Here is a 57,671-nt window from a genome sequence, read left to right as displayed (position 1 = left end):
AGCGTCTTGTTCGTGGTCAAGCCATTGAGTTTTGGTTAGCGGCACCCGCAGAGTTAGGGCGCTATATTGCCCATAAAGGTTCTATCACCATTGATGGCGTAAGCCTAACGGTGAATGAAGTCGACGGCAGTCGTTTTCGCTTAACCATAGTGCCGCATACCGCAGGAGAAACCACCTTAATTAACCTGCAAGCGGGCGATAAGGTGAATATCGAAGTAGATTTAATTGCCCGTTATCTTGAGCGCTTGATGAATTACGATGGTAAAGACAATAAGAGCGGTGGCGTAACTATGGACATGTTAGCCCGTGCCGGCTTTGTGCGTTAGTGCACTGGCAATCGCACTGCTAAGGTGTAAAATTTCATAACAACAGCAAAATCATAAGGTCCTACAATGGCGCTGCACAGTATAGAAGAGATCATCGAAGATATTCGTCAAGGTAAAATGGTTATTTTGATGGATGACGAAGACAGAGAAAACGAAGGTGATTTAATCATGGCGGCCGAATTGGTAACGCCAGAAGCGATTAATTTCATGGCGAAATATGGCCGTGGATTGATTTGCCAGACAATGACCAAAGCACGTTGTCAGCAATTGAATCTGCCTTTAATGGTAACAAATAATAACGCCCAGTTCTCGACTAACTTTACAGTGTCTATTGAAGCAGCGACAGGCGTCACTACTGGTATCTCGGCTCACGATCGTGCCGTTACGGTAAAGGCGGCAGTGGCTAAAGATGCCAAAGCGTCTGATTTAGTGCAACCTGGGCATATCTTCCCGTTAATGGCACAGGATGGCGGCGTGTTAATTCGTGCTGGCCACACAGAAGCGGGTTGTGATTTAGCGCGTTTAGCCGGGCTTGAGCCTTCTGGTGTGATTGTTGAAATTCTAAATGAAGATGGCACCATGGCACGCCGCCCTGATTTAGAGGTTTTCTCAGAATTACATGGTATTAAAATTGGCACTATCGCGGCATTAATTGAATATCGCAATACCCAAGAAACCACGGTTGTGCGTGAGGCTAAGTGTAAGTTACCTACTCGTTTCGGCGAGTTCGATATGGTGACCTTTAGAGACACTATCGACAACCAACTGCATTTCGCTTTAATTAAAGGCGAAGTGAAGAGCGATTGCTTAGTGCGAGTGCATTTACAAAATACCTTCAATGACTTACTGCATTCTGAGCGCGATCAGCAACGTAGCTGGCCACTTGAGAAAGCAATGCAGCGTATTGCAACCGAAGGTGGAGTCCTCGTTTTATTGGGTAGCCAAGAACCCGCCAGCGAAATACTTGCTAGGGTAAAAGCTTTTGAAGCTGAAGATCAAGGTCAAGCGCCTGCTTCTGCCAAATGGCAGGGTACTTCGCGCCGCGTTGGCGTGGGCTCACAAATCTTAGCCAGCCTCGGCGTGACTAAAATGCGCTTACTTAGCTCGCCTAAACGTTACCATTCGCTTTCTGGCTTTGGCCTTGAAGTGACCGAGTATGTCGCTGACTAAAACTCAAAGTTACACTGAAGTAAAATTAACAATTTCTGATAATTTGCATAGGGCTCTGGGCAATGGGCTGTGATATCATGTCGCCACTTTTCGCCCCGAGCTGGGTGCTTTAGCTAAATTAGGTAAGATAATGAACGTAGTTCAAGGTAATATCGAAGCGAAAAATGCCAAAGTTGCGATTGTAATTTCGCGTTTCAACAGCTTTTTAGTTGAGAGCTTGCTTGAAGGTGCACTTGACACGCTGAAGCGTTTTGGCCAAGTCAGCGACGACAATATCACTGTTGTCCGTGTACCAGGTGCTGTTGAGTTGCCGCTAGCTGCGCGTCGCGTAGCTGCCAGTGGTAAATTCGACGGTATTATCGCATTAGGTGCGGTGATCCGTGGTGGTACTCCTCATTTTGATTTTGTTGCAGGCGAATGTAATAAAGGACTAGCTCAAATTGCTTTAGAATTTGATCTACCTGTTGCTTTCGGCGTGTTGACCACAGATACCATAGAACAAGCTATTGAACGTTCAGGTACCAAAGCGGGTAACAAAGGCGGCGAAGCTGCTTTAAGCCTGTTAGAAATGGTCAATGTTCTGCAAGAACTTGAACAACAGTTGTTATAGTAGGAAAAATAATGAAGCCTTCTGAGCGCCGCAAGGCCCGCCGTTTAGCCGTTCAAGCCATCTATTCATGGCAACTAAGCGGGAATAATATTGCCGATGTCGAGCATGAGTTTTTAACTGAACAAAGTCTCGATGGTGTTGATGTAGCTTATTTTCGTGAGCTATTTTCAGGCGTTGCAACGAAGAAAACCCAATTGGATGATTTAATCATCCCGCATCTGGAGCGCCCGATTGATGAAGTGTCTCCAGTTGAGAAAGCCATTGTTCGTTTAGCGACCTATGAGCTGACTTTCCGCAAAGATGTGCCGTATAAGGTCGCGATTAATGAAGCGATCGAATTGGCGAAATCTTTCGGTGCGGACGAGAGTCATAAGTTTGTAAACGGACTGCTCGACAAACTGGTTGCACGTAAGTAACAAAGACAAACGGTATCTTAGGATACCGTTTTTCATTGCTAACAAAGGTGGCCGATGTGAGTCGTGCCAAACTGTACAGTGAAAGAATTCCAATTAATTGAATGTTATTTTAGCAATCGCGGCCCCACTCGCCGTGATGTCAAGCTAGGCATCGGCGACGATTGCGCTTTAGTGCAACCGGCAGAAAATAAGTCGATTGCTATCTCCTGTGACACCTTAGTCGAAAATGTTCACTTCTTCCCCGATATGCCTCCAGCTGCTTTAGGCTACAAAGCCTTAGCGGTAAATTTATCTGATTTGGCTGCCATGGGCGCAGAACCTGCGTGGATGACGCTTGCTTTAACCCTGCCTGACGTCGATGAAACTTGGCTCAGTGGTTTTAGCGAGGGGTTGTTTGAAGCCGCCAATTACTATGGTATAGCTTTAATTGGTGGTGATACCACTCGCGGTCCGCGGGCGATTAATATTACCGTGCATGGCCAAGTTCCACAGGGTAAAGCCCTCACGCGACACGGTGCTAAAGCGGGTGACTGGATTTATGTTACCGGCACGCTTGGCGATTCCGCCTTAGGTCTGGATATTATCCGCGGTGCTCAGCAAGCCAAAGCCGAAAACAAAGAATTCCTTATCAATCGTCATTATCGTCCAACGCCAAGAGTGTTAGCAGGCCAAGCGCTACGATCATTAGCCTCTAGTGCGATTGATCTTTCTGACGGTTTTATTTCAGATATTAGCCATATTCTTAAAGCTGCAGAGGTGGGGGCAATTGTTGATGTTAATTGCATTCCGTTATCATTGGCGATGAAAGATACTGTGAGTGAGGAGCATGCATTAGGTTATGCACTTACGGGTGGCGAAGATTATGAACTGTTGTTCACGGTTCCAGAGTCCCAAAAAGGTGCCCTTGAAACAACATTGAACCATACGGGGACTAAATTTGTCCGTGTTGGGCAAATTTGTGCTGGCAGCAAACTAAAATTACAACTCAATGGTGAGCCTTTTATTCCACCGTATTACGGTTTTGAGCACTTTTAAGCGAAGAGCGTGTTAATGAAATGGTTGTCAAAGGATAAGGCGTTAACTCGCCTATCATTAAAGAACCCTGTGCATTTTTTAGCACTCGGTTTTGGTAGTGGACTTGCCGCTAAAGCGCCCGGTACTTTCGGTACTTTTGCAGCTATTCCCTTGTATTTGCTTATGGCGCCATTACCGCTGGCTTGGTATCTCGGTTTAACCTTAATCAGTGTTTTGGCGGGTTTTTATATTTGTGGTAAAGCTGCTAATGATATGGGCGTACACGATCACGGCGCTATTGTGTGGGATGAAGTGGCTGGGCTACTAATCACTATGATAGCAGCGCCAGCAGGCTGGGTTTGGCTATTAGTCGGATTTGGTCTATTTCGCTTTTTCGATATCATTAAGCCTTGGCCGATTCGTTGGCTTGACGCCAAAGTTGAAGGCGGTTTTGGCATAATGATCGATGATGTTTTAGCTGGCGTGTTCGCCTTTATTTGTTTACAAGGGCTAGTGTGGTGTTTTAGCTAACAGCTAGCCCTTTGTTTTAACTATGGTTATATATCAATTTGGTTCTCTCATCGTGTTGTCCTTGACTCTCTTTGTTCCTACTATTGCAGCAGTTCTCTAGCGTTTGCTAGCGTATTGCTGGTGATAGTGTCGCCGCCTAATAGTCTGGCGAGTTCTTGTATACGTTGCTCACGATCGAGTGATTTCATAGTTGTTTCAGTGCTGCCCGCTTTATTAAACTTATCGACAAACATATGTTGGTGCCCATTGCCCGCAACTTGGGGTAAGTGAGTTACGCACAATACTTGAGTCGACTCGCCTAAGCTGCGTAACATACGGCCAACCACTGCGGCGGTTGGGCCAGAGATACCCACATCTACCTCATCAAAAATCAACGTTGGTGTGGCGACTTTTTTCGCCGTAATGACTTGAATACCTAAGCCTATTCGTGAAAGTTCACCGCCTGAAGCCACTTTAGAAATGGGTTGTAAAGGCTGGCCTGGGTTAGTGGTCACCATAAATTCAATATTGTCACTGCCATTGATGGACATCTGCTCTGGGTGGAAATTGACTTCGATAGTAAATTTCCCCTTGGGCATATTCAGTTCGTGGATTGACTGAGTAACGAGTTTATCAAGCTCTTTAGCATATCTTGCGCGGCTTTGACTGAGCTTTTGTGCATTGCTAAGATAAGCGCTTCTGCTGGCATCAACTTGTAACTGAATTTCTTCGAGTTTGTTTTCATCGCTGTCTAAGGTGCTCAGTTCAGTCTTTAAGGCTAAGTGATGGTCGGCTAATTTATTCGGGCTAACATGGTGCTTACGCGCCAGTTGCATGGCTTTTGATAGCCGTTCTTCTAAATAGGCAAAATGGGTTGGATCGAGTTCAAGTTTACTTAAATAATGCTGTAATTCACCGGCACTTTCTTGTACTTGGATTAGTGCATCATTCAGCATAGTGCTGATATTACTTAATGCGGGATCGTAGCTTTGCAGATCTTCTGCCAGAGAAACAACTCGATTGAGTAGTGATTCTATATTACTTTCTTCGCCTTCAGTGAGTATGTCTAAGCTTGCCTGACAGGTATCAATGAGCTCAGTGCCGTTAGCCAGTCGTTTGTGCTCTTGTTCAATTTCATCAAATTCATCGACTTTAAGATCAAACTCATCAAGTTCTTCTACTTGATATTGCACTAGTTGTTTACGAGCAATCCGTTCATGCTGAGAGGCTTCTAGCTGTTTTAGATCGGCTTCAATTTGCTTACAACGCTGAAAACTCGCACTTACAGTATCAATCAGTAATCTATGGTTTGCATAGCTGTCGAGCAGGGTGAGTTGATGCTCACTTTTTAACATTGCATGGTGTGCATGTTGGCCGTGAATACCAATGAGTAACTGACCTAGTAATTTGAGTTGTGTCAGTGGTACTGGATTACCGTTGATATAGGCCCGTGAGCGGCCATCACTGCCAATGGTCCGGCGTAGGATACACTCATTGTCGAGCTCAAGATCGTTATCCTCTAACCAACGTTTGGCCAGTGGAATATCATCCAAAGAAAAGCGCGCACTAACCTCTGTTTTACTGGCTCCAGGGCGAATGCTGCTGGCATCGGCTCTATTACCTAGACATAGGCCTAAAGCGTCGATAGCGATCGATTTACCAGCTCCCGTCTCACCTGTAATGCTGGTCATACCGGGACGAAAATCTAATTCTAAAAATCGGACGATAGCAAAGTTATTAATGCTGAGTTGGCAAAGCATAGCGAATCCCTGTCGAAAACACACCAAACCACTGTATTGATAAACAGTATATACTGATTTTATATACAGTAAAGCGGCTTGAGTAAATAATCAACAAAATTGCTAGTTAATATTTTTAATCTATTGATTATGAGTGAGTTCTTACTAGAGATTCTAATATGGGTAAACTGAAAAAAGTCACTATTGTACCGAATAAAATACCCTGAGCACTGCTTGATGCCTGAGTATTGTAGCGCTGAGCGAGTAAGTAGGCGCTAGCCGCAGTAGGCAATGCACTTAAGATCACGCCCATAATTAAATAGTCCCCAGTTACAGCAAAACTTTTAAGCATAAAATAAATAAGCAAAGGTTGAATCACCAGTTTGAACAGGTTGATAAGGCTAAGTTCTATGACGCTTTTAAGGCTAAATACCTTGCTATCTTTTTGATAGCGCATCGCTTTGGCTAGCACCATGCCGATTGCAAATAGTGCGCAAGGGCTTGAGGTATTGCCTATCTGCTGGATCATCAGTGCGAGCCCAGGAGGTAATTTTATCTCCAGTGCCGAAATACCCACACCAATTAAGCTGCCAATAACAATAGGATTTTTGCCTATTGCCATTGTTATTATAACGAAGGCGTGATGTTGTCTTTGTGTATTTATCGCTAGTTCCATTGATACTAAAGCTACAGCAAACATCAGCACTGATAATAAGCTGGCAATCGCTGCTGCAATTAAAGCGCTTTGTTGTTGCGGGAACAGGATGATAAGTAACGGGATACCAATAAAAGCTGTATTGCCGAAGGTGGCATTGAGTGCTCGAATGGCGGCAATGGCATGTTGCTGAGGATCCACCAGCAGTGAAAGCCCAAGACAAATAAGATAAGTGGTGATCATAGCCGTGCTGTAGCCGGCAATAAAACCCCATTGCAAAATCTCATCAATTGGTTGCTGTGCAAGGGCAATAAGCATGATTGCTGGGAAGGCAATATAATAGACATACTGGTTAAGTACTTGATCCGTATCAACGGGTAAGATTTTTAGTTTTTGTACTAGCGTGCCGAGCAACATAATCCCGAATACGGCAAACAGAGGGGTTAAAATAGTCATTCCCTCACTCATCCTTACAATTAAATGGTTATAAACTCACTGCGGTTATTTTTCACTGGCGCATTAACTCTTAATGACCGCGTTGCAGTATTTATTGAGTTTATGTAGTTAAAGGCATCAGAGCTATTTTATATACTTTAAGGGCTGAAGATAGAAAACATTATCAGCGTTTTTTGGCTATAACGGTATTTTTAGGCATCATATTTTGTACTTGTTTCACATCTTGAAGGCTTACACGTGTCTCAGGTAATACGCCTAATTCTAAATAATATGCGACTAAACGGCGTAACTCAAACAATGAACCAATACGATGTTGATCTTTAATTGTGAGTTTCCAACTATCGGTATGGCCTTCGCTATTAGTTAAGATAAATCCTTGATAAATAAGTTTTCTCATAGGGATAACTCCAAATTAACAAAGGATCATAGTTAACGATAGCACTTATTTATTATGGAATTTACCTCACCACAAGATATTTTAGTGAAGAGCATTGGCGATTATTTTTCTTAATGAGTGCTTGAGTTGCCCCAAGCACTTGGCCAATTAAGCTATGCTAATACCGATATTTGATACGCCAGCTTCAATAATATCTTTGCGTAAACCCTTTACCAGTTCTGCAGTAATTTTTGGGTTTTCTTCGATAATTTCGAGTAGCGAATTTTGTAGCTCTTTTTCTTCTTCCATGACTTCATGGGCGAAAACAAAATCATCTAATGCTTCGTCGACTAAATCGACATCGCTGATAGCTTCAATATAGTGAGCAACAGTGCTTGAAGAAAGTTTACTGATATTGATGATATCTTCTTCTATTTTATCTTGGATAGCACTCAATAATGTCGAAATGGCAACTACGGTATCCATAGCAGGATGAGCACCATAGGCTTCAAAATTAGCAGGATCTGGGGTGTTATCCTCTAGGCGTTGCAAATGCACATCAATATTGAATTTAAGCTTAGAGTCGTACTGGGACTGCCACAGTAACTCTAATGCCGTACTTAATACGCTAGGATCACCAAACTCACACACCTCAGAAAATAGCTGATAGTTCGGCAGCATACGTTGGCAAAGTGCAGTAGCAAAGAGTTGTTTTTGTGGCAGTGTTAACGCCTTTAGACGTTTAAAAAAGCCCGTTTTTTTGGTCATCTGTTATTTCCGCTGATAGCTGTGATATCACTTGATTTGCTGCCGATTCTACCTTAGTTAACTCATCAAGTAACTCTAGTATTTCTGGGTCAAGATCTTCAACAGCACTTCCTCGCTTTAGTGCTGATTCAATTTCTTGGCATAATCTTTGTGTGGTAGGCACACCACAGTAGCAGCTCGCACCATGCAACTTATGGATCGTGCTGAGCATAACGGCATGATCGTTTTGATTTAACGCTGTTTGGATTGTCTCCACCGTTTCGGGTAGGGAGTCGAGTAACATTCTTAGCATGTCTAAGGCGAGGCTAGCCTTATGATTAGCTTGGGTTAAGCATAAATCCCAATTCAAAGTATGCAGATCAAAATGGGTAAACTTAGGCCTTGTGATCCAGCGATGAATTACATCTTTAAGCGCCGCTTCATCAATCGGTTTGGGTAAGTATCCATCCATACCACTGCCTAAAATCAACTCGCGTTCTTCAGCTATTGCATGGGCCGTTACCGCAATAATCGGTGTGTTGCGGTTCATTGAGCCTTGGCGAATGAGTTTTGTCGCACTGATACCATCGGTACCCGGCATCTGAATATCCATAAAAATCAGATCGAAAGTACGAGTTTTGGCTTGCTTAACCGCCTCATTACCATTGTTAACGGCAACGACGGTCGTCACCAGTTCGCTCAATAAGGTATCAATCAGTTTTAAATTGGCAAAGTTATCATCCACCGCTAATACGCTTAAGGATTGGCGAGCTGCCAGCGTCGTTATCGTAACGGGAGCGATAATATTGTATTCCATTGGTGGGTAAATTAAGTTGTGGGCGAGTTGGTGTTCACTGATTGGCAGTGATAACACGACATCGGCATTAGGGCGAATAAACTGGGTTAAAATATCTTGTTCTTGGCAATCGAATAACACCACAAGGCAATCTGTTTTGGTTTTTGCAAATATTAATGTGTCCACTAATTGCGCTGAGTTATTAAATCCGTGGCAACTTAGCAGCACATAATCATATTTGCCTTCAACAGTGTTGAGTGTGGCCAGTAGGTTTGGAATATGTTGTTGATGGGTGACACTGGTTCCCCACTGATGGAGTTGGCGACTTAATACCGTATGAGTCAGAACACGGGGTTCGTAAAATAATACCGTTTTATTTTTGAGTTTTTCAAGCGGCAGAGAATCACTCATTTGGAACTGGCCTAAGCCGAGTGGCAAACTAAACCAGAAGTTAGAACCTTTCTCTGGCGATGATGTAAAGCCAATATGGCCACCCATTTGATTAACTAGGCGTTTAGTGATGATAAGGCCAAGCCCTGTACCGCCAAAGCGGCGTGAAATGGAGGAGTCAGCTTGACCAAAGGCTTGAAATAAAAAGTCTTGCTGGCTCTCATCGATACCGATACCCGTGTCTACTACATCACAGCGCAATATCACTTGTTCATCTGACTGGCTTTGCAGCTCAATTTTGACCATTACACTGCCAGAGTCAGTAAATTTAATGGCGTTACCGACTAAGTTATTAATAATTTGGCACACCCGCATGGCGTCGCCATGGACACTATCGGGAACATCGGCTGCAATATCAACGACCAGTTCTAGACCTTTAGCTTGGGCGCTTGTTGAGATCAAGGTTATGGCATCAGCGATGGTTTCTCTAAGGCCGAATGGCATGTTTTCTAACACCATTTTACCGGCTTCTAACTTAGAAAAATCGAGGATATCATTAATGATACCTAAAAGATTAGTGGCGCTGCGTTCAATAGTTTTGATGTAATCGACTTGGCTTGAATGCAGAGGTGTTTTAACTAATTGCCTTGCAAAACCAATAACGCCATTAAGCGGAGTACGTAATTCGTGTGACATATTAGCTAAAAACTCAGATTTAATCCGGCTGCCTTCTAAGGCACGTTTTTTGGCTAAATCCAACTCGACGTTTTGGATTTCAATCTGCTCTAGGGTTTCGCGTAAATCTGAGGTGGCTTGGTCGATGTTTTGCTGCATTTCATCATGGTATTCCGAGAGCGAACCCGCCATGGCATTGATACCACGTTTGAGCAAATCGAGTTCACCAATCAAATTACCGTTTAAGCGCGCATCCAATTTACCCTCACGGATTTTAGCGACAACGCGCACCATTTCAGTTATAGGCCGAGTCACGTTTTTTACGAGACGGAAAGTAAATAACAGGTTTAATTGCACGCCAATTAACACAATAATAAAGGCGGCAACCGCGGCTCTGTGCTGTTCGAGTAAGGCACGTTCTTTATTGATAATAATAGAAATGTAGCCCAATAATGGTCCATTATTGGTCACAACATCAAAACTGGCTGGAGCGATTGTTGACGGCGTAATCGCAAAAATTGGCGTCCGTAAAATAAGGCTGTCGCCTACATGTTCAACCTCAGTTTTACGTAGGGTATTAAGAGCTTCTTTGTAGCGCATGGTTTCAAAATCTTTGTGGTAGTGTGAGGTCACAAAGAGTTGGTTATTGATATCAAAAATGGCGATAGATTTTACTAACGTTGACTTATTGAGTTGCGCCGCAGCGAGTAAGCGCTTGGTTGCTTCGCGATCCTTTGCCGCTAACCCCATTTCACTGACAATTGACAGTGGTTCAATAATATTGCTGCCTTGTTCGACGAGCGTATCTTCGAGCTCATAAAATCGGTTTATGGTAAAGTAGCTTCCTAGAAGGATACCGACCAAGATTGTTGGCGCCAACGCCAGCATAAGAACCCAAGAACGTAGGCTGTATTTGGTCATGTTATTGACAGGCTTCATAGCAGCGGCGGTTTTTCCCGTGACATAGACGAAGATAATTTTATAAGACTGCCAGAAACAGGGCGGTCTTTGCCAGTATTTTATTGATTCAGAGGCCTAAATGGCACAATTTTTTAAAGCAAAACCCAATAGTTCCAAACAGTTGTCAGCCAAGTTGTCGCTGAGCGTGAATCAACTTGAACACCTAGGCGCAGGTATAGCACAACATCAGGGCAAAGTCGTGTTTATCCCCGGCGCGTTGCCTAATGAAGTGGTGACTGTGCAGCTGACGGAGCAAAAGAAAAATTATGCTCGCGCTAAGCTTATCAACATAGATACAGCCAGCGCTGAGCGAGTAACGCCCGAGTGCCCACACTATCACACCTGTGGTGGTTGTGACTTGCAACATATGTCATTAGCGGGTCAGCGTGAGCATAAAGAAGCTGCGCTGCTAGATATTATGGCAAAGTTTGCTGGCGCTGAAGATGGCGCTTTATCGCCGGCATTAACGGGTGAAGGTTGGCATTATCGCCGCCGCGCCCGTCTTGCGACATTATTTGATAAAAATACCAAGCATTTAAGTTTAGGTTTTCGTGCCGCTAGCAGTAGCAATGTAGTGCCTATTAGCCAGTGTCAGGTATTAGCTAAGCCATTATCCGATTTAATAGTGCCGTTTGCTAAGCTGCTGAATCAATTATCAGCTAAAGCGAGTTTAGGCCATCTTGAGCTGATTGCCGCCGATAATGGTCATTTTGCCGTGCTGCGCGTGACTAAGGCTTTAAACGATAAAGATATCGCTAAGTTGTCGGCTTTTGCTGAGTTACATCAAATTTATATTTGTCTGCAGGACAATGAAGGCCAGTTCCAAGCTATTGGCGCTGAGTTAGTGTTACCGGTTTATCAATTGTTAGATGAAAATGCACCGTCCAATGCGGTGAGTTTAAGTTTTACACCCGGTAACTTCGTGCAAGTGAACGGACAAATAAATAAGGCTATGGTCGCTCAGGCGATGGATTGGTTAGCCCCTGCAGCGGATGAGCGCATTCTAGATTTATTTTGCGGTATGGGAAATTTCAGTTTGCCCTTAGCAAAAATGGGCAGCGATGTGATTGGCGTTGAAGGGGTTGCTGAAATGGTAACCCAAGCTCGCGTCAACGCTAAAGCCAATAATTTAGATAACTTAACCTTTTATCATGGTGATTTAAGTGCGGATTTATCCCTTGAACCTTGGATGGGTAAAATCGATAAATTACTGCTCGACCCCGCCCGTGCTGGCGCTTTTGAAAGCTTGCAATGGCTGAAAAAAATGAAGCCGCGCAAAGTGGTATATGTGTCTTGCAATCCAGCCAGTTTGGCCCGCGACAGTGCCGTGTTGTTAGAGCGTGGCTATAAACTACAACAGTTGGGACTTATTGATATGTTCCCACAGACGCATCATATTGAAGCGATGGCATTGTTTGAATTAACCAAGTAAATTGCAGCGTTTGGGTAAATAGAACGTTGAAAAAAATATAAAATGAAGTATTTATCCCCGTTAGGTTTGACAAGTTCACGCTAATGCTGAAGATAGAAGAGCTGAAGTGGTGCCCACTTTCTCTGAGCACAGATAAGGAAATAAAGTAGATGGTCTCTGTTCGCGAAGCGCATTTTAATGATCCTGACTTTCAATTAGAAGATTGGGTGGCTCGCTATGTTGGTCATGCCGATGAAGCACAGATGCTGCTCTCCTTAATTGGACAGATTGATGCCTTGCCCGCTCAAAGCCCTGCTGCGAAGAGAGAACTACTCGAACGTGCCCGCGAGATGGTCGAAATCCTTGCGCCAATGAATATGGATATCGAAACCTTACAGGCAGCGATTCTATTTTTAGTGTTAGATGCAGGCTTATTGACCGAAGAAGCGATTCAAGAGAAATTTGGTGAGCCTCTGGCCCGTCTGGTCGCAAGTGTCGTGACCATGAATGCCATTGGCGCGCTGAAAATTAATCCAAATAGTCGCTCAACCGAACCGCAAATCGACAATATCCGCCGCATGTTACTGGCTATGGTCGAAGATGTGCGCGCTGTGGTGATTAAACTGGCTGAGCGTGTGTGTTTGCTACGCGCAGTAAAAAATGCCGACGAAGAAACAAGGGTGTTACTGGCCCGCGAAATTGCCGATATTTATGCGCCACTGGCCAATCGTTTAGGTATTGGTCAATTAAAGTGGGAGCTAGAAGATATTTCGTTTCGCTATCTGCACCCAGATATTTATAAAGATATTGCCAAGCAGTTAGATGGCAAACGGCTCGATCGCGAAGTCTTTATCGACAAGTTTGTTAGTCAGCTACAACAACGCCTCGATGAAGATCAAATTCGCGCTAAGGTCTATGGTCGGCCAAAACATATCTACAGTATCTGGCGAAAAATGAAGGGCAAGCACCTTAAATTTGACGAGCTGTTTGACGTGCGCGCGGTGCGTATTGTGACTGAACGCCTACAGGATTGTTATGGCGCATTAGGTGTTGTACATACCCTTTGGCATCATATTCCGCGCGAATTTGATGACTATGTGGCTAACCCTAAGCCTAACGGTTACCAATCAATTCACACCGTAGTGGTGGGGCCTGAGGGTAAAACCGTTGAGATTCAAATCCGTACCCAAGACATGCATGAAGATGCAGAGCTCGGCGTTGCGGCGCATTGGAAATATAAAGAAGGCCATCATTCTGGTAAGCAAAGTGGCTATGAAGAGAAAATTAATTGGCTGCGTAAAATTTTGCAATGGCAAGAGGACGTAGTCGAAAGTGGCAACTTGGTTGAAGAGATTCGCAGCCAAGTGTTTGAAGACCGAGTTTATGTGTTCACCCCAAGCGGTGAGGTAGTTGACTTGCCTCTAGGCTCAACCGTACTCGACTTTGCCTATTACATTCACTCCCAAGTAGGGCATAAGTGTATTGGCGCTAAGGTCGATGGCCGTATTGTGCCGTTCACCTATCAGGTTGAAACGGGCGAGCGTATCGAGATCATTACCTCGAAACAGCCTAACCCTAAGCGCGACTGGCTCAACCCCAATTTAGGTTATATCCGTACTTCGCGAGCGCGCTCGAAAATTCAGCATTGGTTTAAGCAGCAAGACAGAGATAAAAATATTATCGCTGGTAAAGAAATGCTGGAAACTGAGTTAGCTCGGGTTTGCCTTAAAATTAAAGACGCCGCCATTGCAGTTGAGCGCTTTAATATGGCGAGTATGGAAGACTTACTGGCGGCCATTGGCGGCGGTGATGTGCGTCTGCATCAAGTGGTTAACCATATTCAAAGCCGATTGCGACTCGATGAAGTATCGGAAGAAGATGCCGTCGAAGAGCTCGTTAAGAAAAGTCAAAATAAACCTATTTCAAACAGCCGCGGTCAAGGCCAAGTTGAGGTCAACGGTGTGGGTAATTTACTTAACCATATCGCCCGTTGTTGTCAGCCCGTTCCCGGTGATGAAATTTTTGGCTTTATCACCAAGGGGCGTGGTATTTCAGTGCATCGTGCTGATTGTGAACAAGTTAAAGAGTTAATGCGAGTTCACCCTGAGCGCGGTGTTGAAGTGGTTTGGGGCGAAAATTACTCTGGTGGCTACCGCATGCGTCTGCGGGTACTCGCCCACGATCGCAGCGGATTATTGCGCGACTTAACCTCAGTGCTAGCTGCTGAGAAATCCAATGTATTGGCTATGAGCTCGTCATCGGACACTAAAAACCAGACAGCAGCGATTGAGTTGGAGCTTGAGCTTTATAATCTGGACGGTTTATCGCGGGTGCTATCGAAACTGACACAAGTCGATAGTGTGATAGAGGCAAGACGGCTTTAAGTATCATTCACTACAGTAAAAAAAGCGGCAGGGCGAATTTCATCTGCCGCTTTTTTATTTTATGGGGAATTGTGCGGCATGGCCGTACGCCATTTCAGCTATTGAGAGCTTAGCTTGTTCTTATACCATGGATACAGGGGCGCCATGGCATCCACTCACCGACACGGTGAATAGAAACCTAGGGTTTCAGAACTTATGAACGAGAGCCATGGATGGCGAACTGGCAGTTAAACATGGATGTTGTTCAAGTCAGTCCGTGGTGCTCGACCGCCCCGTCCGTGGTGCAGACGGTCGTCTCGCAAATCACCATGGCTCACCTTTCACGTATCAGCGTAGCCAGTAGGTTCAAAAATTAAGTCATGAGTATTTTGCTAAATTGTTCAACCTGATTAGGTTTGAGCAAAGTCATTCGATTAAACATAAAAAACTTTTGGACAAAATCGAGCTGAGTTTTTTCGTGATTATTTTCATTTTTGATAAGTAAAAATAATACCTAAAGTTGCATAGTGAGCAGTTATGAGCTTATTAATTTAAGGGTGTAACGCTTGGCTTGACACTTTACCTTTACACCATTTCCCACTGTTGTGCTGCTTTTTAAACTCGCACATGCTATCCCATCGACCACTTATGCCACTGTATTGACGACGAAACTCTTTGGCTGAAGTGAGCCATGCATCGGGCGAAATTCCTAATTCATTGAGCAGTTTTGGCCGTTGATTATCGATATAGCCTTTTTTATCATGACGAATCGCCCGGCTTGTCCAGTCGATGAGTTCCAGATAATCGGCAAAGTGAAACGGGATGCCTTTTTGTTGGCTAATGTGGGTAGCACCTTCGAATTTTACGAGGGCTTTATGTAGAATTGGCTGTAGGTTATCTGCGGTAGTTTTGGCCAGTTGGGGCGCGTTGATATGAGGATTAAGCGCATTCACGCGCTCCTGAATCGATGTAAAATCAGAGGATTGCACAGAGTCGGCAATCCCTGCTCGAATAGGATTTAAATCGACATACATCATGCACGCCAGCAGTGCTCGCTCATCTAACAAGGCTTGTGACTTAAAACGGCCTTCCCAAAAAGCGCCTTTACACTCATCTTCACGATTGGCCTTACGGGCAATTTCTTCATTTAAACAGCGCATAAACCAAGAGATACTGCTCAGTCGCTCATGCCACTCGGCGAGTAATGCATCAAGTAACATCACTTCACCGTCGATTAAAGCATCACCATTCATATACTTAGTGGCGACGGCATGGCCTTTAGTGATTTGACACCAGCGACGAATAATATCTTTTTGCGTTAGCGATTTCGCCTTGTCGACATCAATTTTAAGAACTAAATGATAGTGATTACTCATCACCGCATAGGCGCAAATATCAATGCAGAAAATCGCAGATAATACCTTGATTCTATCAACAATCCAGCCGCGTCTATGCTCGAAACTGCGGCCCGTGAGTTTATCCTCACCACACAAAAAAGCCCTGCGAACACAGCGATTAATCACATGATAGTAGGGCGTCGCATTAGCATCAATTAACTGTCTTCTGGCCGAGGTCATCACAGGCTCCATACAGAGAAAATCAAGGTAATGTAAAGCCTAGTAGAGGAGTGCGCAGAACACAAAATATGTGGCTGTCCTTACTTTTCCAGCAACCGAAGTTAGAAGCATAATTGCGCAATGGATAAGTGCTGCAATCGATCTCTCGATTTTCACTATCCCCATTTTGTAACATTGCGAAACTGATATATTTAGACATTGCCTGTGCAGTAATTGCAGGAGATATGCCAGCATTAAGTAATTTTTTGTGTAGTTTTGCTGAATCATTCAATTTCATAATTGAATGATTCAGCGGATATGACTTTATCGAAGGACATGATTTCATTCTCGGCAACTGAATTAGCCGACGAATTAAAAGTTACCATAGCAAAAGCCATTGCAGTTATTAATTTAGTTTTGTGTAAGTGCATCTTTCATATCCTTAGCGTTGTAATTTTTATTCTAGGTTGATTGCATGGGCTTAAAGCCCATCGGTCGAGTTATTTATACGCTACTTAATAAGTTATCTATTCTACCGCCCCTAAAACTCTTGCTGCATTATACATGGTAGTCATGACATTAATACTCTTTGTAACTCAATGGTTTGATTGAAGTGGTATAGTGAGTTTGGCTACCTAGAAAGAAATATTATGATCTCATTCATAGCGAATTTAGGTGACACAATGAATAAAAGTAAACGTGCACGATATAGCGCAGCGATTAAGCTCGAAACTACTCGATTAGTCATTGGCCAGCGCATCCCGAACTGGCCGAGGTTTACCCCAATCGGTTTGTGTTGCCATCGCCGGCGTCAGTCAAATGTCATATGACGATGCCACTCTTATCTGAGCAACCTGTCAGCCTGACACTGACGCCAGACCGCACCTCTGAGCGCACGTATCTGCCTAAAGCTGAAACGCTGATGGATACCCTATTGCTGGCCGATGCTGGCTATATGGATCTGGATTATCTGGCAAACTTAACCCGTCACGGCGGCTATTTTCTGATGCGTGCAGGTAAACACCTCAACCCGAACGTAATGCAAGCCACAGATGCGAAAGGAAAAATACTCGACAAACTGGCCAATAAACCGCTGAAGGAAGTACTGAGGAGCAAGGGCCGCAAGCGTGCTGTACTTGACTTGGATGTGGCTTGGAAGCACTACTCATGTCGCATGGTCGCTATTTGGCATCAGCAAGATAATCGTTACCTGTGCTGGTTAACCAACCTGCCGCGCCCCCGTTTTAGTACCGAAGATATTAGCAAGCTGTATCGACTGCGTTGGCAGGTGGAGCTGTTATTTAAGGAATGGAAAAGTCATAACAATCTCAAACGATTTAGCACTGTTCAGCCTCACCTCGTGGAAGGATTGATCTGGTCTAGCCTGCTCAGCTTATTGCTGAAGCGTTATCTATGCCGTGCCGCCGCGCAAAAAGTGGCCCTGAGATTGCCGATGTTCAAAATGGCGAAAACACCGATAGGCTGGTTTGAACCGATAATGAAATCCTTAGCGTTACAGGCCAAAAGTCAACTTGAGGCTGACGTAGCGTGGGCGATAGAATTTATAGGCAAAACGTGCAAACGCAGTCAACAGGCAAAATCAAGGAAAGACAATAGCTTGGATGACATTTGGCGACACTTAAATGCTTAAGGTCCAGTGTATGTGGCTGTCCTTATTTTTTTTAACGAAAAACTCTGGCATGGAAGGTTATACCTTTGAAAATAATGATTCACTCTGGGCTAGGGGATTAAACCAAATATCTAAAAGCCATGACTTTTGGAACTCAGATATATCAAAGTTGGTTGGTTTTCACGGGTATGATACTGCAACGGGAATGGTACTTTCAGGAGCTGAAGCCTACAACACGGCCTTTCAAACGTGGAGTTTGCTTGGCATGGTACCCATTGCTGCATTCACTGGTATATCAATGAGTGCCAGCACTCCTTATATCTATCACTTTTCGAAAAGGAATTATTATGAATAGGATCTGGGGATGGGGATTAACTCTAATGTTATTCAGTTGTACGAGTATTGAAAATGGTTTTTCTGAATTAAACAGTAGCCACCCGTTCAAAAAATGGTTGATTACATTGAATAGTGACTATGGTGAAGGGCGGTATTATATGTTTTCCGCTGTCGATTTTACTGAAACGGGTATTAGGCACCCAAGTTTAGAACGGCTAAAAAAACTGATTAGCCTACATGCGAATATCCCTGAAGATTGTAAAAAATATATGAAAATCATTGATAGTACTAGGCATTTGTATGAGGGTGGTGGGGAAAGTATTATCGTCAAGTGCAGTGAATGATAGGATAAAATCACAGTTACATGAGCAGGCCTATATTGAAACTAGTTATCCGTTATGTGATGTTTGCATGTTTACTCAGTGCCTGTGCTTCAGAGCCGCATTTTCGGGCTTTGGAAGACGCCGAAAAAGCACATAATAAGAAACAGCGAGAAACTTCTTTAGTGTTAATGGATTTGGATGAGATATTCCCTGATCCTCAAGTCAGAGCATTGGCGAAGGCGGCAGGAAAAGGCGATGTCAAAAAAATCCGTGAGTTAGTGGCAAATGGGGTCGATGTCAACGCTCAGGGCAGGTCGACAGGCACACCCCTGTTTTGGGCAATTTATAAGGGTAACCTTGAGGGCTTTGAAGAATTACTAAAACAAGGTGCCACACCCAATGTCAAACTTGAGGGCTCTAGTACTGTAATGCATTGGGCGACTAGAAATAAAGATAGTCGCTTTTTACAGTTGGCATTAGCCTATGGTGGCGATCCCAATCTTAAAGGGGGAATGTTTGATGCCCCACCTATTGAGGAAACAGTAGAATTAGGCGGAAAAACGATACCCAGAAATTATTATCTGCTCATTGAAGCTGGCACAGATCTTAATATAAAAACAAACACAGATGCTACCTTGTTAACTCAAGCGGCCGGTAGACGTCGATACGATGTTGTTTTAGATCTATTAAATCGTGGTGCAGAATTTCAAATGGTTAACGGAATAGGACGCGTTGGTCTGTATTATTGGTTAGCTGAGCATGAGCGGGTAATGGATAAAAATGAAGACGCCTATAAACAGAAGAAAAAAGTTGAACAGTGGTTACAAGACAGAAATATTGACTTCAGCATAATCACTCCTGGATCAAAGGGGAATTCTGGTTAATAGTGTCCGAGGATTTTTTTGAGAGGGTGTAACATATTACTGCTCCTGCTTTCCCTATCCCAAGTTCTGGTTAATCAATAACGCCATGCTAATTGATCATGAATATGGCTCATGTTCTAGGTGAAATAAAACCGTTTTTGTTCATGTGCCGAACCACGTATAAATGACTCCAAGCTAAACATTAGAAAAGCTTGAAGTTGCGCCCTAGCTAAGCAATTAGGACTTAAGTCATCGGTACTTAAGTTAAAAGCAAATAGCCCCAAAAGACTGTGAGACAACTGAGTGAGAATCTCAGGACAGAACATGAATAATGTCTATCAGAGTCAGGTCTAGAAGCTAAAAGAGCAGGGTATAAACTCAGGTTTGAAATCAGACAATTGGATACTGGATCACTATGAATAACCATTTTACATTTACGATTAACAGCATTTGTCTTGATGAAAATTATCATCCGTCAGATAAGACGCGTATCACCACCAATTTTGCTAATTTGGCCAGAGGTAGTCATCGCCAAGCGAATTTACGCAATGCGTTAAAGATGATTGATAACAGTTTTAATGCCTTAGCGCATTGGGATAACCCTAAGGCTGATCGTTATACTGTCGAACTCGAAATCATCTCCGTTCATATGGATGTTGATGGTAGTGGCCAAACTTTCCCATCGATTGAAATTTTAAAAACTAATATTGTTGATAGTAAAACCAATAAGCGCATTGAAGGCATTGTCGGAAATAACTTTTCTTCTTATGTCCGTGATTATGACTTTAGTGTCTTGCTGGCAGAGCATAATAAGGGCCAAGCCAAATTTAGTATTCCAGATAATTTTGGTGAACTGCACGGCAAGCTTTTTCAGTATTTTGTTAATTCAGATGCTTATAAACAGAGCTTTAATAAGCCTCCGGTTATCTGTCTCAGTGTGTCAGACAACAAAACCTACCATAGAACTGAAAATCAGCATCCCGTATTAGGGGTTGAATACCAACCAAATGAGTCGTCTCTAACTGAGCAATATTTCCAAAAAATGGGCTTGCAGGTACGCTATTTTATGCCACCAAATAGCGTGGCGCCATTAGCCTTCTATTTTTTTGGTGATTTACTCAATGATTACACTCACCTTGAGTTGATAAGCACCATCAGCACTATGGGCACCTTTCAAAAAATCTATCGTCCTGAGATTTATAATGCCAATGCTGTTGCCGGAAAATGCTACCAACCTAATTTGAAAAACCTGGATCATTCGCTCACTCAAATTGTTTATGACCGAGCAGAACGTAGCCAGTTAGCGAATGAGCAAGGTAAATTTGCTGCGGAGCATTTTATCAAGCCATACCAAACGGTGCTTGAGCAATGGTCAGCTAATCATTTGTAATCGCTCAGCTTAATCGCATCGTTTAACTGCTCTGTTTACGGTGCCATTTAATCGCTTGATTAGATTGTTATATTCAATCATTACGTTAAAAGCTAATCCCAATTTACGGTATCAATATTATGACTAAATCAGTTAACAAAACACTTAGCAAAACACTGTTACCGACTTCAACTGCTGGCAGTTTGCCTAAACCTTTATGGCTTGCAGAGCCTCAAACACTCTGGTCGCCTTGGAAATTACAAGGCGAAGAGTTAGTTGCCGGTAAACACGATGCACTGCGTTTGTCATTACAAGATCAACAGCAAGCAGGCATTGATATTGTTAGTGATGGCGAGCAAACGCGGCAACATTTTGTCACTACCTTTATTGAGCATCTCAATGGCGTTGATTTTTCCAAACGTAAAACCGTAAAAATTCGTGACCGCTATGATGCGAGCGTACCCACGGTTGTTGGCCCAGTGAGTCGCCAAAAGTCTGTTTTTGTTGAAGATGCCAAATTTTTACGTCAGCAAACCACGCAACCAATTAAATGGGCGCTACCTGGTCCTATGACCATGATAGATACGCTTTATGATGACCATTATAAAAGTCGCGAAAGGCTCGCGTGGGAATTTGCCAAAATTCTGAATGAGGAAGCTAAAGAATTAGAAGCGGCGGGTGTTGATATTATTCAATTTGATGAACCTGCTTTTAATGTGTTTTTTGATGAGGTCAATGATTGGGGCATAGCGTGTTTAGAGAGAGCGATTGAAGGGCTTAAATGCGAAACTGCGGTACACATTTGTTATGGTTATGGCATTAAAGCCAATACCGATTGGAAAAAAACCTTAGGCTCAGAATGGCGCCAATATGAAGAGGCTTTTCCTAAACTGCAAAAATCGAATATTGATATTATCTCGCTAGAATGTCATAACTCCCATGTGCCAATGGAGCTACTTGAGCTCATTCGCGGTAAAAAAGTCATGGTCGGCGCGATTGATGTTGCCACAGACACGATTGAAACCGCAGAGGAAGTTGCTGACACGCTTCGAAAAGCCCTTAAATTTGTTGATGCCGACAAACTCTATCCTTGCACTAACTGCGGCATGACGCCTTTATCCCATCACGTAGCAAGAGGTAAACTCAATGCCTTAAGTGCAGGCGCTGAGATAGTCAGAAAAGAACTCTTGGCACTAAAATAAGACGCGTTAAGTGCTGCTGTATGTTTTACCGCAGCATGTTTTATAGCAGCATGAGTCCAGCTTTGTTGAAGGGATATCGACGTTGGTGTTAAAAAAACGGGATTGGCATTTTGATACCAATCCCGTTGTTCATTTCTAAACTCTTACATTTAGTGCTTACATTTACATAGGCTTATGCATTGTCTTAGCACTTATTCACCAAGCTTTGGCGTGCGCGCTGGGATCATGCGTTTACTACCAGTTGCCTCAAATGCGGCTGCAAACTTAAGCAGGTTATTGTCATCATAAGCACGGCCTGCGAAAGTTAAACCGACTGGCATGCCAATATCAGCCATCACGCCCATAGGCACTGTCACCGTTGGTACACCTAAGTGACGAATCGCTAGGTTGCCATTAGCGACCCAAATACCGTTGCTCCACGCAATATCAGCAGAAGCAGGATTAATGTGTGCATCTGCAGGGCCAACATCTGCCATAGTTGGAAACAGCACGGCATCGAGTTTGAGTGCATCCATCCAGTCTTCGAGATCTAGCTTGCGGGTTTTCTCTAAGCCACGCAGACCATCGGGTATGCTGTCAATCTGGTCATAGGATTTAAGACCGCGTTTGGCCATGTTGACGTACTCATCCATACCAGCGGCAAGGTCGCCCTCACGGTTTGGCAAGGTGCCTAAGTCATGCGGGAAAATCAAATGTCCCACCACATCTTCAAGCTTGTTGAGTTTAGGGTCATTATTGGCACGCAAGAATTCATCGAACGCCCAGCCCGAGAGTTCCCACAGTTCATCGTTGAGGAACTCAGGCGTGACTATGCCCCGATTAAACACGGTTGGCGTACCTGGTCGGTCACCTTCGCAATTTGATACCAGCGGAAAATCAACTTCAATGACGTCAGCTCCCGCAGCTTTTAGCGCTTGGCGCGCCGCTTCCCAGAGGTCGATTACTGATGAGCGAGTATTGATGCGCTGACCAGTCGGGCCGCCGATACCAGGGTTTTCGCTGGTGCCCGCCAATTCATCCTTATTGATGTACATGCGCGGCACACCAAAACGCTTACCTTTAAGCGTGTCGGTTTGAGCGGCAAGGGAGAGATAAGATGCTGGACGAACAGCTGATGCTTTGGGGATCTCAACCCAAGGTTGCAGACGCCATAGGTCGCCACGGGTGATAGGGTCATCGGCCACAATTACATCCAACACTTCAAGCATATCTGCCATAGTACGAGTGTAAGGCACCACCACATCCATGGTCGGTGTTAACGGCCAGTTGCCACGTACCGAAATCACGCCGCGTGACGGGGTATAGGCGCACAGCCCATTGTTTGATGCCGGCCCACGCCCGCTCGACCATGTTTCTTCGGCAAGGCCGAATGCAGAATAACTGGCAGCGGTACCTGTTCCTGCGCCGTTAGAAGATCCCGAGGCGAACGGTGCAGTAAGATACTCAGCATTGTATGGACTTTCGGCGCGGCCGTAATGACCGCGCTGCATGCCGCCATTGGCCATTGGTGGCATGTTGGTTTTACCTAAACAGATAGCGCCCGCAGCGCGTAGGCGCTCGACGGCAAAGGCATCGTATTGGGCAACTAAATTCTTAAACGCAGGGCTACCAGAGGCCGCAGTCAGCCCCTTAACCAGATAGCTATCCTTGGCGGTGTAAGGAATGCCATCAAGTGGGCTAAGTGGTTCACCACGCGCTCGGCGTGCATCGGAAGCTTCTGCTTCTTTTAACGCATCGGGATTGCGCACTACCAGCGCATTGAGTTTAGTCTTTGTCGCAGGGCCATCATAAGCCTCAACCCGCGCAAGATACGATTGCACCAATTCAACCGCTGTGGTGCGGCCCGATTCAAGTGCCGCCCGCAGCTCGGCAATAGAAACTTCTGTTACTTCAAACATTTTACTGCCTCCCGCTGAAAACCAATGGTGTTGCAACAACAGTGACATCAATCGTCATTCTGTGCTCCTTGAGATTACTTTCCAGAGGGGATCTGCTGGGTAATACAATGGATATTGCCGCCTCCTAATAAAATCTCGCGGGCAGGCACACCGACAATCTCATATTCAGGAAAAATTTCTTGCAGTTTTTGGGCGGCGATATCGTCGGTTGCAGGATCCAGTAGCGGGAAAACAATACGATTATTGGTGATTAAAAAGTTCACATAAGAACCCGCTAAACGTTCACCCGCTGTGCGTGGTACGCCAGTGCCTTCTACTACGCCTTGTGATTCTTCTTCGGTACAATACAGAGGACCCGGTTGTGGCAATAGATGGATTTTTAACTTACGACCCTGTGCATCCACGGTATTTTGCAGCACATCGAGTGCAGCTTTTGAGCGAGGATACTGGGGATCGGTTTCATCATCTGTCCAGTGTAAAACCACTTCGCCTGGGCGAGCAAAACAGCACATATTGTCAATATGCCCGTCGGTTTCATCCATGTAGACGCCTTCTTCCAACCAGATAAACTGCTTAACATTTAAATAATCACGCAGTAATGCTTCAATCTGTTCTTTGGTTAGATCTGGGTTTCGGTTGGCGTTGAGTAAGCACTCGGCACTTGTCATACAGGTGCCTTCACCATCGACATGAATGGATCCCCCTTCAAGGATCAACGGCGCGTTGTAACGGGCAAAACTATGCTGCTTAAGCATCTGCTCTGCGACTTGCTCATCCTTGTCCCATGGCGAGTACAAACCACCGTTATCACCACCCCAAGCATTAAAGCCCCAGTCAACACCACGGCATTCGCCTGTGGCATTCACCACTATGGTCGGTCCGGTATCGCGAGCCCAGCAATCGTTGCTATTCATTTCGACTAAAGTGACGTGGGCAGGCATAACCGTTTTTGCCTCTGCCAAAAACGCCTTGGGTACGCCCATATAAACAGGGGTCGCCGCACCTATGGCATCGGCCACCTTAGCAAAGGTTGCCTGAGCATAAGCCCCTGCTGCGCGCCAGTTATCGGGGCGATATGGCCAAATCATCCACACCGCTTGCTGCGCTGCCCATTCTGCGGGCATGTGGAAACCATCTTGAGATGGCTTAGTTGCTAACTGCGTGGCATTCACTGTCACGTTTGTCATGAGTTTTGTCTCCAGTAATGCTGAAAAACTATCAGGGCGCGTCCTACCTAGGACGACAGAATAGAAATACACCTAACATCAATCAAATGAATAAATTGAATAACCGCATTCATTATGTAAAGAGTTAGGTCGACATTGCCACGTATGCACTTGGTGAGTTGTAGCTTCGTTGACATATTGCTGTATATCTTATCATTTAAGACGGCTTGCGCTAAAGACTTGTATGCAGGGCATGGATGAGAAGTTGTAGGGCAAGTTTATTACTTATTCGGATGAGTGCCATCACGACATGGGGTAAATACGCTTTAGTTAAAATAAGCAACTCAGAGCTGATCTTTGGATCAAAATAGCGCTTTTATGTTACCTAACTTATCATTACCCCTTTATTTTAGTGTTCAGCTAAAGCTGCTGAGGCGTATTCTGGTTCTTTCTCAATATTCGCCCGTTGCAGTATTTATCTTTAAAGGATATCAGCATGACTTCCCATACTGCGCCATCAACCTCATTTTCGACTACCGAACCTTTTACTACCAAGCTTTCAACAACGGATGTTGAGCCGTTACTGAAAATGATGGAAACATTGCGCGACCCACAAACAGGTTGTCCGTGGGATAAGGCGCAAACCTTCCAAACGATAGTGCCCTTTACCTTAGAGGAAGCCTATGAGGTCGCCGACACCATAGAGCGTTTAGCGTGGGATGAGTTACCCGATGAACTAGGGGATTTATTATTTCAAATCGTATTCTATTGTCAGCTAGGTAAAGAGCAGGGCAAATTTGATTTTGCCACTGTGATAGAGAAAATCAACGACAAGCTCACTCGCCGTCATCCCCATGTATTTGGTGATAAAAATTTACAAATTGGCGATAGTGCCCAAACGATGAAAGCCAATTGGGAGGCGATTAAAGTCCTTGAACGTGAACAAAAGGCGCTACAAGCGGCTGATGGAGCTAAAACGGATATCATTGTTTCTGCATTAGACAATATTCCCCGTAGCCAACCTGCATTGTCGCGCGCCATCAAAATTCAGCAAAGAGTCGCGCGAGTCGGATTTGATTGGGCCGAGCTTGAGCCTGTGGTCGCTAAAATCCACGAAGAAATCGATGAAGTGTTGCATGAGGTCAATCAACCCGAGCAAGACCAAGAAAAAGTGCAGTCCGAAATGGGTGATTTATTATTTGCCGTGGTCAATTTAGCTCGTCATCTTAAGGTCGACCCTGAGCAAGCATTACGTCAAGCCAACCTTAAATTTGAACGCCGTTTTCGTGGTGTTGAACAGTTGGCGAGTGACAGCGGTAAAAGCATGCAAGAGCACACATTAATGGAGCTAGATACCTATTGGGACCAAGTAAAAGCAACTGAGCCAAGATAAACGGCAAATTATCCCGATTGGTGTTTGTCGAATCGACTCGTCTTTGGTATACTACTGCCCCGTCCTAGTGCTTTCTTACAAGCACGTATTTTCAAACTCATTTTCTCAGGTTCAGCATGACTACAAGGTATATCTTCGTTACTGGTGGCGTGGTTTCATCACTAGGTAAAGGCATTGCAGCAGCGTCATTAGCGGCAATTTTAGAGGCCCGCGGTCTCAATGTAACCATCATGAAACTGGACCCTTACATTAACGTTGATCCGGGTACCATGAGCCCAACCCAACATGGCGAAGTATTTGTTACTGAAGACGGTGCAGAAACAGATCTCGACTTGGGTCACTACGAGCGTTTCATCCGTACTAAGATGAATCGTCGTAACAATTTCACTACCGGTCGTATTTACGAAGAAGTATTGCGTAAAGAACGTCGTGGCGATTATTTGGGCGCAACCATTCAGGTTATCCCACACATCACTAATGCGATTAAAGAAAAAGTATTAGCAGGTGGCGAAGGCCATGATGTAGCTATCGTTGAAATCGGTGGCACTGTGGGTGATATCGAATCCTTGCCATTCCTTGAGGCTATTCGTCAGCTCGGTGTTGAGTTGGGTCGCGATCGTACTCTATTCATGCATTTAACCTTAGTGCCTTTCTTAGGTGCTGCTGGCGAAGTGAAAACTAAGCCAACGCAACATTCTGTGAAAGAGCTGCGTTCAATCGGTATTGCCCCAGACGTGTTAGTTTGTCGTGGCGACCGAGCGGTACCTGCTAATGAAAAAGCCAAGATTTCGCTATTCTGTAACGTTGAAGAACGTGCGGTTATTTCATTAAAAGATGTTGATAGTATTTATAAAATCCCAGCCTTGTTACGTTCACAAGGTTTAGATGATTTAGTGGTTAAGCGTTTCGGTTTAGAATGCCGTGAAGCCGACTTGTCTGAGTGGGAAAATGTTATTTATCAAGAAGCTAATCCAAACGGCGAAGTCGTGATTGGTATGGTGGGTAAATACATTGAACTGCCAGATGCCTATAAGTCAGTCAACGAAGCATTAAAACATGCGGGCCTTAAAAATCGTGTGTCTGTGACGATTAAGTACATTGATTCACAAACCGTAGAAGCCAAAGGCGATGAAGTTTTACAAGGCTTAGACGGTATCTTAGTACCAGGCGGTTTTGGTGAGCGTGGTGTTGAAGGTAAGATACTTGCGGCAAAATTTGCCCGTGAAAACAAGTTACCCTATTTCGGTATTTGTTTAGGTATGCAAGTTGCTCTGATTGAATTTGCGCGTAATGTTGCTGGCATGGCCGATGCACATTCAACTGAATTTAATAAAGAAACACCATTCCCTGTGGTCGGTTTGATTACTGAATGGATTGACGAAGAAGGTAACCTAGAGCAACGTCATGAGACGTCTGACTTAGGTGGCACTATGCGTTTAGGCGCTCAGTTGTGTCATTTACTTGATGGTTCTAAAGCCGCGCAAGCCTATAAAAGCAATAGCTGCGTAGAACGTCATCGTCACCGTTATGAAGTGAACAACAAATATAGAGAACGTTTAGAGCAAGCTGGCATGATTTTCAGTGGCTTGTCTTCTGATCGTAAACTGGTGGAAATGATCGAATTAAAAGATCATCCATGGTTTGTTGCGGGTCAATTCCACCCTGAGTTCACCTCAACTCCGCGCGATGGTCATCCATTGTTCGAAGGGTTTATTGCTGCGGCAAGTGTGCATCAAAAACGTGATTTAAAATAAGAATATTTGAGGCCGGACCCGCGACAGTGGGGCCGGCCTTTTGCTACACTCATCTGCTCGTTAACGATAAAACTTAATACCTCTGGGTATAACTCTGTGTATCAACGTCACCCGTATTGAAAGTAAGTTACAAATAGTATGTTGATGATTCAGTGCTATGTGGGAGATTTATTCCTATAGGTATTAATTTTTCTTTTATTTTTAAACTTAAATCGAGGGTATTATGGCTAAGATTATTAATGTGATTGGTCGCGAGATTATGGATTCTCGTGGTAACCCAACTGTTGAAGCTGAAGTGCATTTAGAAGGCGGCTTTGTTGGTATGGCAGCAGCGCCTTCTGGCGCATCAACCGGTAGCCGCGAAGCGTTAGAATTACGTGATGGCGATAAAAGCCGTTATTTAGGTAAAGGCGTATTAACCGCCGTTGCTAACGTAAATGGCCCAATCCGTGCTGCATTACTGGGTAAAGATGCGACAGCTCAAGCCGAGCTTGATCAAATAATGATTGATTTAGATGGCACAGAAAACAAAGACAAGTTAGGCGCAAACGCGATTTTAGCTGTGTCTTTAGCGGCGGCAAAAGCGGCTGCTGCATTTAAAGGTATTCCTTTATATGCCCACATCGCAGAATTAAACGGTACACCAGGCCAGTATTCAATGCCTGTGCCTATGATGAACATCTTAAACGGTGGTGAGCATGCTGATAACAACGTTGATATCCAAGAGTTCATGGTGCAACCTGTTGGCGCAAAAACCTTCCGTGAAGCACTGCGCATGGGTTCTGAAATTTTTCACACACTGAAAAAAGTATTACACGACAAAGGTCTAAGCACTTCTGTTGGTGACGAAGGTGGTTTTGCACCTAACCTAGCGTCAAATGCTGATGCGTTAGCCATTATCAAAGAAGCGGTTGAATTAGCTGGCTACAAGTTAGGAACCGATGTGACATTAGCGCTTGATTGCGCCGCATCTGAATTCTATAAAGACGGCAAATACGATTTAGCGGGCGAGGGTAAGGTATTTGACTCGAACGGTTTCTCTGATTACTTAAAATCATTGGCAGACCAATACCCAATTGTTTCTATTGAAGATGGTTTAGATGAATCAGATTGGGATGGTTGGGCTTATCAAACTCAAATTATGGGTGATAAGCTGCAATTAGTGGGCGATGATTTATTCGTCACTAACACTAAAATCTTAACCCGTGGTATTGAAAACGGTATTGCTAACTCAATCCTCATCAAGTTCAACCAAATCGGTTCACTGACTGAAACCTTAGCCGCTATTCGTATGGCGAAAGATGCAGGTTATACCGTGGTTATTTCACACCGTAGTGGTGAAACTGAAGATTCAACTATTGCTGATTTAGCTGTAGGTACTGCAGCAGGTCAAATCAAAACCGGTTCACTGTGCCGTTCTGATCGCGTGGCTAAATACAATCAATTGCTGCGTATCGAAGAGCAATTAGGTGAAAAAGCCCCATACCGTGGTTTGAAAGAGATCAAAGGTCAGGCGTAATTTAACGTTTGATTTAAAAAGGCCACCACTTGGTGGCCTTTTTTGTTGTACTATCTGCAGTATATTTTTTTAATCCAAGATACTGACGCTAATTCCTCCATGAAATTTTTTGTCATTGCACTCATAGTGCTACTCGCTTTACTGCAATTTCGACTTTGGACGGGAAACAATAGCCTGCCCGAATACTTCGTCCTGGAAAAGCAAATTGCCGCCCAGCAGGATGGTAACGCCAAGCTTAATGAGCGTAACCAAGTGCTAAAGGAAGAGATTATCGACTTGAAAAGCGGCACTGAAGCTATTGAAGAACGTGCGCGCAACGAACTCGGTATGGTGAAAGAAGGTGAAACCTTTTATCGCGTCGTGGGTGGCGATCGCTCAGTATCGAATCCATCTCAGTAATATGGAGTTAGGATGACAGCGTTAGAATGTGTGGAGCATGGATTAATTACCTCAGCTAATCTTGAAAACCAATCTGAACCCGCTATTCAAATTGAGCATGCGACTCAGGCTGTGGTGGCCATTGTTCCTGCAGCGGGTATTGGCAGCCGTATGGGCGCTGATAGGCCTAAACAATACCTTGAAGTTTGTGGCCAGAGCATTCTTGCTCATACCTTAGATAGACTGCTTTCCCACCCGCAAATTTCTCAAGTGATTGTGGCTTTACATCCTGATGATGATATTTTCGACTCCTTGCCTCAGGCTATCCATCCTAAGTTAATCAAAGTATTAGGGGGAGGAGAGCGCGCTGATTCTGTATTGGCGGCATTGCAGCTTGCACCGCAAAACAGTTGGGCCTTAGTGCATGATGCAGCAAGGCCGTGTTTAACTGCAGCTGATATTGATAAGTTACTCGCATCCCGAGGGCAATTCCCCCAAGGTGCCATTTTAGCTATGCCAGTACGAGATACGATGAAGCGTGCGAATCAGCTAGGTGGAATAGGCACGACAGTATGTCGTGATGATTTATGGCATGCACTGACGCCGCAGTTGTTTCCGACAGGGCAACTAAAAGGTTATCTCAATGCTGCTATGGCCGCCGGCGCGGTCGTGACAGATGAAGCATCGGCAATGGAATGGGCAGGTATATCACCTGGGCTCGTTTCTGGCCGTGCCGACAATATTAAAGTGACTCACCCTGATGATTTGGGGTTAGCTGAACTATTTTTAATGCGCGCGTTATCGTCGCGGTAATCAAAACTAAACAATAAATTAGGAGCAATAAATGAAAATCCGTATTGGTCATGGTTTCGATGTTCATAAGTTTGGCGCGGCGCAACCCCTTATTCTCTGTGGTGTTAACGTACCCTATGAGACAGGCCTCATGGCGCATTCCGATGGTGACGTAGTGCTGCATGCTATTTCTGATGCGATTCTAGGCGCATTAGCATTGGGTGACATTGGTAAACATTTTCCTGACACAGATGCTGCATATAAAGGGGCTGATAGCCGTGTATTGCTGCGCCATTGCTATGCTTTAGCCCAAGCTAAAGGGTTTGAATTAGGTAATCTCGATGTCACTATTATCGCCCAAGCTCCTAAAATGGCGCCACACATTGAAGCAATGCGGCAAGTATTAGTTACTGATTTAACAGCAAAACTTGACGATATTAATGTCAAGGCGACCACAACTGAACAGCTAGGATTTACCGGACGTAAAGAAGGTATAGCGGTAGAAGCCGTGGTACTGATGGTCCGTAAACACGATTAACTTGAGAGTAAAAGAGTCCCATGAGCGAATTACATTATCTGTATGGCAAACCTTTAGGTACAGCAGATCTAAGAACCCAAAATAGCGATTTTATCGTCAAAGAGATTTTACCTTTTAGCCCAACGGGTGAAGGTGAACATCATATGCTGCATGTACGTAAAGAGGGTTTTAATACAGTACAAGTGGCTGAAATGATCGCTAAGTTCGCTAAAGTGCATCCCAAAGAAGTCACTTACGCAGGGCAAAAAGACAAAAATGCCATCACAGAGCAATGGTTTGGTGTACGCATTCCGGGTAAAGAAACGCCGCTTTGGAATGATCTCAATAGCGAGCGTTTAACCATTTTATCAAGCAGTCGTCACAGTAAAAAACTGCGTATTGGCGCTTTGCTGGGTAACCGCTTTATTTTAACGCTGCGAAATGTCACCCACGTTGAAGACATTATTAGTCGTATCGAAAAAGTCGCTCAGATTGGAGTACCTAATTATTTTGGTGAGCAGCGGTTTGGTCATGATGGCAAAAACTTAGTCTTTGGCCGCCAAATGATGGCGGGTAAAAAAGTTAAAGATAGAAATAAACGCAGCATGTATTTGTCTGCTGTGCGCTCAAATCTATTTAATACCGTAGTGTCATACCGTTTAGCTAATCATGGCACTAAGCCCCTAGCAGGTGATTGTGTGATGTTAGCGGGTAGTAAAAGCTTTTTCGTGACGCCAGAGTGGGATTTAGTCGTATTAAAACGCCTTATCGAAAAAGACATTCAATTATCTGCACCGTTATGGGGCCGTGGCATGATGCTGCCTCAAGGCGAAGCTGCCGCAGTAGAAACCTTAGCTTTGACTGAACTGGCTGACGATTGTTATGGTCTTGAACATGCAGGGTTAGAGCAGGAGCGCCGGCCATTACTCCTTGAGCCACAAGCGCTTAAGTATGAGCAAACAACTGAGGGCTTAGTGCTGGAGTTTGTATTACCTGCTGGCAGTTTTGCGACCTCGTTATTGAGAGAATTAGTCAATTATCAAGATGTGAAAGAGCAGCAATGGCAAGCGACACTGGTGCAGGAGCCGGTATCTGAGACAACAACTGTCAACATAGCAGCTAATACACCTGCGACTAAGACTGAAAGTACTGAAGCTGCATCTAGCATTGAAGCCAAATTATGATCCGTATCCTTGTAAGCAACGATGATGGAATTAATGCGCCGGGCATCAAAGCACTATCTGAGGCGATGGCTGAAATTGCCACAGTGTTAACCGTGGGGCCCGATCGTAATTGTTCTGGGGCAAGTAACTCATTAACCTTGACTAATCCATTAAGAATTAATAGGTTAGATAATGGTTACATTTCAGTCCACGGTACACCGACCGATTGCGTTCATTTAGCAATTCGTGAATTGTATGACGGCGAGCCCGACATGGTGGTTTCAGGCATCAATGCGGGCGCGAACATGGGTGATGATACCTTATATTCTGGGACGGTAGCTGCTGCGATGGAAGGGCGTTTTTTAGGTTTCCCTGCGGTTGCGATTTCGCTTGATGGTCGAAAATTTGAACATTATCAGACTGCGGCTGTATATGCGCGGCGGATAGTGCAAGGATTACTCGCTCAACCTTTGGCAAAAGATCAGATTTTAAATGTGAATGTACCAGATTTACCACTTGATCAAATCAAAGGCATAAGAGTGACTCGCCTTGGCGCTCGAGATAAGGCTGAAGGTGTTGTTCGAACCCAAGATCCTGCCGGACGAGAGATATTTTGGCTTGGCCCACCAGGACCAGAGCAGGACGCAAGTGAAGGCACTGATTTTCATGCCATCGCCAATGGTTACGTTTCTATTACACCTTTGACGGTAGATTTGACCGCTTATGGACAATTATCGGCATTGCAAAATTGGGTAGATAAAATATGACTCGAGTTGCCTTAACATCGGCGGTGAATTTAGCTAAAAAGCTTCATGATGCGGGTATCCGCAATCAAGCCGTGTTAAAGGCGATATCGTGTACGCCACGGGAAATGTTTCTCGACAATGCCTTAGCCCACAAAGCCTATGAAAATACCGCTTTGCCTATTGGCCAAGGCCAAACTATTTCACAGCCCTACATAGTGGCTCGCATGACTGAGCTCCTATTACATAAGATGCCACAGCGGGTCTTAGAGGTCGGTACGGGATCGGGCTATCAGGCGGCAATTTTGGCGCAGTTAGTCCCGCAACTGTGTACCGTTGAGCGGATAAAAGGGCTACAAATTCAAGCTCGGCAGCGCTTAAAACGCTTAGATTTACATAATGTATCGTTTAAATATGGTGATGGTTGGCTAGGCTGGTCTAATCGTGGTCCATTCGATGCCATTATGGTGACTGCGGCAGCGGCGACCATCCCAGAGGCTTTATTGTCGCAACTCACCGAAGGTGGAGTGTTAGTTTTACCTGTGGGAGAGGATACCCAGCAATTGATGAGAATAACTCGAACTGCAGACCGCTTTAGTTCTGAAGTTATTGAAACGGTTAAATTTGTGCCGCTGATTAATGGGGAGCTAGCTTAATGGCATTATGCCCCTGTCCTGTATAAATATCTTTGTGGTCGCACTTTTCTCATCATAAACAGTAATGCAACCAGACCAAGGAGTTTTTATTGTTCAATGCAGGTTTACTCCTAAACCTATGTTTTATATTTCTGCTTGTAGGCTGTAGCTTTCAGGCCAGCCGGCCTGCACCTGTCGAAAATGCCTCTCACAGTTATGCTAAAAATGGCAGAGGCCACATTAAATCGAATTCATATAAGGTTAAAAAAGGTGACACGCTTTACTCTATTTCTTGGGCGGCAGGAAAAGATTTCTCTGAAATAGCCAAATTAAACCAATTAGATAACGCTTATACAATCTATCCAGGACAGGTGTTATCTCTCACAACGGCTAAGAACAGTGTTAAATCAAAACCACCCACTATAGATGGCAGAACCACGACGCCTAAGAGTAGCGCTGGAGGTAAAGGCATTGAAAATCAGTCTGTTAAATCAGTTTCAAAAACTGATATCCAGTTAAAGCAAGAACAAAAAATAACACTTGATCAGAAAGTAAAGCCTGCGTACTCTGTAACAAGTTCAAAACAAAGTGTTAACGATATTCGGGTCGCACCTACTTCTACACTGCCAACGAGCGTGAGTCGGTGGGAGTGGCCAGTAAAAGGAGCGTTAATCGGAACTTACTCTGCCAATGAGCAGGGAAATAAAGGAATTAAGATTGCAGGAAATCGGGGAGATATCATTAAAGCTGCTGCAGATGGGCGGGTGGTATATGCGGGAAATGCTCTTAGGGGTTACGGTAATTTGGTCATTATTAAGCACAGTGACGATTACCTGAGCGCTTATGCTCATACGGATACGATCTTAGTCAAAGAGAAGCAACATGTCCTCGCTGGGCAAACTGTTGCGAAAATGGGTAATACGGGTGCGAATCGGGTAATGTTACATTTTGAAATTCGTTACCATGGAAAATCTGTAAACCCACTTACTTATTTACCTAAACAATGATGGTTTAGGGCCTTGTTGGCAAATGGAGGATATAAAATTGTAATTATTCAGCTAGTTAATTAGGTTTGGGAGATTTAATTATGAGTCGCACAAATAGCACTGCCGCAGAAGCACTAGTCGATTTTTCCATTGAAACCGTAGACATTGATCTTGAAAAAGACGTCAACCCTGATTTAGTCCAAGAATTAGGTATAGAACAACAAGTCCAAGAAGACCTTCAAAAAAATCTTGATGCCACTCAACTTTATTTAGGTGAGATCGGTTTTTCCCCATTGCTTAGCGCAGAAGAAGAAGTTTACTTTTCCCGTAAAGCCTTAAAAGGCTGTGCTAAATCCCGTAATCGCATGATTGAAAGTAATTTACGTCTGGTCGTTAAGATTGCACGCCGTTACAACAATCGTGGTTTAGCTCTGCTTGATCTTATTGAAGAAGGCAATTTAGGCTTAATTCGCGCCGTCGAGAAGTTTGATCCCGAAAGAGGTTTTCGTTTTTCAACCTATGCGACTTGGTGGATTAGACAAACCATTGAACGTGCAATTATGAACCAAACTCGCACTATTCGTTTGCCCATCCATGTTGTTAAAGAGTTGAACGTGTACTTGCGTACAGCCCGCGAGTTAGCGCAAAAACTCGATCACGAGCCTACAGCAGAAGAAATCGCTGAAAAATTACAGGTTTCTAGTTCAGATGTTAGTCGTATGCTTAAATTGAATGAAAAAATTACCTCTGTGGATACCCCATTAGGCGGTGATAGCGAGAAGGCATTACTGGATATTTTAGCCGATGATGATAGCGTTGGTCCTGATTATAAAGTGCAAGATGAAGACATTTCTAATTCAATTGTTAAGTGGCTTAATGAGCTCAATACTAAACAAAGAGAAGTATTAGCCCGTCGTTTTGGTTTGTTAGGTTATGAACCTTCTACGCTTGAAGATGTGGGGGCTGAAATTGGGTTAACCCGTGAACGCGTACGCCAAATCCAAGTGGAAGCGCTAAAACGTCTACGTGACTTATTAGGATCGCAAGGCTTATCGGTTGAAGCTTTATTTCGAGACTAACGGTAGTTTTCTGCAGCTCTTTGGAGAGTGCCAGATAATCCCATTAGTGTTTGATACGGTAGATAAAGTAAAACGCCCACATTGTGGGCGTTATTGTTTTCATTATTTTTTTTAGATATTTATTCTAAACAGATTCAATAGAAACCGTTATATCAACTCGCTCAATCCACTCATTCAATCAAATCATTTAGCTCAAACGTTTCAGTTCATAGAGTAAATCAAGTGCCTGTTTTGGAGTTAGATTATCTGGGTTAATACTGCTTAACTTCGTTAACGCTGGGTTTTCAAGAGGCTCAGGTAATGCGAGTAAGCTTTGGATTGGCGTTTTTGTACCTTCTGATTGATGATCACGGCTCTCTAATTGTTGTAACTTATGTTTAGCCGCTTTAATCACTTTACTGGGTACGCCAGCCAGCGCTGCAACTTGTAAACCGTAACTTTTACTAGCCGCGCCTTCCTGTACTGCATGCATAAAAGCAATGGTGTCTTCGTGCTCAATAGCATCAAGGTGCACATTATAAACACCGGCAATGAGTTCAGGTAACTGAGTAAGCTCAAAATAATGTGTTGCGAATAAGGTCATGGCTCCGACCTGCTGGGCTAAATATTCTGCTGCTGACCAAGCGAGCGATAAGCCATCATATGTCGATGTTCCACGGCCAATTTCATCCATTAATACTAGGCTGCTAGCAGTGGCGTTGTGTAAAATATTAGCCGTTTCAGTCATTTCTACCATAAAGGTTGAGCGGCCAGATGCTAAATCATCTGATGCACCAATACGCGTAAATATGCGATCAATAGGGCCTATAAGGGCATATTCGGCAGGGACAAAACAGCCAATATGTGCCATAAGCGTAATCAAGGCCACTTGGCGCATGTACGTTGATTTACCACCCATATTAGGGCCCGTAACAATCAACATACGTCTTTGAGGGTGCAAGGTGACAGGGTTAGCGATAAAAGGCGTTTGGCTGACGCGCTCAACCACAGGGTGACGACCAGCATTAATCAGCACACCAATATCTAGGCTTAATTCAGGGCAGGTGTAGCCTAACGTTTCTGCGCGCTCGGCAAAGTTACTTAACACATCAAGCTCAGCTGCTGCTCGTGCAAAAGCTTGCAATTCATGTAATCTTGGTAAGATTAGATCGAATAACTGTTCCCATAACTGTTTTTCGAGTGCCAGCGCTTTACCTTGGCTCGACAACACTTTTTCTTCGTATACCTTAAGTTCGGGCGTGATATAACGCTCCATATTCTTAAGAGTCTGGCGACGTTGGTAATCAAGCGGTACTTGTGCTGATTGTAGGCGGCTTACTTCAATGTAATAACCGTGTACGCGGTTATAACCTACTTTAAGTGTGTTGATACCAGTACGTTCTTTCTCTCTGGCTTCGAGTTGTACTAAATAGTCACTCGCACCTTCACTTAGTGCCCGCCATTCATCTAATTCGCTGTTGTAGCCTTCACGGATCACGCCGCCATCGCGGATGAGCATCGGCGGGTTATCTACTATTGCGCGCTCGAGTAGCGTTTGTTGCTCAGGAAATTCGCCCAAGTATTGACATAATTTGACTGTATGTGGTGCGCTTAGTGTACTTAAACTCTGTTGCAATTCAGGTAATAAACTCAGAGCTTGGCGTAAACGGGCAAAATCCCTTGGACGCGCGGTGCGCAGGGCAAGTCTTGCCATGATACGTTCGATATCACCAAGTGCTTTTAACTGTTCATGCAGGCTCACGTGAGCGGTGTTATCGAGCAGTTCTGTTATGGCCTGTTGGCGTGCGCGAATTTGATTTGGATCGCGCAGCGGTTGATGGATCCAGCGCTGCAACATGCGGCTGCCCATAGGCGTTGCTGTGTTATCCAAAACGGCGGCTAAGGTATTATCGCGACCACCAGCAAGATTTTGGGTGAGCTCTAGGTTACGACGAGTTGCGGCATCCAGCACTATGCTATCGCATTGATTAAAGCGAGTAATAGCATTGATATGGGGCAGAGCTGTGCGCTGGGTATCTTTGACATATTGCATCAAACAACCCGCCGCCTGTAAGGATAGGCGTGCATCAGCGACCCCAAAACCATGCAAATCTTTGGTGCCAAACTGGGTTAGCAGTAATTTAAGGCTAGTGTCGTAATCAAACTCCCATTCTGGGCGACGGCGTTTACCTTTAAAACCGCTGAGCAACCCAAGTGCACCAAAATCTTCACTGTAGAGAATTTCTACTGGGTTTGTGCGTTGTAACTCAGCTTCTAATGACTCTATGGTATCAAGCTCGGCAATGACAAAACGTCCAGATGACACATCTAACGTCGCATAACCAAAGCCAATCTTACCTTGATAAACCGCCCCTAACAGGTTGTCTTGGCGTTCTTGCAGCAGTGCTTCGTCGGTTAATGTTCCAGGCGTGACGATACGTACTACTTTACGTTCAACCGGCCCTTTAGAGGTTGCTGGATCGCCAATTTGTTCACATATGGCCACCGATTGGCCAATTTGAACTAATTTTGCAAGATAGCCTTCTACAGCATGGTAAGGGAGCCCAGCCATGGGAATTGGGTCGCCACCACTTTTACCCCGTGCAGTGAGTGAAATGCCCAATAGTTCAGACGCCCGTTTAGCATCATCATAAAATAACTCGTAAAAGTCACCCATTCGGTAGAACAGCAACATGTCGTGATGTTCTGCTTTCATCGCCAAGTATTGACGCATCATAGGGGTATGTTTTTCTAAATCATTGGTATCAATTGCATTCATTAAATCGTTATCGTCCGTTGTGACTGCCTAAAGGCGATATCAGTTTGCTAGGGGGATTAGGCGCTATACCCAGCAGGAGACTGCTTTGTAAATTTAACCTAAAAAATCACACAAAATTAGTTATGCCAATCTTAGCAATAATTTATCTAAAATTGCGCTCTTAAGTATGTATATTCGGTAAAGTGATAGCTTATTTGATTTTATTTTTGCTAAAACCTTAGCCAGATTGAAAAATGTCCTAAGCTAAAAATAATTCAGTCACAGGTCTTGATACTGTATGATTGTACAGTATACTAGGCAGCAGAATTAAGGCAAAAAGCCCTGCTTTTTGAATTACCCGTTTTTAAATTGAATATCACTTTTGACAGCTTATGGCTTGTCTTAATGAGGGAACTGGAATGAAGGTCGATCCAAATAAAGAGAAAGCACTTGCTGCGGTATTGAGCCAGATTGAAAAACAATTTGGTAAAGGCTCCATCATGAAGCTGGGCGAAGATCGCTCAATGGATGTTGAGACCATTTCTACCGGTTCTCTGTCTCTGGACGTTGCTTTAGGTGCTGGTGGTTTGCCAATGGGGCGTATTGTTGAAATTTACGGCCCTGAATCATCAGGTAAAACGACATTAACCTTAGAAGTGATTGCCGCCGCGCAACGTCAAGGTAAAACCTGTGCGTTTATTGATGCTGAGCATGCTCTAGATCCTATTTATGCTAAAAAATTAGGCGTAGATATTGATAATTTACTTTGTTCACAACCTGATACGGGTGAGCAAGCACTGGAAATTTGTGATGCATTAACTCGTTCTGGCGCAGTTGATGTGATTGTTGTTGACTCAGTGGCGGCTCTAACACCTAAAGCTGAAATTGAAGGCGAAATTGGTGATTCTCATATGGGCTTAGCGGCGCGTATGATGAGCCAAGCAATGCGTAAGCTTGCGGGTAACTTAAAGCAATCTAATACGTTACTTATTTTCATCAACCAAATCCGTATGAAGATTGGTGTGATGTTTGGTAACCCAGAAACGACCACTGGCGGTAACGCACTGAAGTTCTATGCTTCTGTACGCTTAGATATTCGCCGTACTGGCGCGATTAAAGACGGCGATGAAGTTGTTGGTAACGAAACACGCGTTAAAGTCGTTAAAAACAAAATTGCGGCCCCCTTTAAGCAAGCCGAATTCCAAATTCTCTATGGCCAAGGTATTAACCGTACCGGCGAGTTAGTCGATTTAGGTGTAGCGCATAAATTGGTTGAGAAAGCGGGTGCTTGGTATAGCTATAAAGGCGAGAAAATTGGTCAAGGCCGTGCCAATGCAGGACGTTTTTTAACTGAAAACCCGGCTATTGCTGCTGAGATTGATACGACATTACGTGAATTGTTGCTTAGCAAAGGTGGCATACCTGCTACTGAAAACACATCACCTAGCGATGATAATGTTGATTTAGAGACAGGCGAAGTATTCTGAGCCAGTCAGCCCGTCAAATCGCGGTCGCGCTGTTAGCGCGCCGCGATTATTCCCGTCAACAAATCCGCGACAAACTGCTCGAAAAGGGATTCGAACTTAACGATATCGAACCTGTGCTCGATGCTTGTGAATCCTCCGGTTTTATCAATGACAATCGTTATGCCGAGCTATTAGTGCGTAGCCACATTAGTCGAGGCCACGGTGCCATTCGAATCCGCCAAGCTATTGCACAAAAAGGCCTATCTAAAGATTGTATTGAAGCGGCAATAACCAATAGTGATTGTGATTGGTTTGAGCTTGCAAAAGAAAAAGCCATAAAAAAATACGGTATTCCACGCGTCACAGAGGTTAAGGGTTCAACGGCTCGCGATCTTATTGCCAAAGAGAAAGCAAAACGGGTACGTTTTTTAATGGGCCAAGGTTTTAGCTACGATCAAATTAGTTATGCGTTAGCTGTAGATCCTAATGATCTTGACGAGAATGATTAATAGCCCAGTTTAAAAAATAACGGTACAAAATAGCAGTATAAAAAGCTCATCCTCAAATATTCACATTTTTAGACTTTCTCACCTCATCCCGTTGTATATCTATTCGCTTAGATATTGCCGTTATTACTCAAATGACAGAGTCTGCGATTAGCATTTTGGGGATGTTTTACTTCTCGCCACTCTATCCTAATTGCTGGCATTTACTCGCTGATAAAGTATTGCGTGCTGCATTGGCGATGGTTTACTTTGCCCGTTAGTTTTGTAAATGGTCGTAATCTAGATATATAGCGTGGATCCCATTTGTGCAGAGCGATTAATAACCTTACCTAAAGCGCGTTAAATAGTGGGTTAAATTCCCGTTAAATCGGTACTTTTGAGCCAGTTTGGCGAGATATATCCCTAATCAACACTGGTCGTCCCTTCTCAGTCTGCTTATAATGCTGGGCAAATAGAAATACGGCTAGCCTAAGGCGTAGCTGGTAATGCTTACCCAATTCAGGACGATTTCATGTATCAAACTACAGCAGAGCTAAGAAGCGCTTTCCTCGAATTTTTCCGCAGCAATGGCCATCAAGTTGTGGACAGCAGTTCATTAGTGCCAAGCAACGATCCGACACTTTTATTTACCAATGCGGGCATGAACCAATTCAAGGACGTGTTTCTTGGAATGGACAAACGCAATTATACGCGTGCGACCACTGCTCAACGTTGTGTACGCGCGGGTGGTAAGCATAACGATTTAGATAACGTAGGCTACACCGCACGTCATCACACCTTTTTTGAAATGCTGGGTAACTTCAGTTTTGGTGATTATTTTAAAGAAGAAGCGATTCGTTTTGGCTGGACGTTCTTGACCGAAACACTAAAGCTGCCGAAAGAACGTCTGTGCGTTACTATTTATCAAACAGATGATGAAGCCTTTGAAATCTGGAATAAAAAGATTGGTGTTGCTGCCGAGAACATTATCCGTATCGGCGATAACAAAGGCGCAGCTTATGCGTCAGATAACTTCTGGCAAATGGGTGATACTGGCCCTTGCGGTCCATGTTCTGAAATTTTTTATGACCATGGCGACCATATTTGGGGTGGCCGTCCTGGCAGTCCTGAAGAAGATGGCGATCGTTTCATCGAAATCTGGAACATCGTTTTCATGCAGTACAACCGTCAAGCATCTGGTGAGATGCTGCCTTTACCTAAGCCATCAGTTGATACTGGCATGGGAATTGAGCGTATTGCCGCGATTATGCAAGGCGTTCATTCTAACTACGAAATAGACATCTTCCGTACTCTGATCGCTAAAACGGCAGAAATCATCGGCGTCAGCGATTTATCTGAAAAGTCGCTACGAGTGATTGCCGATCATATTCGTTCATGTGCCTTTTTAATTGCTGATGGCGTGATGCCATCGAACGAAGGCCGTGGCTATGTACTGCGCCGCATTATTCGCCGCGCTGTTCGCCATGGCAACAAGTTAGGCGCGACCGAAGCATTCTTCTACAAGCTAGTGCCATCTTTAATCGCGGTGATGGGTGATGCTGCAAAAGGGCTAGCTGAAACTCAAGCCATTGTTGAAAAAGCATTAAAAGCAGAGGAAGAGCAGTTTGCTCGTACGCTTGAGCGTGGTTTAGGTATTTTAGATACCGCCTTAAACGAGTTAAAAGGTGCAACGTTAGATGGCGAAACTGTATTTAAGTTGTATGACACCTATGGTTTCCCAATGGATTTAACCGCCGACGTATGTCGTGAACGTAACATCATTGTCGATGAAGCCGGTTTTGAAGTCGCTATGGCAGAGCAACGTAGCCGCGCACAAGCTGCCGGTAACTTTGGTGCAGATTATAACGCGGCGCTGAAAATTGATGCGCAAACTGAGTTTTGTGGTTACACCGAATTAACCGGCCAAGCTAAAGTGACAGCGATTTATCAAAACGGTGAGTCAGTGCCGGCTATCAAGGCGGGTGACGAAGCAGTTGTGGTACTCGATGTGACACCATTCTACGCTGAATCTGGCGGACAAGTGGGCGATAAGGGCCAATTGGTTGCTAACGGTATTGAGTTTACGGTTAACGACACGCAAAAATACGGTCAAGCCACGGGTCATCAAGGTATTTTATCTACGGGCAGCTTAAGCGTTGGCCAAGTGGTCGAAGCTAAAGTCGATAAAAATCTGCGTCACCGCACTCAACTCAATCATTCAGTTACCCATTTGCTACATGCTGCGCTGCGCCAAGTGCTTGGTACACATGTCACGCAAAAAGGTTCTTTGGTGGACCCTGAGCGTTTACGTTTTGACTTCTCTCATTTTGAAGGCGTTAAAGCTGCTGAATTAAAACAGGTCGAAGAATTAGTTAATACTCAAATTCGCCGTAACCATGAGCTGAAAACTGCTGAAATGGACATCGACGAAGCCAAAGAAAAAGGTGCTATGGCACTCTTTGGTGAGAAATATGACTCGCAAGTGCGTGTTGTGACTATGGGGGATTTCTCCATCGAATTGTGCGGTGGTACCCATGTTGGCCGCACTGGTGATATCGGCTTGTTCAAGATCACCTCAGAAGCGGGTATTGCTGCGGGTGTGCGTCGTATCGAAGCCGTTACCGGTGCAGCAGCAATAGCTTATGTCGCGCAGCAGCAAGCGCAGCTTGAAGAAGCGGCTGCCTTATTAAAGGGTGATGCTAGCTCTGTGGTGGCTAAGTTAAAAGCTCAGCTCGATAAGATGAAGCAACTTGAAAAAGAAATGGCGCAGCTGAAAGATAAGTTAGCGGCAGCGGCGAGTGCTGACTTAGTCGGTGATGCTGTGGTGATCAATGGCGTTAACGTACTCATTAAAAAGTTAGATGGCGTTGAAGCAAGCTCATTACGCGGTTTACAAGATGAATTAAAACAGAAGTTGAAGTCGGCCATTATCGTTCTTGGCACTGCGCAGGAAGGTAAAGTAAACCTGATCGCTGGCGTGAGTAATGATCTAATCAGCAAAGTGAAAGCAGGTGAGTTGGTTGCTATGGTCGCTGCACAAGTCGGTGGTAAAGGCGGCGGTCGTCCTGATATGGCTCAAGCGGGCGGTAGCCAACCAGAAAATCTGGATGCGGCATTGGCTCAAGTATTACCTTGGATTACTGAGCGTCTAGCTTAAGAGGTTGCTGTGCCCCAAAAACGAAAGCTTAGTGGTAGCAAGCTTTTTGTGAAAAAGTTTGGCGGCACTTCGGTGGGTTCTATTGAACGTATCGAAGCGGTCGCTGAGCAAATTACAAAGTCAGCTCACAGTGGCGAACAACAAGTATTAGTCTTATCTGCTATGGCAGGAGAGACCAATCGCCTGTTTGCCCTCGCTGCACAAATTAATCCACGCGCCAGTGCGCGCGAATTAGATATGTTAGTGTCAACCGGTGAGCAAGTGAGTATTGCCCTGATGTCGATGGCGCTGCAGCGCCGCGGTATTAAGGCTAAATCTTTGACCGGCGATCAAGTGCAAATTCATACTAATAGTCAATTTGGACGCGCCAGCATTGAGCGAGTCGATACTGAGTATCTGCAATCTCTGCTTGATGAGGGTGTGGTGCCAATCGTCGCTGGGTTCCAAGGGATAGATCCTCACGGTGATGTTACAACATTAGGACGTGGCGGTTCAGATACCACAGCCGTTGCATTAGCGGCCGCTTTAGGCGCCGATGAGTGTCAAATCTTTACCGATGTTGCTGGGGTATTTACCACTGATCCTAATATCGATAGCAGTGCCCGCCGCCTCGATGTGATTGGGTTTGATGTCATGCTTGAAATGGCCAGACTTGGCGCTAAAGTGCTGCATCCCGATTCGGTTGAATACGCTGAACGTTTTCGGGTGCCACTGCGGGTTTTATCAAGCTTTGAAGCTGGGCAGGGCACGTTAATTCAATTTGGCGATGAGTCAGAATTAAGTATGGCCTCGTTAGTCCAAGGCATTGCAGTGAATAAAGCATTGGCGACACTGACGATAGAAGGATTATTTACTACAAGTGAGCGCTATCAAGCCTTATTAGGGTGCTTAACTCGGTTAGAAATCGATGTAGAGTTTATTACTCCATTACGTATACATGAAGACTCACCCTCCGATCGAGTAAGTTTTATGCTCGCTGAAGCAAAGGTGGAGACTTTGCTTAATGAGCTTGAAGGATTAAGCGAAAGCCTTACTCTTGGACCATTGATTATTGAACGGCAACGTGCAAAAGTATCTTTAGTTGGCAAAGGTTTACAGGCAAAAATAGGATTGTTAACTAAGATGCTAGAAGTCTTGGGTAATGAAACTATTCATGCTAAGTTACTCTCGATGTCAGAGAGTAAATTGTCAACCGTTATCGATGAAAGGGACTTACAGAAGGCGGTAAGAGCGTTACATCACGCTTTCGAGCTAAATAAGGTCTAATTAAATAACCGTTTGCGTATTGAATACTATTAATTTGTACTAAGCTGACCTTATAATAAGCCCATCTACCGGATGAGTGCCGTGTGTAAGCTGAATTAAGAAATAAAGGAGCTATCGAATGCTGATTTTGACTCGTCGTGTTGGCGAAACATTGATGATTGGTGATGAAGTCACCGTTACAGTGCTAGGTGTAAAAGGCAATCAAGTGCGTATCGGTGTAAATGCACCTAAAGAGGTTTCAGTTCATCGTGAAGAAATCTACCAACGCATCCAATCTGAAAAGTCAGGTACACCGTCGGAAGATGGAAACTTTTAATACTTTGTTTAGGCAAGAGTATAGCGGTAACAGAAGAGTCAGTTTTTTAGCTGGCTTTTTTATTTTTAAGTTTAAAAGATTGGCGCAAATCAATACATTGGCTTGATATAACAGCAATGTGATTAAAAACAGTTCAAATGGAATCTGTTTCAGAAAAAGGGTTTGACTTATTTTCGTCAAACAGTAATATGTGCGCCAAGAAAACGGAGAGGTGGCCGAGTGGCCGAAGGCGCTCCCCTGCTAAGGGAGTATGGGCTTTAACTCCCATCGAGGGTTCGAATCCCTCCTTCTCCGCCATTTCTTACCGATAGAAAATAATGCGCGTGTAGCTCAGCTGGATAGAGTACCTGGCTACGAACCAGGCGGTCGGAGGTTCGACTCCTTCCACGCGCACCATTTTTTATTCGAGTGTGATATAGGATTAGATACAAGTCGCGCGTGTAGCTCAGCTGGATAGAGTACCTGGCTACGAACCAGGCGGTCGGAGGTTCGACTCCTTCCACGCGCACCATCTCTGGATTAGTTAATTTTTAACTCATCAGTTTTGAATTTCAATTAGAAATTTTGTAAATAGTTGCTTAAAGCGAAGTGTTAACATGCGCGTGTAGCTCAGCTGGATAGAGTACCTGGCTACGAACCAGGCGGTCGGAGGTTCGACTCCTTCCACGCGCACCAATTTAAGTTAGTATGATTACGGTTGTACTAATGTTTCACCATTTAACATGCGCGTGTAGCTCAGCTGGATAGAGTACCTGGCTACGAACCAGGCGGTCGGAGGTTCGACTCCTTCCACGCGCACCAATTTAAGTTAGTATGATTGCGGTTGTACTAATGTTTCACCATTTAACATGCGCGTGTAGCTCAGCTGGATAGAGTACCTGGCTACGAACCAGGCGGTCGGAGGTTCGACTCCTTCCACGCGCACCAATATCGTTAATGAGATAATTCTTGTTAATGTACAGCGTTAAATGCGGAGAGGTGGCCGAGTGGCCGAAGGCGCTCCCCTGCTAAGGGAGTATGGGCTTTAACTCCCATCGAGGGTTCGAATCCCTCCTTCTCCGCCATTCTATTCTTTTAGTCGAGATGAATAGAATGATTTTACAGGGTAAAGTGCTAGTTTTAGTCTTTACCTTGAAAACTACTTTAGCAAGTAGAACACGATTTTGCGCGTGTAGCTCAGCTGGATAGAGTACCTGGCTACGAACCAGGCGGTCGGAGGTTCGACTCCTTCCACGCGCACCATATAGATAAGCCCTGCAAGCAATTGCAGGGCTTTTTTATTGGCATTTAATTCAGTTCGGTTTATGCAGCTGGGTAACGATGACATGCAGTTGCTTGGTAATACCAATCGTATTAACTATCTGTTCATTCAGCGGGAGTTCAACGCGCTTTAGACAAGGCAACGGCTTGAAGACATAGTGGTGCTCTGTCGAAAGCCTTAAACGCAGTATAAAGCGCGTTGAAACCCGCCCTTTGGGAGCCTCACAGGCATCCCACTCCCGTGTTGCATTGACTTAAAAGGGAATAACCATTTCTGCGTCAATGCGCCTCGGATTGAAATACCTGTGAGGCTCTGAACTGATTAGATATTTAATGTGATTGGTATAATAGCCCTGTTGATTGCTCAGGGTTAGTTATAGGCATGCTAGTTGCCAACATAAGCTTGAGACTTAATATTGGCGCTTGATAGACTCTAAGTGGATTATCTAATCACAGCAAGACGTTAATGGAGTTATTAACGTGGCAGATAGCGATTTTATGCCAAGGAACGATTTTATGGTGCCATTGGCGATGTGTATTCATTGAACCGTGAGTACAAAAAAGCAGCCTAATGGCTGCTCTTCATTTAACACTTAACTAAAGCAAGTGAGTAAATTAAGCTTCTAGCTTAGCGAACTCAGTTTTTTGCTCGTTGAGCTTGTCCATATCGCGTTTTAGCTCGCCCATTTTAGCGCGTTCTTTATCGATAACCGCTGGCGGTGCTTTAGCCACAAAGCCTTCGTTAGATAACTTGCCTTCGATACGAGCAATCTCTTGACCTAGCTTTTCAAGCTGTTTATCGATACGCGCCATTTCGGCGGCCACATCAATTAAACCAGCCATAGGGATAAGTAGCTCCATTTCGCCAATCAAGCCTGTAGTTGACATAGGCGCTGTTTCGCCGTCAGCCAGAATAGTCATGCTTTCTAAGCGAGCAAGGGTGGTGAAGAAGGTTTGATTCGCTTCAATACGGGCCTTATCCTGCGCACTAACACCACGTAATAGGGCATTTAGCGGCTTAGAAGGAGCAATGTTGAGCTCAGCGCGAATGTTACGTACCGCGGTAATCACTTGCTTAACCCACTCTAAGTCGGCCATCGCTGCGCTATCTACTTTTGCAGCATCAAATGCAGGGAACGGCGCCAGCATAATGGTATCGCCACCTTTAGGTGCTGATACGCCTGCTAACGGTTTAACGCGCTGCCAAATGGTCTCAGTGATATAAGGCATCATAGGGTGCATTAAACGCTGCAGGGCTTCAAGCACAGTCACTAAGGTGTTGCGAGTGCCGCGCATTTGCGCTTCGCTGCCATTTTGCAATACCGGCTTTGTCAGCTCTAAGTACCAGTCACAGAATTGGTTCCATGTGAACTCATACAGGGTATTGGCCGCTAAGTCGAAACGGTAGGCTGTCATGTGGTCGTCAAAGGTCTTAACGGTTTGATTAAATAAACCGATAATCCAGCGATCGGCCAGCGATAATTCCATCTCGCCGCCTTTGTGCTCTGGTGAGCCTGGGCCGCAATCTTGATCTTCTGTGTTCATCAGCACGTAGCGTGAGGCGTTCCATAACTTGTTACAGAAGCTACGGTAACCGTCTAAGCGCTTCATATCCCAGTTGATGTCACGACCCGTTGATGCCATTGCTGCAAGCGTAAAGCGCAGTGCATCTGTGCCATGGGCTTCGATACCTTCGGCAAATTCTTTGCGGGTGCTCTTTTCAATCTTGGCGGCCAGTTGTGGCTGCATCATATTGCCGGTACGTTTCTCAACTAACGCTTCAAGTTCGATACCGTCAATCATATCTAATGGATCGAGTACGTTACCCTTAGATTTTGACATCTTGTTACCGGCTTCATCGCGGATAAGGCCGGTAACGTAGACTGTTTTGAACGGAACTTGTGGCTTGCCGTCTTCATCTTTGATGAAGTGCATGGTCATCATGATCATGCGGGCTACCCAGAAGAAGATGATGTCAAAACCTGTCACCAACACGTCGGTTGGGTGGAAGGTTTTTAAATCTTCTAAATTATCAGGCCAACCTAAGGTAGAAAATGTCCACAGGGCTGAGCTGAACCAAGTGTCCAGTACGTCTTCGTCTTGGCGCAGTGCCATTGAGTCACTGATATTGTGCTTAGCACGTACATCGGCTTCGTTGCGGCCGACATAGACTTTGCCATTTTCGTCGTACCAAGCTGGGATGCGGTGACCCCACCATAATTGACGCGAAATACACCAGTCTTGAATGTCACGCATCCACGAGAAGTACATGTTCTCGTATTGCTGCGGCACAAATTTAATACTGCCATTTTCAACCGCTTCGATAGCGGTTTTCGCCATTGGCGCCACAGCTACATACCATTGGTCGGTCAGCATTGGCTCGATAACTACACCTGAGCGATCGCCGTAAGGCACTTTCAAGGCGTGTGGTGCAATTTTTTCGAGTAGACCTAAAGTGTCAAATTCAGCGACGATAGCATCGCGCGCTTTAAAACGGTCAAGTCCGGCAAAACGTTCAGGCAGACTGCCATCGAGCGTTTTGTTAAAGGTACCGTCAGAGTTCACTACTTCGGCGCTTGCACGAATGGCGGCATCTAAGGTCAGCACGTTGAACATGGGCAGGTTGTGACGTTTACCGACTTCATAATCGTTAAAATCATGGGCTGGGGTAATTTTCACACAACCCGTACCAAAGGCCATATCAACATAATCGTCAGCGACGATAGGAATGCGGCGGTTAACAATCGGTAATAAAATAAACTTGCCGATAAGCGATTGATAACGTTCATCTTCATGGTGCACGGCAACGGCACTGTCGCCAAGCATGGTTTCAGGGCGTGTGGTGGCGACTTCTAAATAGTCTTTACCCTCGGCGGTCAGTTCACCGTCGGCCAGTGGATAACGCAGATGCCACATGTGACCCTGCTTTTCTTTACTTTCCACTTCTAAATCAGAGATAGCCGTGTGCAGCTTTGGATCCCAGTTGACCAAACGCTTACCGCGATAAATCAAATCGTCTTCGTACAGGCGCACAAACACTTCTTGCACGGCCTTGGATAAGCCTTCGTCCATAGTGAAACGCTCGCGATCCCAATCAACTGAAGCGCCCATACGACGTAGTTGCTTAGTGATCGTGCCGCCCGATTGCGCTTTCCATTCCCACACTTTATCCATAAAGGCATCGCGACCTAGGTCATGGCGATTTTTGCCTTCTTCAGCTTCAAGCTTACGCTCAACCAACATTTGGGTAGCAATACCCGCATGATCAGTACCGACTTGCCATAGGGTATTTTTGCCTTTCATCCGTTGGTAACGGGTTAAGGTATCCATGATGGTGTCTTGGAAGGCGTGGCCCATGTGCAAGCTGCCCGTCACGTTGGGTGGCGGGATCATGATGCAATAATTGCCTTGGGATTCATCGCCGTGTGGCTTGAAGTAACCTTGCTCTTCCCAGTTTTGGTAAAGAGTTTGCTCGATGGACTGCGGATCGTATGTTTTTTCCATGGGAACGTGTCTGTCTCAAACTAATTAAGTGGATGTGTTGCTAAGTCTTGGGTCTGTAAATTGACCCCTAAGCCGCGATACTGTCGATAACGTTCGCGAGCGACCGCTTTATGCTGGTCGTCATTGGCAACAAAATCGATGATGTGGCCAAAGTTTACCGCAAATGGAGGCGCTTGGTCTGCAAGATTAATCAGAACTTGTCGACTTTTGTTGGCGCCGATGCGATCAAACCCAATTTCAACTGGCGATCCCGTCATCGGACCTTCACCTTTGAGATTGTGAGGCACAAACGCACTGGGTTCAAACTGCCATAAAAGTTCATCAATTGCATGGGCTTGCTGCTTGTCTTGGCAATGAATATACACCCATTGTTGTTTCACAAAAGCCTGCTGCGCTAGCTGGCAAGCTAAAAGATGCATTGCGTAAAGTGCAGGGTTGGTGTTTGCCGTTACAACGGGCGAATTTGTCGTAGCCTCAGCAGACGATACCACCGGCGGCATGAGATAAAACAGCACTTGAGTCATGATTTCAATGCCTTACTTCACTTGTTTTCGTGGCGAACCAGAGCTGCAGTTTACACTAAAAGTGAGTATGGGTTAATGCTTGGGTGAAGCTTGGGTTTAGGTTTGATGAATCATTGTCTTTCAACGTTTTGTTGGCAGCTTTAAAATCGCTAAAGATGACTTTAGTAACGTAATTATTCATTGAAAATATTCGATGTATTACTGTTTTTAGCTTTATTAACTCAAGTCATAAATTGATTATTAACATGAAATAGATAATAAAAAAGGCGAAGATTTTTATCTTCGCCTTTAATTCATCGAGTCTTTAACAAGCTAAGACCGGATAGTCGGTTATTCGCCTGCTTCAACGCCAGCACGATTGATCAAGAACTGAGTCAATATTGGCACAGGACGACCTGTTGAACCTTTATTAGCTCCGCTATTCCATGCTGTGCCAGCTACATCTAGGTGCGCCCAGTTGTATTTTTTAGTAAAGCGCGAAAGGAAACATGCTGCCGTAATTGCACCCGCTGGACGGCCACCTAAGTTGGTCATGTCAGCAAATGGGCTGTCGAGCATATCTTGATACTCATCCCATAATGGCATACGCCATGCGCGGTCACCACTTTGCTCACCGGCGCTTAATAGCTCGTGTGCGAGTGGATTATGCGATGAGAACAGACCTGAAGCATGTTTACCAAGGGCAATCACACAGGCACCTGTTAGCGTTGCTGTGTCAATAACCAGTTCAGGATTGAAACGCTCAACATAGGTTAAAACGTCACACAGCACTAAACGACCTTCAGCATCGGTATTTAACACTTCAACGGTTTGGCCTGACATAGTAGTCAGAATATCACCTGGACGGTAAGCGTTACCTGACGGCATATTTTCACAGCCTGCCAGAATACCGACAACGTTGATAGGTAACTTCATCTCACAAATGGCTTTCATGGTGCCAATAACGCCGGCTGCGCCGCCCATGTCATACTTCATTTCATCCATGGCTTCGCCAGGCTTTAATGAAATACCACCTGAGTCAAAGGTTAACCCTTTACCGACTAATACAATGGGTTTTTCTGTGCTATCGACAGCGCCCTTGTATTCCATCACCGTCATAATGGATTCGTTGGCACTGGCGCGGCCTACTGCGAGGTATGAGTTCATGCCCAACTTGGCCATTTGCTCTTCACCAATAGTGGTTACATGCAGTGTGTTGTGTATTTCTGCCATTTGGCGCGCTTGCGAGGCTAAATATGCAGGATTACAGATGTTAGGTGGCATGTTGGCGACATCGCGACATAAATGCATGCCGGCAGAGACTGCCATGCCATGCTCAATGGCACGTTCACCTGGGGTTAATTCACGGCGAGTTGGTACATTGAAGACTAATTTACGCAGTGGACGACGAGTTTCACCTTTACGTGTCTTTAGGGCATCAAAGCTATAAAGACTGCTATTAGTGGTTTCAACCGCCTGACGTACTTTCCAATAGGTATCGCGTCCTTTGACGTGCAGTTCAGTTAAAAAGCACACGGCTTCCATTGAACCCGTTTCGTTAAGGGTGTTGATTGTTTTAGTGATAATTTGTTTGTATTGGCGCTCGTCTAGTTCTCGTTCTTTGCCACAACCCACTAATAATACGCGTTCACTCAATACATTAGGAACGTGGTGCAGCAATAACATCTGGCCAGGTTTACCTTCCAGATCGCCGCGGCGCAACAAGTTACTGATGTAACCTTCGCTAATTTTATCTAATTGCTCTGCGATGCCTGACAGGCGGCGGGGTTCATAAACACCGACCACGATACAGGCTGAGCGTTGTTTTTCGGGGCTACCGCTTTTTACGCTAAACTCCATGAGCACTCCTAGATTCTTAAAGACAAATTTTTATATTTATTAGATAATGTCTGCTTGCCCTGAAAAGGGCCTAAGTTACTACTCCAAAGGTGATTTATTCTCGGCGCTTAAGTCATACATTTAATGACGTTAAGTTTACCTATAACCCCTGAAGTTGGTCAGAAAACTATCAAAAGTAGTCAGTTTACATGAAAGTTACGCTGTTACCAGCAAAAAGATAAGTTTAGAGACCGGAACCTGCCTGTGATTGTATTTAAATACCTAATTCGAGAAGTTTTAAAGGCACAAGTTGCAGTGCTTTTAGTGCTGTTAACTATTTTTATTAGCCAACATTTTGTACGCATATTGGCCGATGCCTCCGATGGTGATTTCCCTGCCTCCTTAATCATGACTTTGATCGGGCTTAACTTGCCTTATCTGGTCATTTTAGTCCTACCTTTAAGTTTGTTTTTGGGGATTTTACTGGCCCATGGCCGTATGTATTCTGAAAATGAGATGGTCATTCTCCACGGCGTTGGCGTTAGCGAGTGGTATGTCACCCGAGTGACCTTAATTCTTGCTGTAATCAATATGTTACTTACTGGATATTTATCGCTTTATGTCGCGCCTTGGGCTGAAGAACGGCAAAACCAAGTGCTCGAAAAAGCCCAATCTGAAGCAGGGCTTGCGGCCTTGGTGCAAGGGCGTTTTCAAGCGAGTCCTAATGGCCGCGCAGTATTGTTTGTTGAACGTATTGGCAAGGATAACGAATTAGAGAAAGTATTTGTTGCACAATTACCCGATCCTGATGACGAAACGGGTGTCGCTAACGTAGTTGTAGCTAAGGGTGGACGTGTTCAAGAAGACAGTTTCGGTGCACAACAATTGAATTTGAACGATGGCGTGCGTTATCAGGGCAGCCCTCGATTGAAGGACTACCAAGTGCTTGAATTTGCTGGCTACAACATGCAAATCAAAGAGCAGCAAATCGATGAGCGTCGGCGTAAATTATCGGCACTGCCCGTTGATGAACTGGTTAAAGTTGAAGGTGCGGAAGCGGTTGCAGAGTTTCACTGGCGTTTAGCTATTCCGCTAGCGATTCCGATAATGACGTTAATTGCAGTGCCGCTAGCTAGAGTGAATGTACGCCAAGGTAAATTTGCTAAAATGTTCCCCGCGATACTATTGTACCTTGGCTATTTTGGTTTGATGGTCGCGGGACGTAAGGCATTGCAAGATGGCATTATTCCACTGTATTTAGGTATGTGGTGGATCCATGTTTCGGCGCTCTTTATGGGGATTTTTCTGCTGGGGAAAGATCGACCTATCTTTAGCCATCTATCGGGATTATTTACCCATAAGAAGGTGGCGGCATGAAGATTTTAGACCTTTATATCGCGCGGATATTGTTAAGCACTTCAGCGCTTTGTTTGCTGGTATTGACGGGTTTGTCGGGCATTATTAAATGGGTTGACCAACTGCGTTTAGTGGGGCGCGGCACCTATAGCATGATGGATGCGGGGATTTATGTGCTGTTTTTAGTGCCACGTGATATTGAAATGTTTTTCCCGATGGCTGTGTTGCTGGGCGCGTTGATTGGCATGGGAATGTTGGCATCGAACTCGGAACTTGTGGTGATGCAAGCATCGGGTATGTCCCGTTTGCAGATTACTATGTCGGCGATGAAAACCGCAGTGCCGTTAATGTTATTAGTTATGGCATTAGGTGAATGGGGCGCTCCCATTGCGGAACAAAAGGCCAATGAACTACAGGCGATTAAACTTTCTGGCGGGAGTTTAATTAAATCTCATCGTGGGATTTGGGCCAAAGATGGCGATTTTTTCGTTAATATTGGTGAAGTTGAAAAGATAGACAAACTCAATAATATTACACTCTATAAGTTTAATAGTGAGTTAAAACTCACTAACGTAGTGCATGCTGAACGCGCGGTTTTTGTTGAGAATAGTTGGCGTCTATTTGATGTGAAACGTACCGATTTAAGCTATGACAGAGTCATTCTAGAACACCACGACGAAGAACAATGGCAATCGAGTTTAACCCCAGATAAGCTCAGTGTGGTATCGGTTAAACCTGAAGCGTTATCGATTCGTGGTCTGGTCGGTTATCTTGAGTATCTAAAAACGAACAGCCAAGATCCTAGCCGTTATGAGCTCGCGTTATGGCGCAAGATGATGCAGCCAATGACTGTTGCCGTAATGATGTTAGTGGCGTTGTCGTTTGTGTTTGGCCCGCTACGAACTGTAACTATGGGTGCGCGGGTATTACTTGGGGTTGTGGCAGGTTTTAGCTTTTATATCAGTAACGAAATTTTTGGTCCCATGAGTATGGTGTATGAGTTACCCGCTTACGTGGGGGCTGTTGCGCCGAGCTTATTATTTACTGGAATTGCCTTTTACTTTATCCGGCGATGATGTTGCTATTACTTTGAATTTAGCCCATAAAAAGCGACGCCAATGCGTCGTTTTTTATGGGCTAATTTTCTGAAACTGCACTTACGCGCCGTGCCAGTTACGCATTTGGTTGGCTTCTTTAGACAACACAACCACTTCTGAGCGAGTCATGCTATCTTGCAGGGCAAGCTTGTTACCACTGATGAGGATCCACAGATTACCAATGCCGAGCAATGACCAAACAATACGCGCATAGGCGGTGATCAGGCTTAAATTTTGGCCATTAGGATGTTGCACTTTAAGGCGCCAAGCGCGCATACCTAAGGTTTGGCCACCTTTGCTCCAGAATAAGGCGTAAAAAGTGCCAACACACAAGACCAGCCAGAGTTGATAAATACCATGATAAATTGGCGTACCATTTAGGGCGTCTGAGACATGTTCAAAACCGTTCATACCCACTAACCCTAAAGTGGTTAAACCGTAGAAAATCCCAAAGCCTGCTGCGCCAGCAACCATATAAACCGCTATGGCTAACATTGAATCGTAAACAGCGGCGCCTAAGCGGCGTAAGAACCCCGCGCGGGGAAAGTTAGCATGTTCGGTATTGAGCATCACAGTGTCCTGTTTTAAAGTGCTTAAAGCGAATTCAAAAATCAATAACCTGCTTAGGCTTCGGGTTCTTCATCTCTAACAAAGTGGATATTGCTAAAGCCAAAGCGGGCAAATTCTACTTTTCTGAATTCTTTTTCTGCCTTTGCACCTTTGCGAGATGTCATGGCGACCTGTTGTTCCATCGCTAAAAATTGGGTTAAATCGATGCCTTCAGCTTCGGCAACCGCTTCATATAAATCGTGGTGTTTATCGTAGCTAAAGGCGATAGTTTTAATCTTACCTTTAAAGGTATAAGTGACTTGACGGGCCATGGGGGAGCTCTCCTGAAATAAGTCTGAAATTAATTAAATTCACTTCTAAAAATAAAATATACAGCACCTAATATGCACAATCCTGCCCATAGATAATCGAGCTTCAAGGGCTCTTTCATGTAGAAATAGGCAAAGGGGACGAACAGACTTAAGGTGATGACTTCTTGTAAAATTTTTAACTGGCCGAGATTCATAACCGTATAACCGATACGGTTAGCGGGCACTTGCAGCAAGTATTCAAATAGGGCGATACCCCAACTCACTAAGGCGGCGATAATCCAAGGTTTTGAGCCTAAGGTTTTCAAATGTCCGTACCAAGCAAAGGTCATAAAGATATTGCTTAGGCAGAGTAAGCCAATAGTGGTCAGGGTTGGATTCATCTTTCATCTCTATGATTAATTTTATAAATCATATACATGGCATCGTCAGTGTAACTGCCAAGACATTTATCTATGCTCTGAGGTTTAAAGCCCATTTTAAGCCAATAACTGTCGGCGCCTTGTACAGCAACGAGAGATAAGGAATTAAGATTAAAGCGATCCGCCAGTAATGTTAAACGGGTGAGTGCTTTAGCACCAGCACCCAACCCTTGGGCTTTTGCTGAAATCGCAATATCGTGCAGATATAAAGTATCAGCCTTAGGTAAATGGGTAATGGGCTGATAAAGCGCTGGTGGCATATTGACGGTCCAAGGATGCGCCAAACAATAACCCACAACCGCTTTATCGACTTCAAACACAAAACAGGACTGAGGCGATACCTGCCATTTACTCTGCAGTACATGCAATGGCTCAGGATCCAGTTGTGAGTAACACTCATCTTGGATGTTTAAAATAGCATCCCAATCCTGTGGGGTGATTGCTCGCAGTAACATGGCCGATATTTATCCCGCTCAATATATCTCTCTTAAAATAAGCTCGGCATTATAACCTCAAGCGGCTTTAAAATGCAGGTTTGAGCGGCAATATATAGCGCTTAAAACCCCATTAAAACTGAGCTTTCAGTGCTTTTCTCACGCATAACGGCTAAATACCTAGATATCGTTGGCGCAGGTGACGCTCAAGATATTGACTATATTAAGGTTTCACCCGTTGCTTGCTGAATTAGTTCATCTGTTGTGAGCAAGGATCCCTTTGACCAAATATGTTTGCTCAGCCACTGAAATACCGATTCCAGCTTGCCAGCATCGATTAAAGCCTCAATCGGCCCTAAGGCTTTTTCCATCGCAAAACGACACTGGGCAGCATACATGGCGCCTAAGGTGTAACTAGGGAAATATCCAAGTTCACCTACAGCCCAATGGATATCTTGCATACAACCGTCGCGATAATTGCCATCGGTATTGATCCCCAGTAATTGTTGCATCTGCGCCGACCAAAAATCAGGTAAGTCATCAACCGTTAAGCTGCCGTCGATAAAGGCTTTTTCCGCCTCAAAACGCAGTAAAATGTGGCAGGGGTAGGTGACTTCATCTGCGTCGACGCGAATAAGTCCGGGATTTACGCGGGTGTAATGCTGGGCTAATTCTTGGGCGCTAAAATCACAATTAAGATGCTGCGCGATTTTAGGCTGCAACTGACGTAAAAATGCCGAGTTTGCCCCGAGCTGCATTTCACAAAATAGACTTTGGCTTTCGTGTACGCCCATAGAACGTGCAAGCCCAGCGGGTTGACCGCGCCACGCTTTAGGTAAACCTTGTTCGTATCTGGCATGGCCAGTTTCATGAACTATGCCCATAATCGCGCTACTGAAATCGGCCTCGTTGTAGCGAGTCGTTATACGTACATCGCTTGGCACGCCGCCGCAGAATGGGTGGCTACTCATATCTAGCCTGCCATGATTAAAGTCAAACCCCAAAAATGTCATTACGTCACGGCCAAGGGCTTGC

Annotated in this window: 48 protein-coding genes, 8 tRNA genes and 1 pseudogene (2 of these 57 only partly in view); 40 read left to right on the top strand and 17 right to left on the bottom strand. The window is 44.7% G+C overall.

Annotated features, from left to right (window positions below; translation table 11 throughout):
• The 6 genes from C9I43_RS10900 to C9I43_RS10875 all read left to right on the top strand — a co-directional run.
• Positions 1–326, top strand: the 3' end of a protein-coding gene (locus tag C9I43_RS10900) for a riboflavin synthase (protein WP_107883473.1). Its footprint begins 331 nt before the window's first position; 326 of the gene's 657 nt are visible here — the last part of the coding sequence; the start codon falls outside the window, past its left edge; it ends in the stop codon at positions 324–326.
• A 66-nt stretch (positions 327–392) separates the two neighbouring features.
• Positions 393–1,496 (top strand): bifunctional 3,4-dihydroxy-2-butanone-4-phosphate synthase/GTP cyclohydrolase II, encoded by a 1,104-nt coding sequence (gene ribBA, locus C9I43_RS10895; RefSeq protein ID WP_076496478.1) that lies wholly within the window; start codon positions 393–395, stop codon positions 1,494–1,496.
• A gap of 130 nt (positions 1,497–1,626) precedes the next feature.
• Positions 1,627–2,106, top strand: coding sequence for a 6,7-dimethyl-8-ribityllumazine synthase (gene ribH / locus C9I43_RS10890; protein WP_076496479.1), 480 nt, complete (start codon positions 1,627–1,629; stop codon positions 2,104–2,106).
• Between the two features lie 11 nt (positions 2,107–2,117).
• The gene (gene nusB, locus C9I43_RS10885; protein WP_076496480.1) at positions 2,118–2,522 is read left to right on the top strand and encodes a transcription antitermination factor NusB; all 405 of its coding nucleotides are present in this window, start codon (positions 2,118–2,120) and stop codon (positions 2,520–2,522) included.
• 78 nt (positions 2,523–2,600) lie between these two features.
• Positions 2,601–3,557 carry a thiamine-phosphate kinase gene (gene thiL / locus C9I43_RS10880; RefSeq protein WP_076496481.1) on the top strand — a complete coding sequence of 319 codons (957 nt, stop codon included), beginning with the start codon at positions 2,601–2,603 and terminating at the stop codon, positions 3,555–3,557.
• Between the two features lie 15 nt (positions 3,558–3,572).
• Positions 3,573–4,067, top strand: a complete 495-nt coding sequence (locus tag C9I43_RS10875) for a phosphatidylglycerophosphatase A family protein (RefSeq protein ID WP_107883472.1) — start codon at positions 3,573–3,575, stop codon at positions 4,065–4,067.
• An 80-nt stretch (positions 4,068–4,147) separates the two neighbouring features.
• Here the strand turns inward: C9I43_RS10875 and recN are convergent, their stop codons facing one another.
• The 5 genes from recN to barA all read right to left on the bottom strand — a co-directional run bounded on the left by recN (position 4,148) and on the right by barA (position 10,819).
• Entirely contained in the window at positions 4,148–5,806 is a 1,659-nt protein-coding gene (gene recN / locus C9I43_RS10870; RefSeq protein WP_107883471.1) for a DNA repair protein RecN, read from the bottom strand.
• Positions 5,807–5,933: 127 nt separating this feature from the next.
• Positions 5,934–6,896 (bottom strand): AEC family transporter, encoded by a 963-nt coding sequence (locus C9I43_RS10865; protein WP_107883470.1) that lies wholly within the window; start codon positions 6,894–6,896, stop codon positions 5,934–5,936.
• A gap of 163 nt (positions 6,897–7,059) precedes the next feature.
• Positions 7,060–7,293: a DUF3319 domain-containing protein gene (locus tag C9I43_RS10860; RefSeq protein WP_107883469.1), complete on the bottom strand. Its 234-nt coding sequence runs from the start codon at positions 7,291–7,293 to the stop codon at positions 7,060–7,062.
• 147 nt (positions 7,294–7,440) lie between these two features.
• Complete coding sequence (locus C9I43_RS10855; RefSeq protein WP_107883468.1) at positions 7,441–8,040, bottom strand: YjaG family protein; 600 nt, start codon at positions 8,038–8,040, stop codon at positions 7,441–7,443.
• Positions 8,015–10,819, bottom strand: coding sequence for a two-component sensor histidine kinase BarA (gene barA / locus C9I43_RS10850; protein ID WP_107883467.1), 2,805 nt, complete (start codon positions 10,817–10,819; stop codon positions 8,015–8,017). Before barA ends, C9I43_RS10855 begins: the two co-directional genes overlap by 26 nt.
• A 100-nt stretch (positions 10,820–10,919) precedes the next feature.
• Here barA and rlmD point away from each other — a divergent pair, with 100 nt between their 5' ends.
• Positions 10,920–12,272, top strand: coding sequence for a 23S rRNA (uracil(1939)-C(5))-methyltransferase RlmD (gene rlmD / locus C9I43_RS10845; RefSeq protein ID WP_107883466.1), 1,353 nt, complete (start codon positions 10,920–10,922; stop codon positions 12,270–12,272).
• A gap of 149 nt (positions 12,273–12,421) precedes the next feature.
• On the top strand, positions 12,422–14,635 hold the full coding sequence (relA, locus tag C9I43_RS10840; protein ID WP_107883465.1) for a GTP diphosphokinase: 2,214 nt from the start codon (positions 12,422–12,424) through the stop codon (positions 14,633–14,635).
• Positions 14,636–15,165: 530 nt separating this feature from the next.
• Here the strand turns inward: relA and C9I43_RS10835 are convergent.
• Positions 15,166–16,191: a transposase gene (locus C9I43_RS10835; RefSeq protein ID WP_107883464.1), complete on the bottom strand. Its 1,026-nt coding sequence runs from the start codon at positions 16,189–16,191 to the stop codon at positions 15,166–15,168.
• Between the two features lie 772 nt (positions 16,192–16,963).
• Here C9I43_RS10835 and C9I43_RS10825 point away from each other — a divergent pair.
• The 6 genes from C9I43_RS10825 to C9I43_RS10800 all read left to right on the top strand — a co-directional run bounded on the left by C9I43_RS10825 (position 16,964) and on the right by C9I43_RS10800 (position 21,893).
• Positions 16,964–17,821, top strand: a complete 858-nt coding sequence (locus C9I43_RS10825; protein WP_373455340.1) for an IS4 family transposase — start codon at positions 16,964–16,966, stop codon at positions 17,819–17,821.
• Positions 17,822–17,831: 10 nt separating this feature from the next.
• Positions 17,832–18,155 carry a hypothetical protein gene (locus C9I43_RS10820; protein ID WP_146157134.1) on the top strand — a complete coding sequence of 108 codons (324 nt, stop codon included), beginning with the start codon at positions 17,832–17,834 and terminating at the stop codon, positions 18,153–18,155.
• The gene (locus C9I43_RS10815; protein ID WP_107883460.1) at positions 18,148–18,480 is read left to right on the top strand and encodes a hypothetical protein; all 333 of its coding nucleotides are present in this window, start codon (positions 18,148–18,150) and stop codon (positions 18,478–18,480) included. Before C9I43_RS10820 ends, C9I43_RS10815 begins: the two co-directional genes overlap by 8 nt.
• A 35-nt stretch (positions 18,481–18,515) precedes the next feature.
• On the top strand, positions 18,516–19,343 hold the full coding sequence (locus C9I43_RS10810; RefSeq protein WP_181317874.1) for an ankyrin repeat domain-containing protein: 828 nt from the start codon (positions 18,516–18,518) through the stop codon (positions 19,341–19,343).
• Positions 19,344–19,737: 394 nt separating this feature from the next.
• Positions 19,738–20,712 carry a DUF1852 domain-containing protein gene (locus C9I43_RS10805; protein WP_107883458.1) on the top strand — a complete coding sequence of 325 codons (975 nt, stop codon included), beginning with the start codon at positions 19,738–19,740 and terminating at the stop codon, positions 20,710–20,712.
• Between the two features lie 119 nt (positions 20,713–20,831).
• Complete coding sequence (locus C9I43_RS10800) at positions 20,832–21,893, top strand: methionine synthase (RefSeq protein WP_107883457.1); 1,062 nt, start codon at positions 20,832–20,834, stop codon at positions 21,891–21,893.
• A gap of 191 nt (positions 21,894–22,084) precedes the next feature.
• Here C9I43_RS10800 and C9I43_RS10795 read toward each other — a convergent pair whose 3' ends face one another.
• Positions 22,085–23,791: an amidase gene (locus C9I43_RS10795; RefSeq protein ID WP_107884116.1), complete on the bottom strand. Its 1,707-nt coding sequence runs from the start codon at positions 23,789–23,791 to the stop codon at positions 22,085–22,087.
• Between the two features lie 74 nt (positions 23,792–23,865).
• Positions 23,866–24,978: an agmatine deiminase gene (gene aguA, locus C9I43_RS10790; protein ID WP_107883456.1), complete on the bottom strand. Its 1,113-nt coding sequence runs from the start codon at positions 24,976–24,978 to the stop codon at positions 23,866–23,868.
• A gap of 475 nt (positions 24,979–25,453) precedes the next feature.
• On the opposite strand from aguA, the gene mazG reads away from it, so the two are divergent.
• The 11 genes from mazG to rpoS all read left to right on the top strand — a co-directional run bounded on the left by mazG (position 25,454) and on the right by rpoS (position 35,916).
• A complete protein-coding gene (gene mazG, locus C9I43_RS10785) occupies positions 25,454–26,350 on the top strand; it encodes a nucleoside triphosphate pyrophosphohydrolase (protein WP_107883455.1) in 897 nt (298 codons plus the stop codon).
• A 116-nt stretch (positions 26,351–26,466) separates the two neighbouring features.
• The gene (gene pyrG, locus C9I43_RS10780; RefSeq protein ID WP_107883454.1) at positions 26,467–28,104 is read left to right on the top strand and encodes a CTP synthase; all 1,638 of its coding nucleotides are present in this window, start codon (positions 26,467–26,469) and stop codon (positions 28,102–28,104) included.
• 223 nt (positions 28,105–28,327) lie between these two features.
• The gene (eno, locus tag C9I43_RS10775) at positions 28,328–29,623 is read left to right on the top strand and encodes a phosphopyruvate hydratase (RefSeq protein WP_107883453.1); all 1,296 of its coding nucleotides are present in this window, start codon (positions 28,328–28,330) and stop codon (positions 29,621–29,623) included.
• Between the two features lie 99 nt (positions 29,624–29,722).
• A complete protein-coding gene (ftsB, locus tag C9I43_RS10770) occupies positions 29,723–30,022 on the top strand; it encodes a cell division protein FtsB (RefSeq protein WP_107884114.1) in 300 nt (99 codons plus the stop codon).
• A 12-nt stretch (positions 30,023–30,034) separates the two neighbouring features.
• The gene (gene ispD, locus C9I43_RS10765; RefSeq protein WP_107883452.1) at positions 30,035–30,814 is read left to right on the top strand and encodes a 2-C-methyl-D-erythritol 4-phosphate cytidylyltransferase; all 780 of its coding nucleotides are present in this window, start codon (positions 30,035–30,037) and stop codon (positions 30,812–30,814) included.
• A 31-nt stretch (positions 30,815–30,845) separates the two neighbouring features.
• Positions 30,846–31,331: a 2-C-methyl-D-erythritol 2,4-cyclodiphosphate synthase gene (gene ispF, locus C9I43_RS10760; RefSeq protein WP_107883451.1), complete on the top strand. Its 486-nt coding sequence runs from the start codon at positions 30,846–30,848 to the stop codon at positions 31,329–31,331.
• A gap of 20 nt (positions 31,332–31,351) precedes the next feature.
• Positions 31,352–32,494, top strand: coding sequence for a tRNA pseudouridine(13) synthase TruD (gene truD, locus C9I43_RS10755; RefSeq protein ID WP_107883450.1), 1,143 nt, complete (start codon positions 31,352–31,354; stop codon positions 32,492–32,494).
• Positions 32,491–33,240 (top strand): 5'/3'-nucleotidase SurE, encoded by a 750-nt coding sequence (gene surE / locus C9I43_RS10750; RefSeq protein WP_076496500.1) that lies wholly within the window; start codon positions 32,491–32,493, stop codon positions 33,238–33,240. Before truD ends, surE begins: the two co-directional genes overlap by 4 nt.
• Entirely contained in the window at positions 33,237–33,872 is a 636-nt protein-coding gene (locus C9I43_RS10745) for a protein-L-isoaspartate(D-aspartate) O-methyltransferase (protein ID WP_076496501.1), read from the top strand. Before surE ends, C9I43_RS10745 begins: the two co-directional genes overlap by 4 nt.
• 89 nt (positions 33,873–33,961) lie before the next feature.
• Positions 33,962–34,858, top strand: coding sequence for a peptidoglycan DD-metalloendopeptidase family protein (locus tag C9I43_RS10740; protein WP_107883449.1), 897 nt, complete (start codon positions 33,962–33,964; stop codon positions 34,856–34,858).
• Between the two features lie 80 nt (positions 34,859–34,938).
• Positions 34,939–35,916, top strand: coding sequence for an RNA polymerase sigma factor RpoS (rpoS, locus tag C9I43_RS10735; protein ID WP_076496503.1), 978 nt, complete (start codon positions 34,939–34,941; stop codon positions 35,914–35,916).
• A 187-nt stretch (positions 35,917–36,103) separates the two neighbouring features.
• On the opposite strand, the gene mutS is transcribed toward rpoS, so the two are convergent.
• Entirely contained in the window at positions 36,104–38,674 is a 2,571-nt protein-coding gene (gene mutS / locus C9I43_RS10730) for a DNA mismatch repair protein MutS (protein WP_107883448.1), read from the bottom strand.
• Between the two features lie 398 nt (positions 38,675–39,072).
• On the opposite strand from mutS, the gene recA reads away from it, so the two are divergent.
• The 13 genes from recA (at position 39,073) to C9I43_RS10665 (ending at position 46,585) form a co-directional block, all read left to right on the top strand.
• Positions 39,073–40,140, top strand: coding sequence for a recombinase RecA (recA, locus tag C9I43_RS10725; RefSeq protein WP_107883447.1), 1,068 nt, complete (start codon positions 39,073–39,075; stop codon positions 40,138–40,140).
• A 17-nt stretch (positions 40,141–40,157) separates the two neighbouring features.
• Positions 40,158–40,628, top strand: a complete 471-nt coding sequence (locus C9I43_RS10720; protein ID WP_373455352.1) for a regulatory protein RecX — start codon at positions 40,158–40,160, stop codon at positions 40,626–40,628.
• Positions 40,629–41,136: 508 nt separating this feature from the next.
• Positions 41,137–43,761, top strand: coding sequence for an alanine--tRNA ligase (gene alaS / locus C9I43_RS10715; protein ID WP_107883445.1), 2,625 nt, complete (start codon positions 41,137–41,139; stop codon positions 43,759–43,761).
• A gap of 9 nt (positions 43,762–43,770) precedes the next feature.
• Positions 43,771–45,027, top strand: coding sequence for an aspartate kinase (locus tag C9I43_RS10710; RefSeq protein WP_107883444.1), 1,257 nt, complete (start codon positions 43,771–43,773; stop codon positions 45,025–45,027).
• Between the two features lie 118 nt (positions 45,028–45,145).
• The gene (gene csrA, locus C9I43_RS10705) at positions 45,146–45,343 is read left to right on the top strand and encodes a carbon storage regulator CsrA (protein WP_076496509.1); all 198 of its coding nucleotides are present in this window, start codon (positions 45,146–45,148) and stop codon (positions 45,341–45,343) included.
• A gap of 205 nt (positions 45,344–45,548) precedes the next feature.
• Positions 45,549–45,640: transfer RNA gene (locus C9I43_RS10700), tRNA-Ser, on the top strand.
• A gap of 22 nt (positions 45,641–45,662) precedes the next feature.
• Positions 45,663–45,739, top strand: a tRNA-Arg gene (locus C9I43_RS10695).
• 38 nt (positions 45,740–45,777) lie between these two features.
• Positions 45,778–45,854: transfer RNA gene (locus C9I43_RS10690), tRNA-Arg, on the top strand.
• Between the two features lie 87 nt (positions 45,855–45,941).
• A tRNA-Arg gene (locus C9I43_RS10685) sits at positions 45,942–46,018 on the top strand.
• Positions 46,019–46,067: 49 nt separating this feature from the next.
• Positions 46,068–46,144 (top strand) — tRNA-Arg (locus C9I43_RS10680).
• A 49-nt stretch (positions 46,145–46,193) separates the two neighbouring features.
• Positions 46,194–46,270: transfer RNA gene (locus C9I43_RS10675), tRNA-Arg, on the top strand.
• Positions 46,271–46,315: 45 nt separating this feature from the next.
• Positions 46,316–46,407, top strand: a tRNA-Ser gene (locus C9I43_RS10670).
• A gap of 101 nt (positions 46,408–46,508) precedes the next feature.
• A tRNA-Arg gene (locus C9I43_RS10665) sits at positions 46,509–46,585 on the top strand.
• 633 nt (positions 46,586–47,218) lie between these two features.
• Here the strand turns inward: C9I43_RS10665 and C9I43_RS10660 are convergent.
• From C9I43_RS10660 to pepA, 3 genes are all read right to left on the bottom strand, one after another.
• Positions 47,219–50,107 (bottom strand): valine--tRNA ligase, encoded by a 2,889-nt coding sequence (locus C9I43_RS10660; protein ID WP_107883443.1) that lies wholly within the window; start codon positions 50,105–50,107, stop codon positions 47,219–47,221.
• A 20-nt stretch (positions 50,108–50,127) separates the two neighbouring features.
• Entirely contained in the window at positions 50,128–50,631 is a 504-nt protein-coding gene (locus C9I43_RS10655) for a DNA polymerase III subunit chi (protein WP_076496511.1), read from the bottom strand.
• A 330-nt stretch (positions 50,632–50,961) separates the two neighbouring features.
• Positions 50,962–52,470 (bottom strand): leucyl aminopeptidase, encoded by a 1,509-nt coding sequence (gene pepA, locus C9I43_RS10650; RefSeq protein WP_076496512.1) that lies wholly within the window; start codon positions 52,468–52,470, stop codon positions 50,962–50,964.
• Positions 52,471–52,713: 243 nt separating this feature from the next.
• Between pepA and lptF the strand changes: the two genes are divergently transcribed.
• Both lptF and lptG read left to right on the top strand, forming a co-directional pair.
• The gene (gene lptF / locus C9I43_RS10645) at positions 52,714–53,826 is read left to right on the top strand and encodes an LPS export ABC transporter permease LptF (RefSeq protein WP_107883442.1); all 1,113 of its coding nucleotides are present in this window, start codon (positions 52,714–52,716) and stop codon (positions 53,824–53,826) included.
• Positions 53,823–54,881, top strand: coding sequence for an LPS export ABC transporter permease LptG (lptG, locus tag C9I43_RS10640; RefSeq protein ID WP_107883441.1), 1,059 nt, complete (start codon positions 53,823–53,825; stop codon positions 54,879–54,881). The genes lptF and lptG overlap by 4 nt, the downstream gene beginning before the upstream one ends.
• Before the next feature lie 81 nt (positions 54,882–54,962).
• Here lptG and C9I43_RS10635 read toward each other — a convergent pair whose 3' ends face one another.
• The 5 genes and pseudogenes from C9I43_RS10635 to C9I43_RS10615 all read right to left on the bottom strand — a co-directional run.
• The gene (locus C9I43_RS10635; protein ID WP_107883440.1) at positions 54,963–55,472 is read right to left on the bottom strand and encodes an RDD family protein; all 510 of its coding nucleotides are present in this window, start codon (positions 55,470–55,472) and stop codon (positions 54,963–54,965) included.
• Between the two features lie 53 nt (positions 55,473–55,525).
• Positions 55,526–55,783 carry a DUF2960 domain-containing protein gene (locus C9I43_RS10630; protein ID WP_076496516.1) on the bottom strand — a complete coding sequence of 86 codons (258 nt, stop codon included), beginning with the start codon at positions 55,781–55,783 and terminating at the stop codon, positions 55,526–55,528.
• A 29-nt stretch (positions 55,784–55,812) separates the two neighbouring features.
• Complete coding sequence (locus C9I43_RS10625) at positions 55,813–56,163, bottom strand: DMT family protein (protein WP_107883439.1); 351 nt, start codon at positions 56,161–56,163, stop codon at positions 55,813–55,815.
• Positions 56,160–56,657, bottom strand: a complete 498-nt coding sequence (locus C9I43_RS10620; protein WP_107883438.1) for a GNAT family N-acetyltransferase — start codon at positions 56,655–56,657, stop codon at positions 56,160–56,162. The genes C9I43_RS10625 and C9I43_RS10620 overlap by 4 nt, the downstream gene beginning before the upstream one ends.
• Positions 56,658–56,808: 151 nt before the next feature.
• Positions 56,809–57,671 (bottom strand): annotated as a pseudogene (locus C9I43_RS10615) (carboxypeptidase M32) (it continues 644 nt past the right edge of the window).

It is taken from the genome of Shewanella morhuae, from assembly GCF_003028295.1.
Taxonomy (GTDB): Bacteria; Pseudomonadota; Gammaproteobacteria; order Enterobacterales; family Shewanellaceae; genus Shewanella; species Shewanella morhuae.
Note: the sequence above shows the minus strand (reverse complement) of the source record. Positions and strands in the feature narration are given on the sequence as shown.

Excerpts from the sequence above, each read along its gene's own strand:
- ribBA (WP_076496478.1), top strand. The coding sequence starts at position 393 with ATGGCGCTGCACAGTATAGAAGAGATCATCGAAGATATTCGTCAAGGT.
- ribH (WP_076496479.1), top strand. The coding sequence starts at position 1,627 with ATGAACGTAGTTCAAGGTAATATCGAAGCGAAAAATGCCAAAGTTGCG.
- nusB (WP_076496480.1), top strand. The coding sequence starts at position 2,118 with ATGAAGCCTTCTGAGCGCCGCAAGGCCCGCCGTTTAGCCGTTCAAGCC.
- C9I43_RS10875 (WP_107883472.1), top strand. The coding sequence starts at position 3,573 with ATGAAATGGTTGTCAAAGGATAAGGCGTTAACTCGCCTATCATTAAAG.
- recN (WP_107883471.1), bottom strand. The coding sequence starts at position 5,806 with ATGCTTTGCCAACTCAGCATTAATAACTTTGCTATCGTCCGATTTTTA.
- C9I43_RS10865 (WP_107883470.1), bottom strand. The coding sequence starts at position 6,896 with ATGACTATTTTAACCCCTCTGTTTGCCGTATTCGGGATTATGTTGCTC.
- C9I43_RS10860 (WP_107883469.1), bottom strand. The coding sequence starts at position 7,293 with ATGAGAAAACTTATTTATCAAGGATTTATCTTAACTAATAGCGAAGGC.
- C9I43_RS10855 (WP_107883468.1), bottom strand. The coding sequence starts at position 8,040 with ATGACCAAAAAAACGGGCTTTTTTAAACGTCTAAAGGCGTTAACACTG.
- barA (WP_107883467.1), bottom strand. The coding sequence starts at position 10,819 with ATGAAGCCTGTCAATAACATGACCAAATACAGCCTACGTTCTTGGGTT.
- rlmD (WP_107883466.1), top strand. The coding sequence starts at position 10,920 with ATGGCACAATTTTTTAAAGCAAAACCCAATAGTTCCAAACAGTTGTCA.
- relA (WP_107883465.1), top strand. The coding sequence starts at position 12,422 with ATGGTCTCTGTTCGCGAAGCGCATTTTAATGATCCTGACTTTCAATTA.
- C9I43_RS10835 (WP_107883464.1), bottom strand. The coding sequence starts at position 16,191 with ATGACCTCGGCCAGAAGACAGTTAATTGATGCTAATGCGACGCCCTAC.
- C9I43_RS10820 (WP_146157134.1), top strand. The coding sequence starts at position 17,832 with ATGTGGCTGTCCTTATTTTTTTTAACGAAAAACTCTGGCATGGAAGGT.
- C9I43_RS10815 (WP_107883460.1), top strand. The coding sequence starts at position 18,148 with ATGAATAGGATCTGGGGATGGGGATTAACTCTAATGTTATTCAGTTGT.
- C9I43_RS10805 (WP_107883458.1), top strand. The coding sequence starts at position 19,738 with ATGAATAACCATTTTACATTTACGATTAACAGCATTTGTCTTGATGAA.
- C9I43_RS10800 (WP_107883457.1), top strand. The coding sequence starts at position 20,832 with ATGACTAAATCAGTTAACAAAACACTTAGCAAAACACTGTTACCGACT.
- C9I43_RS10795 (WP_107884116.1), bottom strand. The coding sequence starts at position 23,791 with ATGTTTGAAGTAACAGAAGTTTCTATTGCCGAGCTGCGGGCGGCACTT.
- aguA (WP_107883456.1), bottom strand. The coding sequence starts at position 24,978 with ATGACAAACGTGACAGTGAATGCCACGCAGTTAGCAACTAAGCCATCT.
- mazG (WP_107883455.1), top strand. The coding sequence starts at position 25,454 with ATGACTTCCCATACTGCGCCATCAACCTCATTTTCGACTACCGAACCT.
- pyrG (WP_107883454.1), top strand. The coding sequence starts at position 26,467 with ATGACTACAAGGTATATCTTCGTTACTGGTGGCGTGGTTTCATCACTA.
- eno (WP_107883453.1), top strand. The coding sequence starts at position 28,328 with ATGGCTAAGATTATTAATGTGATTGGTCGCGAGATTATGGATTCTCGT.
- ftsB (WP_107884114.1), top strand. The coding sequence starts at position 29,723 with ATGAAATTTTTTGTCATTGCACTCATAGTGCTACTCGCTTTACTGCAA.
- ispD (WP_107883452.1), top strand. The coding sequence starts at position 30,035 with ATGACAGCGTTAGAATGTGTGGAGCATGGATTAATTACCTCAGCTAAT.
- ispF (WP_107883451.1), top strand. The coding sequence starts at position 30,846 with ATGAAAATCCGTATTGGTCATGGTTTCGATGTTCATAAGTTTGGCGCG.
- truD (WP_107883450.1), top strand. The coding sequence starts at position 31,352 with ATGAGCGAATTACATTATCTGTATGGCAAACCTTTAGGTACAGCAGAT.
- surE (WP_076496500.1), top strand. The coding sequence starts at position 32,491 with ATGATCCGTATCCTTGTAAGCAACGATGATGGAATTAATGCGCCGGGC.
- C9I43_RS10745 (WP_076496501.1), top strand. The coding sequence starts at position 33,237 with ATGACTCGAGTTGCCTTAACATCGGCGGTGAATTTAGCTAAAAAGCTT.
- rpoS (WP_076496503.1), top strand. The coding sequence starts at position 34,939 with ATGAGTCGCACAAATAGCACTGCCGCAGAAGCACTAGTCGATTTTTCC.
- mutS (WP_107883448.1), bottom strand. The coding sequence starts at position 38,674 with ATGAATGCAATTGATACCAATGATTTAGAAAAACATACCCCTATGATG.
- recA (WP_107883447.1), top strand. The coding sequence starts at position 39,073 with ATGAAGGTCGATCCAAATAAAGAGAAAGCACTTGCTGCGGTATTGAGC.
- alaS (WP_107883445.1), top strand. The coding sequence starts at position 41,137 with ATGTATCAAACTACAGCAGAGCTAAGAAGCGCTTTCCTCGAATTTTTC.
- csrA (WP_076496509.1), top strand. The coding sequence starts at position 45,146 with ATGCTGATTTTGACTCGTCGTGTTGGCGAAACATTGATGATTGGTGAT.
- C9I43_RS10660 (WP_107883443.1), bottom strand. The coding sequence starts at position 50,107 with ATGGAAAAAACATACGATCCGCAGTCCATCGAGCAAACTCTTTACCAA.
- C9I43_RS10655 (WP_076496511.1), bottom strand. The coding sequence starts at position 50,631 with ATGACTCAAGTGCTGTTTTATCTCATGCCGCCGGTGGTATCGTCTGCT.
- pepA (WP_076496512.1), bottom strand. The coding sequence starts at position 52,470 with ATGGAGTTTAGCGTAAAAAGCGGTAGCCCCGAAAAACAACGCTCAGCC.
- lptG (WP_107883441.1), top strand. The coding sequence starts at position 53,823 with ATGAAGATTTTAGACCTTTATATCGCGCGGATATTGTTAAGCACTTCA.
- C9I43_RS10635 (WP_107883440.1), bottom strand. The coding sequence starts at position 55,472 with ATGCTCAATACCGAACATGCTAACTTTCCCCGCGCGGGGTTCTTACGC.
- C9I43_RS10630 (WP_076496516.1), bottom strand. The coding sequence starts at position 55,783 with ATGGCCCGTCAAGTCACTTATACCTTTAAAGGTAAGATTAAAACTATC.
- C9I43_RS10625 (WP_107883439.1), bottom strand. The coding sequence starts at position 56,163 with ATGAATCCAACCCTGACCACTATTGGCTTACTCTGCCTAAGCAATATC.
- C9I43_RS10620 (WP_107883438.1), bottom strand. The coding sequence starts at position 56,657 with ATGTTACTGCGAGCAATCACCCCACAGGATTGGGATGCTATTTTAAAC.